The organism is Micromonospora sp. BQ11, assembly GCF_052068135.1.
GTDB lineage: Bacteria > Actinomycetota > Actinomycetes > Mycobacteriales > Micromonosporaceae > Micromonospora.
On record NZ_JBQHDB010000015.1, the window covers coordinates 1 to 56,587 of the forward strand.

Genomic DNA, 56,587 nt, shown 5'->3' on the forward strand with positions numbered 1-56,587 from the left:
GTCGCCGAGGTCCAGTTGATCGTGGACATCAGCTTGTCGACGTTCGGGGTCTGCCCCGTCTTGAGCGTGCAGATCTCGCTGAGCGGGACCTGTACGTCGTAGACGCGCAGTGTGACGCCCGGTTCCTGGTCGACCGCCGCCACGGCCGGGGTGGCCCACAGGCCGGCGGCGGTGAGGGAGAGCGCGACTGAACCTAGGACAGGACCGCGGAATCGGCGTAGCAGCCGTGTGCCCATCGTTCCTCCTGATCACGAGAGGACCCGCCGACTGTGTGCAGCTGGACAGCACGACAGCCACCGGTCCGAGTGCAGACGGTCATCGACGCCGACGATTTGACACACCCGCAACATTGGGTTGATGAGCCGAAACATTAAGGGACTTCGATCGGCAAGTCCACATCTTCTGTCGAGAAGAGCGAATGTTCTGGTCGATCAGACAAAAGATGGCCCAACAATCAGGACAATGCGGGCATAAAGACGGGAATCATCGGTAGCCGAGCCGGAGGCCACCGTTGAGATCACCTCGCGGCCGGGCGCGGAGGCGACGAACGCGGGCCGCCACGCCAACGGGGCGCCGACAAACCTCAGCGACGGGGAACGCGCAGGACGCCGACCATCACCCCTCACGATCCCCGCCACCGGAAATCTGGCGTCTACGCGTCGCCGACCTCAGGCGCGTCCTCGACCAACTCGGTGGCGACCTGCTGGTGCAGGGCGGTCACCGTCGGCGGCGACGGAAGGCTCTACGGCAGCTGCAGGTCTGCCGGCTGGGGTGCGCTTACCCCCGCGCAAAACGCCAGCGCGGTCACGCTTGTTGCTCGGGCGGGTGCAGTTCGAACCAGACGGTCTTGCCGGTTCCGGGAAGTGGTGCGGACCCCCACGAGTGGGCGAGGCGCTCGATGATGTGCAGGCCCCGGCCGGTGTCGCTGCAGCCGTCGACGGGGCGCTTGACGGGGCGCCGGTTGCTGCTGTCGTGCACGTCGATGCGCAGCCGCTGGCCCAGCGTGATGATGACTTCCACGTCCCCGACGGTGTGCTGTACCGCGTTGGCGACGACCTCGCCGAGGAGAAGGGACGTGTCCTCGCGTAGCGGGTGCTGGTCCCAGGCGACGAGGATGTCGTCGGCGAAATGACGGGCGGCGGATGTGCTGAGGGCGTCACCGCGGAAGCGCCGCCGCGCGGTGCCTGGCCCGGGCGGCGGTTCCGCGTCGACGGTGAGCGCGAGGATGGCCACGTCGTCGCGGCGCGGACGGGGTCCGACATCAGAGCTCAGCAGATGTTCCACCAGGTCCTCGGGATCGTCCGTCGGTGCGGAGTCGAGCGCCGCGTACAGGTCGGTGATGCCTTGGTCGAGGGGGTAGCGGCGGTCTTCGACGAGGCCATCGGTGTAGAGGACGAGGGTGGACCCGCGGGGCAGCAGGAAGGTGGAGTCGCGGTAGTGGGCGCCGCGCACACCCAGCGGGGGCCCGGTCCGCAGGTCCAGACAACGGGCCCGGCCATCCACACGCAACACGGGAGGTGGGTGCCCGGCGAGGGCTGCGGTCGCGGTTCCCTCGGTCAGGTGCAGCTCCAGGTAGCAGCAGGTGGCCATGGCATGAGGCTCGAACCGCAGCAGCAACTGGTTCACCCGTTGCATCACCCCGGTGGGGCTGTGTCCGTCAGCGGCGTAGGCGCGGATGGCATTGCGGATCTGGCCCATCGTGGCCGCTGCCTGCGGGCTGTGGCCGGCGACGTCCCCGATGACGACCGCCGCGGTGGCAGAGTCGATTCGGATGACGTCGTACCAGTCGCCGCCGATGTCCGCACCCTTGGTCCAGGGCAGGTACCGCACGGCGTGCCGTGCGCCGGACAGGGTGGGCAACACGGTGGGGAGCAGGGCGCGTTGCAGGTCTGCCGCGATCGACATCTGAGCCTGGAACAGCAGTGCCCGCTGTAGCGCCTGGGCGGCCAGCCGGCTGAAAGCGATCAGATTCTCGCGCTCGTCGGCGTCGAATTCCCGCAGCCGGGGGTAACCGATCACCAGCGCGCCCAGCACCTGCCCACCGGTGCTCAGCGGCAGGAACGCCCACGCCTCTCTTCCCCCACCCGGGATGGCGGTGCGCGGGTCGGGCTGCGCCGCGGTGAACTCCGCCGGTGAGCCGAGGTAGCGCGGCTCGCCGGTGACACTGACGCCCGCCGCCGGATAGGGGTGAGACAGGGGCAGGTCGCGCAGCGCGGCGACGACGTGGTCTTCATATCCGACGTGGTAGCGCAACACCAGCCGGTCCTGCTCGGTGAACAGCACTGCCAGGCTGTTGCCGCCCGCCGTGGACCGCACCACCTCGCCCAGCGCGGCGTACACCTGTTCTGGTGTGCTCGCCGCGACCAGTGCGGCGGTGACGGCCTGCAGCGCCGCAATGCGCGTGGCGGCAGCGCGGACCTGCGCCGCGCTGCTCACCAGTTGCTCCTGACGAACGACCTGTTTGGTGACGTCCCGGTAGGACACCGCGATGACATCGACGTCGACGCGTGCGACTTTTATGTCCCACACCTGGCCGGTGGCAGGAGAGGCGACCTGCCGCTGCCACGGCTCGCCGCTGTCGGCGACCTCGCCGAGGAACGGGAGCAGGCCCAGCTCCGTGCTGCTGGACGTCTCGCCGATCCGACGTCCGACAAGTTCCTCGACGGTGCGGCCGACGAGCTTGGCGCCGATCTGATTGACGTACTCGCGGGTGAAATCCACGATCACCCCGGCGTCTTCCCGAATCGCCCGCAGCAGGGCGAACCCGTCGAACGCCGCGTCGAGCGCCTCGTACAGGCGAACCCCGCCCTTTGTCTGCGCCCCCACGGTCAGCTTGCGTAGATCAACGAACCGCGCGATGAACCCGTCACCGAACGGCACCACCCGGAACTCGAAATGCCCCGCCACGCTCGCCCGGTCGTAGTACACGGTGCGCACCGCCGGCACCCGTTCCTGCACCACCTGCCGATAGAACGGCAGGGTGCCATCGGTGACGGTGTCCGGCCACAGCTCCCGGTAGCGGCGGCCGATCAACTCCTCCCGGGGCCGCCCCAGAAACCGGCCTCCGGCCTCGTTGAGGTAGACCAGCGTGAAATCGGCGATCATGCCATCCCGGTCACGAACCGCCGCGGCCAACGCACACCCGTGAGGATCGGAGTCCAGCAAGGCCAGCAGGTCCGCCGACGGGGTCATGTCCGGCCCACCTGCGTTCACCGCCACCCCCTCGCCACGCCGCCACCCGACAGCCTAACCGGCCCAAACCGCCTGAATCGCCAGCGCTGACGCCGGGTCCGCAGCCATGCGCGCTCCCCTACCCCTGGGAGCCCTCCTGCAGGCAGCCGTAGCGGCGGAACAGGCGGGATGACAGCTGCCGACACGTGAACGGCTCGCTCACGCAGGCGCCATGATCACAGACCGACCAGACGGTCGACCACCCGTGGGGCGGCGGACCATGACGACGGAAGGCCGTAGCGCCGGTCCAGGTAATCAACACTTCCGGCCGAAGTAAAGTTGTTCGGTGCGGAGTTCGGTGCGGGTCCAAGCCCAGGTGCCAGTGGTGTACGTGACGGATATCGAGGCGTCGCGTCGCTTCTACGAGCTGTTCGGGTACGAGCAGACGCGCAGCGGCAGTGACGGTGACTCCTCCCGCTGGTCCCACCTGCAGTGCCGCGACCTGACGATGCTGCTGGCCTCGGTGACCCCACCGCTGATCACCGTGGAACTACCGCTGCTGACCTACCTCTTCGTCGACGACCTCGATGCCACTGTGGCGGCGCTCACCGCGGCCGGACACCCGGTGGAGCGAACCGGGCATCCCGAGCACGCCCCCGCAGGAGAAGCCCGCACCCGGGACCCCGACAACAACGTCGTGCTCCTCGGCCAACGTGCCGTCGTTCCCGCACAAGCCCAACCGGACCAGACCGCCGGGGCAACCGCCCGCCTCTCCCTCCTCCGGCAGGCCGCACAGGCGATCAGTCAACGCGGCGACGCACCGGACCGCTGCCAGATCGGCGGACCACAGGGCCAAGCCTGCACGCGCCAGGCGGCAGTGAAGCTGGCCGACTCCTGGGGCGACACCGTATGGGGCTGCATCGACCACGCTGAGGAGACGCTACTCAACGCCCGTGGCGCCTTCCTGGCCAACAAGGACGACCTCGGCCTGCGCCCGTTCCTGCGCGCCCGACAGTCGCCGTACGAGCCCGCCGACCCGAGGTGACCTTGTCCTGCCCGACGTTGTCAGACACCGAGAGACAGTCGCTGCACCTCCGGTGAGCATGGCCGGATGCGCAGGCCCTGCACCGCCTCCGCCAACACCATCAACGCCGGATCGGACCGCAGACCATCGCGAGCACCGCACCTGACCAGTCCGGATGGCGACAGCGGAACTGCCGGAACGAGACGATGGAATTGTGGCACCGGCGGCCGTGCCGCCATTCCGGACTGACGTTTTCGCAGCTCGTACCGATGCTTCCGCTGTCAACGACATATTGGTGATCGGGTCCGGCCGCCGGAGGGAAAACGTATGCCTCAAGGGAGCGCCCGGATGAATACTCCGATCGACGCATTCACCGGAATACGTCTCCCGTACACGGGACGGAACGCACGAGAGCGCAGTGATGAACAGCAGAGCACAGCGAACAGCCCTCCGCGCCGGTGTGACAGCCTCAGCCGCCCTGGCCGTCGTCCTCGGTGTCGGCGTACCACCGGCTTCCGCCGACAACGGTACGGAGATGGGGTCGATCAACCACGGCCGGCCCCTGGCCGACGCCGCCGCCGAACTGATCGACAACCTCAACCAGATCGGCTGGCCGCAGGAGAGCGACTACAACTTCTACAGCGCACCCAGCGCCGCGACCACGGTGGTCTTCGGTACTCCCGGCCAGCCGACCACCTACCGCAACGAGACCCGGTGCGCGACCTTCGTCCGCCGGCTGCTGACCCACACTTTCCCGTGGGCGACCTCGACCTTCTTCAACGACGAGTTCGGCACGTCGTACCCAAACAGCGCGGTGTTCCACGACGCCTTCGCCGCCGACCGGGACCGGACCGACGACATCCCCGGCGTACGCGCCTTCAACCTCTCATTCCTGTCGTACATGACCCTGCAACCCGGGGACATCATGGCGATCAAGTACACCGGCGCCAGCACCAGCGAGAGCGGGCACATGGCGATCATCGGCCCGGGAACCCGGCTGCACGACGACAGCCATCCCGACTACCGGGAGTGGGCCATTTCCCTGTTGGACAGCACCTCCAGCCCGCACGGCAACCCGGCCAACCCGCGCGGCTACCCGGACAGCCGCTTCTACTACGACGCCGACACCCAGACCTGGACCGAGGCCGACGGTGCCGGATCAGGCTGGATGTTCATCCGCACCAGCCGCGCCACCGGCCGGATCACCGAGCACCGGTGGAGCCTGAGCTCGAACACCTGGTACGACACGACCGCCCGGCCGATCGTCGTCGCCCGGGTCGACCCGTACGCGTGAGGCCGCCCGCCTCGACCTGACGCCAGAGGGCAGGGGACGGGGCGGCCCGGGCCGCCCCTCCCCTGGTCACACCGGGTGCCCGGCAACGCGGTGTCCCGCCGCCCGGCCGATCGCCCAGAACATGCGATGAGCCCTGCCACCTCTGGCCGGCGGGCTGGCCTCAGACGGCAGGTATCTCGGCGTAGTTGGCTACGTCCGGCTCGATACCGGCACGCTCGAAGAAGTCGCGAGGGGCGAAGCCTGCCGCCTGATGCGCGGCCTCGACGGCCGACCGCGCGGCGGGCAGGTCGTCGGCGGAGGACCATCGCACGATGGTCACCGCGTTGAACCGCCCAGGCCCGGAGTGGCGCTCCAGGAGCGCGTCGTCGAGGAAGCCGGGCTGCTTGCGGAGGATTTCGTGCGTACGACTGACGTGTCCCCAGAACTCGTCGCGGGCATGGTCGGGAACGACGAACTTGTCGACGCGGTAGACGACCGGCATGGCGACCTCCAGGGGGCGTGGTCCGACGAGCGACCCAGCCATGATGAAACCTCAACCTCGAATGAGGTCAAGGCCATGTCGCCACGGAGCCTGCCCTCGCCGCCACCGGAACACCACCAGTCCGCCGGGGACGCACGAGGGGGGTATCGTGCGGTCCACGGCGGCGAAGATTCGGGAGTGACGGCGGCATGTGGGGAATGCAGGACGTGCCGAGCCAAGCCGGTCGAGTCGCGGTGGTGACCGGGGCCAGTGCCGGCATCGGATTTGCCACCGCCAAGGCCTTGGCCCAGCGAGGATGCCATGTCGTGCTGGCCGTGCGGGATCCCGCCCGAGGCGCCGACGCGGCGGCCCGCATCGGCCGTTCGACCGCTGTGACCCGGTTGGACCTCGCGGCCTTGGACTCGATCCGATCGGCCGCCGCCGAGCTGACGGACGAGTATCCGAGAATCGATCTGCTGATCAACAATGCGGGCGCGTGGTCAGCCATGCGGGCCGAGACCCGTGACGGATTTGAGATGCAGCTTGGTGTCAACCATCTCGGGCATTTCGCGTTCACCGGCCTGCTGCTCGGTGCCATGTTGGGCACGCCCGGTTCACGAATCGTGACGGTGAGCAGTGTGAGTCACCGTGCCGGTGTGGTGGACACTGCCGACCTGCCGATGAGGCACAACTACCGGCATGCGGCGGCGTACTCGCGATCCAAGCTGGCGAATCTGCTGTTCGCGTTCGAGTTGCACCGCCGGCTGACGCAAGCTGATGCGGCGACCTCATCACTGGCCGCGCATCCCGGTGGTGTGTGGACCGGGCTGTTCCGCGGCGCGAACCCGGCGCTGCTGGTGCACACCTTGGGCCGCCTGATCACCCAGTCGCCCGAGCGTGGCGCGCTGGCCGTTCTTCGAGCCGCGACGGATCCCGCGGCCACCGGCGGGCAGTACTACGGTCCGTCCGGGATCGGCGAGCTGAGAGGCGCTCCGGCGCCGGTCCGGGCCAGTCCTCAGGCGCATGACCGGGCATTGGCTCGACAGCTGTGGAATGAATCGGAACGACTGACCGGCGTCGCGTACGAGCCGATTCTGCCGTCGACCTGATCCGCGGGCCGTCCGGCACATCGTCGCGGCGGCTTTGCAGAGAATCCACCGCAGGACGCCCGACTGCCCAGGCCTCCGCCAGTATCCAGCCGTGAACCAGGACCCCATGGCGCGCAAGTGCTGACCTGACCTACTGTTGCGCGATTCGCGATACGTGAACTCACATCGGCACGACCGGGTGCCGCGCTTGATCCGTCTCGCGCGTAGGGTACGCCGCCGCAGCCGGCGCGAACCCGCCGGAGCTACGAGGTGGTCCGATCCTGTCTCGCGGTGTCGTCCTTGATGGAACGCAGTGGGACGCAGACGGGACGGCCGGTGGCGTCGGTGCTGATGTGGGCGACGACGCGGAAGACGTCGCGCAGCAGGTCCGCGGTGAGCACGGCGGCGGGGTCGCCGGCTCGGACCACGCGGCCGGAGTGCAGGACCATCAGGTGGTCGGCGAACTGGGCGGCCTGGTTGAGGTCGTGCAGAACCATGACGATGGTCATGCCACGGGTGGCGTTGAGGTGGCGGACGAGTTCGAGGACTTCGAGCTGGTGGCCGATGTCGAGGAAGGTCGTGGGTTCGTCGAGCAGCAGGATGGGGGCCTGTTGGGCGAGGGTGAGGGCGATCCAGGCCCGTTGACGTTCGCCGCCGGAGAGGGTGTCGACGTCGCGGTGCAGGAGGTCTTCCAGTCGGGTGGCGCGGACGGCCTCGTCGATGGCCTCGTGGTCCTGGCGGCGCAGCATCCGCAGCACGCCGGCGTGGGGGAAGCGGCCCTGCTCGACCAGCTCCCGGACGGTCAGGTGCGCTGGCGCGGTGGGAGCCTGGGGAAGCACGGCCATGCGTCGGGCGATGTCGCGGGTGGGCAGGGCCGCGAGGTCGTGCCCGTCGAGCAGCACCGTGCCGCCCGTGGGGCGCAGCAGGCGGGCGCAGGTCTTGAGCAGCGTCGACTTGCCTGAGCCGTTGGGGCCGATCAGAGCGGTGACGCTGCCCCGCAGTGCGTGCAGGTCGACGCCGTGCAGCACTTCTCTGGTGCCGTAGCCGACCGTGATGTCGGTGGCTTCGACGGCGCTCGTGGTGCGGACCGGGTCGGCCAGTGTGGTCATGAGGTCCTCCGCCGGATGACGTGGAGCAGGAAAGGGACGCCGAGCAGAGCGGTGAAGACGCCGACGGGCAGGGCGAACGGTGCGGTGTCGATGTCGGCGAGGCCGGGGATGGCCTGCAGCCGGAACGTGCGGGCGGCCAGGTCGGCGGCGCTGAGCAACAGCGCGCCGAGCAGGGCGGCGATCGGCACGGTGCGGCGTGGGGCTGCGCCGACGACGCGGCGGGCCAGGTGTGGGGCGACCAGACCGATGAACGCGACGGCGCCGGCGATGCTGACCGCGGCGGCCGTGGCCAGTACGGCGGCGAGCAGGACGAGTGCCTGCGCGCGGGCGGGACGCGCGCCGAGAGTGGCGGTGACGTCGGGCCCGAGGTGCAGCAGCGCGGCCAGCGGCACCGCGGCGATGACCAGCACGGTGACCGGGGCGAGGTACGCCAGCAGGAGGTTGAGATCGGTCCAGTCCCGCAGTTCCAGGGAGCCGAGCAGCCAGCCGAGGGCGGTGGTGACGCGGTCGCCGCTGAAGAGCAGCGCGATGCTGGTGGCCGAGGAGAGCACCCCGCCGACGAGGATGCCGACGAGGATCAGCCGTTCGCCGTCGGCGCCGGCGCGGCGGGTCACCAGGTGCACGACGGCGGCGGCGGCGAGACCGCCGGTGGCGGCCACCAGCGGCAGTACCGCGCCACCGGTCGCCGGGCCCCAGACGATCCAGCACAGCACGGACGCGGTGGCCCCTTGAGCGACACCGGTCAGGTCCGGTGAGGCGAGAGGGTTGCGGACCAGGGACTGCAGCAGCGCGCCGGCCGCGCCGAGCAGCGCCCCGACGATCAGGCCGACCACGGCCCGAGGTAGCCGCACGTCGACGGCGATGATCTCCGCCCGGGTGGCGTCGCCACCAGAGAGCACGGCGAGGACCCGGTCGGGGGTGACGGTGACCGTGCCGGCGACCAGGTGGGCGAGGAGCAGCGCCGCGACAGCGACGGCGCCGGTGGCCAGTACGGCCGGCAGCGGCGCCCGGTGGCGCAGGACCGCTCTCATCGGGCGGCCCGCCGCTGGGCGGCTGCCCGGGTCGCGACGACGATCGCCAGGGGTCCGCCGACCAGGACCGTCCAGATGCCGGCCGGGATCTCCAGGGGCTCGAACGCCAGGCGTCCCAGTTGGTCGGCGATCAGAGTGACCAGGGCGCCGGCCAGGACGGCAACCGGTAGCACCTGCCGGGAGTCACTGCTGCCCAGCAGACCTCGGGCGACGTGGGCGGCGAGCAGCCCGACGAAGCTCAGCGGTCCGGCGACGGCGACCACCGGCGCCAGCAGCACCATGGCGAGCACGAGAAGTCCGAGGCGGGTACGACCGACGTGCACGCCGAGGCCGGCGGCGGTGTCGTCGCCGAGTTGCAGCAGGTTGAGCACCCGGCCGAGCAGCAGGGCGACCGGTAGCCCGGCACCGACCCACAGCAGCAGAACCCGCACCTCCGGCCACGCCAGCCCGGACAGTGAGCCGGACAGGTAACGGTTGACCGTCGCCTGGGTCTGTCCTCCGGTCGACGGGGCGAGGACGAGGGCGGCGCTGATCACCGCGGAGAAGAGGGTGGCCAGGGCGAAGCCGGTCAGGACCAGACGTACCGGGTCGGTGATGCGGCGGTTGACCGCCAGCAACAGCGCACCGGCGGCCAGGCCCCCGAGGAGGCAGGCGACGGGCCGGGCGACTCCCGGCAGCGACACACCGAACAGCACCTGCAGGGTGACCACGAGCGACGCACCGTGCGCCACCCCCAGCAGCCCGGGCTCGGCGATCGGGTTGCGCAGCGAGTCCTGCAGCAGGACGCCGATCCCGCCCAGGGCGGCGCCGCACGCCAGCGCCGCGACCACGCGCGGCAGGCGGTTCTGCCGTACCAGGTAAGCCGTGACGTCGTCGCCCGCACGGCCGGCGACCGCGTCGAGGGCGAAGCGCACCTCGACGTCCGGGACGCCCTGGGTGATCGCGCCGACCCCGAGCAGCAGCACGGCCCCCGCCAGCACGAGGCAGACGACCGCGAGGCGTCGACCGCCCGCCCGCCGCTGCCGAAGCCCCTGTGGCTCGGCTGCCAGCCGAGCCACAGGGGCGGGGAACACGGTTGTCATTGGCGGTTGACGCCGCCGGCGGCCGGGTCGTAGTCGCGCATGCGGCCCGGATCCACGAAGCCCGCACCCGGGAAGACCTTGTGGGCGTACGTCTCCAGCGCGTACTGCAGCTCTCGCACCGAGCAGCAGTAGAACTGCGCCTCGGTGTCGAAGGCCCGGCCCTGCTGCACCGCGGGGATCTTCGGCCAGACCGCGTCCTTGCGCTGGCTGATCGACGTGGCCGGGGTGCCGTCGTACTGGTTGGCGATGTAGTCGGGGTTGGTCTTGAGCAGGTACTCCGCGCCGACCTCGCCGTAGGCGTCCTCGACCTTCACACCGGCGGGGGCGGTGAGCACACAGTCCCCCAGCCCGTTGGCCTCGATCAGCTGGCAGAAGATCACGTTGTCGAAGAACACCGCGTACTTGGCCGTGTCGTAGCCGCTGAGCACCGCGAAGCTGGTCTCCTTCGCGTCGGCCGGCGCCTTGCCCTTGACGGTGTTCAGCACACTGGCGAACCGGCCGATGGCCTGCTCGGCCTGCGCGGTACGTCCGGTGATGGCGCCCAGCCACCGCAGGTTCTGCTCGTAGACGGCGATGCCCTTGTCGAAGCCGCCGTCCATGTAGAAGGTGGTCCCCGCCGCCTTCAGAGCGTCGAAGTCGTCGCTCCTCGGGGTGCGCCCAATGATCAGCTCCGGCTCGGCCTGCGCGACCTCCTCCGGGTTCTTGAAGTTCTCCACCGTACGCACCTGGGAGTAACCCTCGCCGAGGAAGACCTTCGAGCGCAGGCTCTCGTCCTTCCACGTCAGCACCGGCAGCAGCCCCAGGTCGGCGAGCATGGAGTTGCAGCCGTACCAGTAGCACGCGATGCGCTCGACCGGCTTGGCGAAGGTGTGCGCGGTGCCCGCCGCGTCGGTCACGGTCACGGGGAACGCGGCGCCCGCGCTCGCCGACGCCGCCGGCGTACCGTCCGGGTCCCGATCGAGTCCGGAGCATCCGGACGCCAGCGCCACGACGGTGGCCGCCACGGCCGCCCACATTCCGCGGCGCAGCAAGGGTGTGCGCATCCTCGTCCCTCCGACATCGAGCAATCGGAGGTTAGGCTAACCTAAGCGACCGTGGAGCGGAATTCGGCCTCGGACCTCGCGCCGGTGTATCGGCACCTGTCGACCCCGGACACCAGCTGGGAACTTGCGGAAAGACCCGGCTCGCCGGACCCCGACGACCCGAGGTGGTGGACCGGCGCCGGGCTCGCCACCGCGCCCGGGTACGCCGCCGCCTACGCCCAGACCGGCCACGACCTCGCCGTACGCACCGGCCAGCAACCACGCGACTACGTCACCGCCACCCTGCTGCTGATGGAGTACTCGTGGTGCGTCGCGGGGGCCCTCGTCGGGCCGCTGCTCGCGGCCGACACCCTGGCCCGCCCCGTTCCCGGCGGGGTCACCGCCTGGTTCGCCGCCGACGAAACCGCGACCCCTTGCTGGCGGATCCGGGTCACCGCCACCCACGCCGATCAGGTCGACCGCCACGCACCAGAAACCCTCGCCACCGTCCGTACCAGCTTCGCCGACCTGATGGCGCCCGTCGTCGACGCCGCCGCGCGCCACGGTGCCCGCCGCCCGACCGGGCTGTGGCGCACCGCGACCGACACGCTGGCCACCGCCTCCTGGGCGTTCGGCAGTCAACTCGACGACGAGCAGGCCGGCGTGGAACTGGCCGAGAGCCTGCTGGCCGACGCCACCCGACCACTGCGGGGACGCGCCGGGTTCCGCCGGCTTCCGCTACCGGACGGCACGAACGCGATCACCCGCGAACGCGGTGACTGCTGCTTCTACTACACCCTCGACCAGCCCGTCTGCGTCACCTGTCCCCGCATCGACGACACCGAACGCGCCGCCCGACTGCACGCCCGTCAGGCCGCCCCGGTCGCCGCCTGAACGAGCGGAAGGGCGTGGCCCCCTCCCCTGCCGGCGGCTTGTCGGCATCCGGTCGGCGACGTCCGGGTCCGCGTCGGCGATGCTGAGCCGCATGGAGGACCCCGCCGTCACCGCCGGTCCAGCACTGGCCGCCGCACTCCTCGTCCTGACCGTCACGGCCGCCCTGACCGGCTACCACCTCCGCGACCGGATCAGCCGTCAGATGCTGACCGCCGTCGTACGCGCCGTGCTCCAACTCGCCGCCGTCTCCACCGCCATCGCGGTCGTGCTCACCTCGCCCTGGGCAACCGCCGGCTTCATCGTGCTCATGCTGACGATCGCCGCCGCCACCTCGGCACGCCGGGTGACCACCACCATCCGGCGGGGCCGATGGGTCGCCCTTCCGATCACCGCCGGGGCACTGCCGATCCTCACCGCGCTGCTGGCCACCACGGCCGTACCGGCCAGGACCGTGGCGGTCCTGCCGATCGCCGGCATCCTGATCGGCGGCGCCATGACCGCCACCTCGCTGGCCGGCCGCCGGATCCTCGACGAGCTCCGCACCCGCCACGGCGAGTACGAGGCCGCCCTCGCGATCGGCCTCACACCTCGCGAGGCCACCCTGGAGATCTGCCGGACAGTCGCCGCGCACGCCCTCGTACCCGCCCTCGACCAGACCCGCACCGTCGGCCTGGTCACCCTGCCCGGCGCCTTCGTCGGCGTCCTGCTCGGCGGCGGCACCCCCGCTCAGGCCGGCGCCACCCAGCTACTCGTCCTCGTCGCGCTCCTCGCCGCGGAGGGCATCGCCGCCGTCCTCACGCTGGAGATCATCGCCGCAGGACGCCTACCGACGCCACGGACACAGGCGGCCTGACCGCCCGGGTGCCCGTGGCGTCCACCCACCGGGTCGGGTCGGCATGTCGGCGTAGCGCACCGTCCGCGCTCCACATCCGGTGGCGCACCGGTCCTACCCTCGCAGCTACGCGGTCGAGAGGGAGGGCAGATTGGTCTCCGCCGTAGCCGAGGTGATCGCATCCCTGGGCGTCATCGCATCGCTGGCCTTCGTAGCCTTCCAGACTCGTCAACTGACGAAGCAGACGCGGATCAGCAATGGGATCGCCGCACTGGGCGCCATGTACAACGGGATCGAACGCCTCCATCAGTTTCAGACGTTCCTCATCGAGAGGCCGGAGATCCATCCCTACTTCTACTCCGACAAGGCGCCGCCCGATCCGGATTCAGCGGAAGGGATCAGGGTGCGGCAACTGGCGCCGTTGCTGTGCGACGTCCTCGAGTACGGCCTCATGACCGTTGAGCTGATGCCCACCGTGCGGGAGCACGAGGGGTGGCACGACTTCGCCATCTTCCTCCACGGGCACAGTCCGGTCCTGCGTCAGGTCGTGTACGAGCACCCCGAGTGGTGGCGCAGGCTCAGCCGCCACTGGCAGGACGCTGACCTCAGGCCGACAGCCGGGGAGCACGCCGACCCGACCGGGGAGCCGTGACCTCGCCCTTGCGCCGACGAGGGTGACCCGCCGACCTGGGCCGGGGCCGCTTCGCCACCCCTTCGGACAGCAGGGACGCCGGACGCACTAGCATTGCCGCGGTCCGGGACGGCTCTGCTGAAACGAGGCGACATGCGGTGGCTCCAGCGGTTGCTGGGTGGCGGGCGGGTCCAGCTCGATCCGGAGCGACAGCAGGCGCTGCTGCAGGACGTCCGGCACCGATACGGCGCCTACGCGCAGGAGCGGTTTCCCGAGCAGGTCGAGGCCATCATCGGACGACTCGACAGCGACGACGGCCTGGCGGTAGCGGCCCGGATCGTGTGCCAGGTCGCCGACGAGGCCCACGCGGACCTGCAGGCCCAGGCCCACGACATACACCGACGGACGGGCCGGCGACTCCTGGTGCACCGCCGGAACTACCGGCCGCTGTGGAGGGAGGCCGGCCCGGCTCTGCGGTGGCCCCTGATCGCGTTGCCGTGCGGCTTCCACCCGTACGCCCACGTGGCCGCCGCCGTCGCGGTGGTCGGCCGCCGGGCGCCCCGGCTCGACCGGGTGACCGACCCGACCCCGCTGCTGACCCGCGTGTTCGAGGTGCTCGACCTGACCGCCGTCGGATGGGAGTACGGGCGGGTGCGCGTGGACACCGACGCCGTCGCCCTGGCCGATCGACTGGTCACGACCGCCGGGCAGATCCTCGCCGCCATGGACGACCCGCCCCGGCTGCCCCCTCCGGTCCGTGAGTGGATGCGGCGCAACAACACCCTCGACGTGTACGACCCGGCCGGCCGGACGGTCGGTGGGATCAATCTGGGCGCGCACCTGCGGGAGCGCCTGCTGGTCTGACGGCGCCGCGGCGGCAGCCACGGGCCCCTGCTCCGTCGTTCCGAGCTACCGGGCCGAGCGGAGGCGCGTAGAAGTACGTCAATGGCACTGGCGCCGATGATCCTGGTCTACCTGATCGCACCAGCGCTGGGTGATCTCCGGGGTGATGCAGCTCCATCAAGTGACCGTCCCCGCACGTTGCTTGCTGACGAGCGTGAGCAGGGCCGCATGCGTCTGCTCGTCAGCGGCTGCGACGAGCCCGCCGGCACCGGTGTGCATCGGCTGGCCGTCGATCCCGGTGACGACACAGCCGGCCGCCTGGCAGAGCGCGACGCCGGCCGCGAAGTGGACGCTGTCGCGCAGGTGGCCATCGGTGACATAGCCGGCGCGGCGACCGGCGGCGACCCAGGCCACCGCCAGGGTGGTGGAGACCACGCGCGGGCGGAACTGCTCGACGAAGCTCTCGTCAGCGAGCATCCGGGCGGCCGAGAAGACGGCGTTGTTGGGAAACGGCGGGTCAAGATTGACGTCGACCAGCCTCGAATCGGCTGACGGGTCAAGTCGCTGGTCTTCACCACCGCGACGCACGTACGCAGCGACGCCGTCGGTCCAGAACACCTCATCGGTGAACGGGTCGGCACAGGCGGCCACCGCGATCTGCTCCCCGGTCCGCAGAGCTACGTTCACCGAGGCCAGCATGGTCCCCACCGCGAAATTCACGGTTCCGCACAACGGATCGACCAACCAGGTACGACCGTTTCCGCCGGTGCCCGTGCGTCCGATCTCCTCACTCACCACGAGGTCGTTCGGGCGCGCCCCACGCAGGACGTCGAGGATGGCCTTCTCGGACTCGATGTCGGCGCTGGTGGCGAAGTCGCCCGCAGACTTCTCGAAGTGCGTCAGCGATGAGCCGTAGTGGGAGCGGACGACCGCTGCCCCGGCTTCCGCCGCTTCGATGGCCAGATCCTGGTCGTGAAGAGACATGCAGGCACCATAGATGCCGCCTGGCCCAGCCGGTCTGTCTGTCCTGCCCGGGCTTGCACCGTCGGCGGGTTACACGGTGGTGAGCAGCGCGTCGAGCGGCCGGGGCAGGGCATCCCGGCCAGCTGCCACCTCGACGAGCAGACGTGCGTAGCGCAGGTTGCGGCGCGAGCTGCTGCGCAGGAACCGCCACATCTGCGCTTCGGGCCTCTGGTCGCGCCAGGCCGGCTGGCCCTGGAACGACCGGAACGATCGGAGGTCGCCCTGCGAGTCGAAGAGCGCTTCGACCGCTGCGGTGCCGACGGCGCGGATCAGCTCCTCCTCCAGGTCCTTCACGCAGACGTAGAACCCGAGGTGCTCCAGGTCGGCGCGCGTGCGGGGTGAGCCGACCTGGGCCGTGTCCAGTCCGCGCCGGAATATCTCCTCCTCACGCAGGTCGCACAGACCGGCAAGTCGCACCAGGGTGCCCAGCGGGGCCAAGCTCGTCAGGAAGCGGCCGATCGCGTGCGCCCCGCCGATCGGCAGGATCACGACCCGCTCGGCGTCGAGATCCCGGCCCCGAGCCAGTGCTGCCGTTTCCAGGGCGGTCTGGTCGCTGATGCCTTCGACGAGCACCACGGCCGCGGCGGACCCGACCTTGGCCAGGGCCCGGGCCGTGGCCTGGATCGAGGCCGCATTGCCACCCAGGTGGCCGTCGAGCGCCCCGCCGGCAAGCTGACGGCGTTCGGTGAGATCCATGTGGCCTCCCCGTCCGATTATGGGAGCAGATCGGCAGCGCAGGGCTTCGACCAGAGTGTCGGGCCGTGACCACGGCTGGCCGCGGTCATCGGTGCCACGCCGGTCGGCCGACCAGGAATTCAACGATCCCACTGTACGCGGCAGCCGTCCCCGCACCCTGAGGCGTTGCGCGGCTCGTTGCGGCCCGGTGTCGGGGGTTCGTCGTAGGTTCTGCAGCCGTGAGCGCCCTTCAGACTTACCGCTACCTCCAGCCGTCCACGCTGCACCGGGGTGACCTGGCGCTGCAGACCAGTGGCGGGCCCGCGACCAACCCGCGGTTCTTCTCCGGCTTCCTGACGACTCCGCAGGCGGCGGCCGCCGGGCTGCTGGCGGTCGCCGAAGTCGCCCGGACCCGGTATCACCAGCCGGTCAGCCCGGCGAGCCTCGATCCCGTGGTCACCGGCAGCCGGGACCGGATGCGCTTCGAGTCGTTCTCCGGCTGCTGCGGGGTGTACGCGCGGCTGGACGTCGTGCCGGCCGGCTTCGACGGCGACATCGTCGAGCACGGCACCACCAACGTCGACGTGAACGCGCCGCTACGGGAGGCGCTGGCTCGAGTGGGCGGCATCGACCCGCTGCACCTGTCGGTGGGGCCCGACGACCTGACCGTGTCCACCCTCGACGGTTCGGTGGTGGAGAAGAAGGTGCCGCTACCCGGGCGTTGGCTGCGGGGGTTCGCCGAGGTCCATCTCATCGCCGCGGCCATGGAACCGCGGGCGGAGATCCCGGCGGCAGAGGCGGCCGCCTTCCTGCGCCGGCTGCCGGCGGGCAACGACCGGTCGGTGCTCTGGGTCGTGCCGGCCGGGCGCTCGCTGCGGCTGACCTCGCGCCCGGTGTCCGGCGCGGTGTGCCTGGCCGGCGCCGGACGGCTCGCCACGCTGCGTGGGCTGCTCCGGTACGCGAAGACCCTCCGGGTGTACGGGCCACCGGCGGCGGCCGGATCGCCGCCGCTGCCGAGCGTGTGGGAGCTCGACACCGGCGCGCTGCGGCTGTCGCTGGCCCTGTCGCCGGAGCCCTACCGGGGTTTCTCCGGCGAGGGCGGCGCGCTGACCGCGCTCGCCACGGACGACGTCGCCGACGACGCCGCGCTGGTCGCCGCGCTGCTGTCCTGGGACCCGACGATCGACGTGCACGCGCTGGCCACCTCGGCGGGGATCTCGGCGGACCGCGTCCGGGCCGCGCTGGCCGAGCTGGGCACCGCCGGTCGGGTCGGCTTCGACGTGGCCGAGGCGGGCTACTTCCACCGGGTTCTGCCGTACGACGCCGGCCGGGCCGAGCGGGACAATCCCCGGCTGGTCGGGGCGCGGTTGCTGGTCGAGGCGGGCGCGGTCACGCTCGACGGCGAGGCGGCGACCGTCCGCCACGGCGACGAGGTCTACCGGGTCCGCCGCCGGACGGACGGCTCGTACACCTGCTCCTGCCCCTGGTGGGCGCGGCACCGCGGTCAGCGCGGGCCCTGCAAGCACGCGCTCGCCACGACCATGGTGGGCGCTCCGGTGGAGGTCGGGGCGTGAGCGATCCGTTCGAGTTCCTGGTCCGGGGCGACATCGGCGCCGCCGTGGACGCGGTCACCGGCCTCGACGACCAGGGGCGGCGGTCGTTCGCCGACGGGCTGGTGGCCCACGTGCGCCGGCGGCGCGACAACTGGTGGTGGAACCACGAGGCGACGGCCCTGGCGGTGGCTGCGGTCGGGTGCCTGCCCACCGCCGCCACGGCGGCCGAGCTGCTCGGCCGGCGGAACGTGTCGCTGCGGGGCGCCGATGCCGGGCTGGTGGTCCAGGTCGCCCGTGCGCGCGGAGTGACCTGGCTGGCCGAGCTGGCATCCCGGCTGGCGGACCGGCTCCGCCGGGACGACCCGATGGAGGGCTGGGAATTCGTCGCCGAGCTGCTCACCGCCGAGAAGGCGGCGACACCCACCGGTGACCAGTTCGTGGAGGGGTGGCTCGCCCTGATGGCGTGGCCGCCGGAGTGGCAGCGACCGGTCCCGCTGGTGGATCGGCTCCGGGCCGATGTGTTCCTCGACGCCCTGGTGCCGCGCCTGTTCGAGGTGGACGGCGCCGGGATGCGGATGTCGTTCGACGAGTTCATGACCGACGAGACGTTCGCCCTGCCGCGCGCGCTGGCGCGGCTGGCCGGCGAGGGCCGCCTGGACCGGACGATGCTGCTCGACGGCTGCGTGAGCCGGCTGTTGCGCGGCGACCGGCCGGCCGCGTTGCGCGCGTTCGTCACACTGCACGTCCTGCTGGAGCCCACCGCCAGCGAGGTCGACCGGCATCGCGGAAACTACCTGCGCCTGCTCGCCGACGCCCCCGGGTTCGTGGCGTCGGCGGCGCAGAAGGCGCTGCGGGCTCTCGACGGTGTGGAGGTCGAGGGGCTGCTCGACGCGTCGCGGGCCGTCCTCGTCCGGCCGGACAAGGCGCTGGTCCGCGCCCAGCTCGGCTGGCTGGACCAGCTGGCCCGCCGGCACCCCGACCGGGCGGCGGAGATCGCCGAGGTCATCGCGACAGCGGTCGACCACCCGGCTGCGGACGTCCGCGACCGGGCCGGCACGCTGGCCGCCCGGCACGGGCACGTGGTCGCCCCGCGGGTCGTGGTCGGTGCGGTGGGCGACGACCTGCCGCCACCGGCCGGCCCGCTGCCCGCGCCCCCGGCCATCACCGACCCGGACGAGCTGGCGGAGGAGGTCGCCTGCCTGCTCGGCGGCCCCACGACGGCGTCCGGTCTGGAACGGGTCCTCGACGCAGTGGTCCGGCTCGCCGGTGACGACCGGGCCCGGCTGAGAGAGGCCCTGATTCCGGTGCTGCGGCGGCACCGTGCCGGCGCGGAGGAGCACTCCTGGGACCCGTGCTGCCTGTGCGGTCTCCTCGGCGGGGTGCTGCACGCCGCGGCCGACCCGGTCGAGGGGGGCGTACGACGGGGACGGTGGGCCGCGATGCTGGCGGCGTTGCGGCGCCGCACGCCGGGCGGACCGTCCCTCGATCCACGGATACCCCCGCCGCACCGGCTGCTGCGGGCCCGGCTGGCCGAGATCGGTGATCGCGTCGGCCCGCCCCAGCACCCCGGTCTGCTCGCGGCCCCGACCGCGGCAAACGGCGCCATCGACCCGCAGGTGCTGTACGAGCGCCTGACCCGGCTCGGCGAGCGCGGCGCGTGGGAGGTGGACCTGACGCAGGCCCTGCTGCGGCTGCCCGCGAGGGTCGACGAGCCCCTCGCGGCCAAGGCGGCGGCGCTCGGCACGCCCGCCGGTGACCGGCTCGCCGGATGGCTGCGCGCCGCTGGCCTGCCGGCCTCTGACCAGCAGGTGGTCACGCTGCCCCGCCGGGAGCGCCGACAGGGCTACGACTGGGGGTACGACGAGCTGCCCCGGCAGCGGACGCACGTGCTTCTCCGCCCGCCGGAGGGCGTCGACGACCCGTTCGGCCTGCTCACCGTGCCGGCCGGATCCGTGGACAGCTACGTCGGCGGCGCGGCCCTGCTCTGGCCGGCCGTGCTGCCCGGCTACCGAGGGCTGGTCGCGGCGTACGCGCTGCCCGACATCGCCAGCAGCGCCGACCAGGACCTGTCCGGCGGCGCCGCGATCCTGCCGCTGCTCGCCGAGTGCGACGGCGAGGGCGGTCCCGCCGTCGACCTCGCCCTCGCGTACGGCCTGGGTGCCCGGCACGAGTCCGACCGGGTCGCCGCCGTTGACGCCCTGCTGATGCTGGGCGCCGCCGGCGACCTGGACGCTCCCGCGGTCGGGGCCCATCTCGGCGCCCTCGCCGCCGTCGGTGACCTCACGTTGACCCGCACCCTGCAGCCGCTGCGCGACGCGGCCGCCGCCGGTGCCCCGCTGAGCACCTGGCGCCTGCTCGCCGCCGCGTTGCCCGCACTGCTCGCGGCCCCGAAGGCCCCGCGCGGCACCCCGGACCTGTTGACCCTGGCGGCGGAGACGGCGGGCGCGACCGGCGCCCGGATCGACGTGCCCGGGCTGGCCGAGGTCGCCGCGCGCGGCGGGTCGAGCCGGCTGGTCACCGAGGCGCGACGCCTGGCCGCCGCGCTCGACCGGTGACCGGAAAGAACAAGCAGGAGGACTGCGTGAAGGTCGTGGCGAAGCCGTAGTGGCGGCGAGCGGGACGGGGCGGGGTGCGGCCGGCAACCCCGCCCTGTCCGGGGCTCGGGACCGCCGGCGACGCCGCGCCAGCGCGGGGAACGAGGCCGGCCGTCAGGTCGGCGACGGTCAGCGGTGTCAGGGCGTGCCGGCACGGCCGTCGATCAACGCTGAGGCCGACGAGGACGACGGCCACCACCGTTCACGGGCGTCAGGGCGACGGTCATCAACGACGCCTATGCGCCGCACCCGACGCGACGCGGGCCGCGCTGCGCTCTCTGCACACGATGGCGGCCGGCGGGTGGTGGCGGTGCTCGGTCAGATGGCCGAACTAGGGCGTGGGCCGCAGGGTGAAGTTGTTCGTGAACTGGTTGTCTATCTGAGCGGCGGTGCCGCTGTCCAGGATCTTCGTCTGCGTGCTCGCGCCGTCGAGGACGACGGCGAAGAAGGGGACGTTGCTGTAGGACACCATGTTGTTGGTGATCTGGTTCCGTGCCCCGGTGTTGACGCGGATGATCGTGGGCCGGGCCCCCGAGGGCTGGATGTTGGCGGTCGGCACATCGTAGTAGAACAGGTTGCTCGTGACGAAGTTGTCGTCGCCGCGAATCATGATCAGGCCATAGAGGTCGTCCTTGCCGTTGTTGTAGGCCTGCATCACGCCGAAGTTCTCTCGGTTGCGCCGGAAGTGGTTCGACGCGATGAGGTTGTTGTTGTTCCCTCCCTCCATGTCGATCATGCCCGGGTAGAAGTTGTGGAACAGGTTGCTGCTGATGCTGCACCGACTGGCGTTCTTCAGGTGAACCATGCTGCGGCCCCGCGGGAAGATGTTGTTTCCCGTTATCAGTAGGCCCTCGTGCCCCTCGACGAACACTGAGAAGCCGACGTACCCCGCGCCGACATGGTTGTTCGTCACCTTGCTGGCGAACCCGTATCCCGTCAGTTCGACACAGCTGCCGCATTCGGCGATGAAGTTGTTGGTGATGTTGATCGCGTCGGCGCCGTACGCCACGATTCCGTGTTCGAGGTAGAGGAAGCCCATGCCCTCGATGCGGCACGAGTCGTTCGCGGTCGACAGCCTGATACCGGTCTTGCCGTTCAGGTAGGAGTTCTGGTTGGGCGTGAAGTTCACACCGTCGATGCAGAAGTCGCGAAACTCGACGCTCGCTATGCGGGGGGCGCTGGAGCGACCGACAAGGAAGGCGTCTCCGTTGCCGTCGGTCTTCTCGACGCGGACCCGGCTCGCACCCGGGTTGATCTCGGCCCATCCCGACGTGCCGGAGTTGTAGCGGTAGCTCAGCGACATGAAGCCGTGCCCAGCGCCCTTGATCTGCAGGTAGCTGATGTCGATGGTCACGCGCGTCTTGAGCGAGTAGTCCCCCGGCGGGATGTAGATGGTGGCTCCCGGTCGGCTGGCCGGGTTCGGCTGGTCGGCCTTGATCTGCGCGATGATGCTGTTGATAACGGCGCCGATGTCGGAGGTCGCGGTGACGCCGGGCTGTCCCGGCACGGTCCACGTGGTCACGTCGTAGACGTTGGGCATGACATCCCTTTCGGTTTCTGGTCGGTGTCGGGTCGGGCGGCCCCGGGCCGTTTGGGGGGATCGGACCTGCAGACGACCCCTACAGGACACCCAGCAGGTGCGCGTAGCCGGTGTCTGGCGTGGATCTCGTGCTGGCACCGGGAGTGCCGGGATCCGTCTGCGGCGGGTTGCCCGGCCGGGCCGGGCTGCCCGGCCCGGCGGCGGTGGTGGACAGCAGGACGCCCGCACCGACAAGCGCGGTCAGCGCTTGGCGACGGGTGAGTGTCGTGCGGAGAGGAAGCACGCGGACCTCTCAAGGGTCGAGTGTCAGGAGTTTCGCCAGTGCCAAAACGTTTTGGCAGGTGCCAGTAAATTGTGACGGTGCCGTTAAAGTGATGTCAATGACTGTTCGGCCGACGATGTGATCGGGGCTGTCCCTGCCGCCGGAGCGGGCCGACGGGTCAGGCGTCGACCAGCTCGGCACGACGCGGAGGGTCCGCCCCGGGCCGGGTGCACGTCAGGGCGGCCACCGTCGTCGCCCGGTCGAGTACCCCGCGCAGCCGCTCGACGTCGAGTCCGCCGATCGCGGCGGGGGTGGCGGCGTCGAACTCGACCAGGGCGTCGAGGAGGCCGGCGGTGAACGCGTCACCCGCGCCCACGGTGTCCGCCACGTCCACCTGGCGGGCGGGGTGATGAACCTCGGCAGCGTCATTCAGGGCGTACGCGCCGGCCGCGCCCCGGGTCACCACGACCAGGGCGACGCCGAGGTCGCGGAGAGCACGGGCGGCCTGTTCCACCGATAAGCCCGGGAAGATCCAGGCGGTGTCCTCGTCGCTGGCCTTGACCAGGTGGGCGTGACGGGCCAGGGCGAGCAACCGACGCCGGGCGGCGTCCGGGTCGGGGAGCACCATCGGTCGCACGTTCGGGTCGAGGCTGATGAGGACCTTCCCGGCGGCGTGTTCCCGGGCCAGCAGTTCCGCCACCCGGTCCGCTCCGGGTGCCAGCAGCGTCGCAAGGGAACCGGTGTGCAGCACCCGGGTGTCGGCGGGCAGGTGGGCCAGTTCCTCGGTGGTCCAGTGCCAGTCGGCGGTTCCGTTCAGGCGGAAGTCGTAGGTGGCCGATCCGGTGTCGCCGACCGACACCACCGCGAGGGTGGCCGGGCGGTCGTCGGTCACGGCCGACTCCAGGTTCACCCCGTTCGCCTCGGCGTGCACGCGCAGCCGGTGCCCGAGCGGTGTACGGGAGAAGCGGGCCAGCATCGTGGTCCGGCGGCCGAGGCGGGCCAGCCCCACCCCGACGTTGAGTGGACTGCCGCCGGGCCGGACGGCGAGCAGGTCACCCTCGCCGGTCGGAACGAGATCGATCACGGCCTCACCGAGCACGGTCAGCACGGCTCAGGCCCCCGTGGTCACGGTGTCGCCCTGCCGTACGCCCGGCTCCGTCTGGGCTCGGGTCGGGGCTGCCGGGCCGGCCTGTGCCGGATCGGCCGCGACGGAACGGCGCCCGTGGACCGAGTACGGCACGCCCACCCCGGCGTCGCCGAGCAGAACCGTGCCGTCGCCGGTCACCCGGACCGGGATCGGGTCGCTCAGCTCGCCGACGAACCGGCCCTGTTCGTCGTGGTGCAGGAAGGCGAGCAGCTGCCACCGGCCGTTGTTGTCCCGTACGAGCCGCCCGCTGTAGAGGCTGTCATCGGTGAGCCGCTGCGCCCGGGTGGCGTCGAACGGGCCGAGCAGCGACTCGCCGGGCACCGCCCAGACCCCGCAGGCCCGTGCGTCGCGGGACCGCTCCGCCAGCTGGTCGTGCAGGCAGGAGAAGAGCAGGACGGGCTGGCCGTCGACGATCTCCACCTGCGGGACCTCCAAGTGGCCGAAGCCGCTGCCGGGCGCGGTGATCGGGGGTTGCGCCGTCCAGTGCACCAGGTCGTGTGACCGGGCGTGCGCGATGACTCCCCGGTCGTCCACGGGGCCCTCGTTGGAGCGCGCGGTGACGAGCATGTGCCAACCGTCGCCGTCCGGATCGGCGAAGACCCACGGGTCGCGCCATGCCTCGTCCGGCCAGGTGGAGTCGCCGAGGCGCTCGTAGTGGCAGCCGGCGGCCGTCAGCACCGGCGAGGACGGGTGCCGTTCCCAGGTGACCAGGTCGTCGGAGGTGGCCAGGCCGATCCGCTGTACCAGGCCGCGTTCGGCGCTGCCGGCACCGGTGTAGAACATGTACCAGCGGCCGTCCGGGCCGGGCAGCACCGATCCGGTCCAGGTGGCGGTGTCGTCGAAGGCGGGCCGGTCGGCGGGGACCAGGGCGTCGGCGACCTGCGTCCAGGTCCGCAGGTCGGTGGAGACGGCGTGTCCGACGCTGGCACGGAAGTGTCGGCGGTCCGGGTCGCCGAGGGCGCGCGAGGCGCGCAGGAAGTACAGGTGGTGGGCGTCGCCCTCGCGGGCGAGCCAGAAGTCCCAGATCCAGGCGTCGGGAAGTCGCAGCACGGTGGGTCCTTTCGGTGCCGCGCGGGCGGCGCGGGGGTCGGCCGCCGGGCGGGCGGCGGATGTGCGTCGGTAGTGGACCGACGGGGTACGGGCAGCGCTCAGGCGGGCGGGGCGCCGACGGAGCCGCGTCGGACCAGCGGGCAGGGCATGACGACCTGCCGGGCCGCGCGCCGGCGGGCGCCCTTCGGCTGGTTGAGCATGTCGACCATGGTCTCGACCGCCCAGGCGCCCATCTCGTAGTGCGGCAGCGCCACGGTGGTCAGGCCGGGGAACAACCCTTCGGCGATGAGTTCCTGGTTGTCGAAGCCGACCACCGACAGGTCGTCGGGGATCCGCAGGCCGAGTTCGGTGGCCGCCCGGTAGGCGCCCATCGCCATACGGTCGTTGAAGCAGAACAGCGCGGTGGGCCGCTCGGGGAGGGACAGCAGCTCCCGCGCCGCCCGATGCCCGCCGTGGGTGTCGGAGACCTCGGCGAGCACGAGGTCGGGACGGAACGGCACCCCCGCCTCCCGGAGCGCCTGCTGGTAGCCCGACAGCCGGCCTCGGGTGGCGGGGATGTCGTCGACGTTGGTGACGAAGCCGATCCGGCGGTGTCCGGCGGTGAGCAGTTCACGCACGGCCAGCCGGCCCCCCTCGGACTCGTCGGGCACCACCGACGGCAGGCTGGCATCCGCGCTGCTGGCATCGAGCAGCACCACCGGCATGGAGTGCAGTTCCTCGGGGAGCTGTACGACCCGGTGGTACATGGTCGCGTAGAGCACCCCGTCGACGCGGTGCTGCGCCAGGGCGTGGATCTCGCGGCGCTCCACCTCCGGATCGCCGCCGGTGGTGAGCAACATGAGCACCCAGCCCCGCGCCGAGGCGGTCTCCTGCGCACCGAGGATGATCCGCCCGGCGTGCGGGGTGGTGGCGATGACGTCGCTGAGCAGGCCCAGGGTGTGCGAGCGCTCCAGCCGCAGTCCTCGGGCCAGCCCGTTGGCCGCGTAGCCGAGCTGGCGCGCCGCCGACTCGACGCGTTCGCGGGTGTCCGGGCTGATCCGGGCGCCTGACTTCTTGTTGAGCACGTGGGAAACCGTGGTCACCGAGACGCCTGCGGCGGCGGCGACGTCCCGGATGCTTGCCTTCTGTCCCATCAGCTCACCATCACAGTGCTCCGCCGGAGCCCGGACGTCCAGCGTGGACGCGGGATCCGGTCAACGGTATCGGATCGGTCACTCGTCCCACAGGCCGTGTTCGGGCCAGCGGCGCGGCAGGCGCTCGGCCACCGGCGGCAGTTCCGGCAGCGGCTTGTGCGGGTGGTGCTGGTACCAGTACGCCACGGAAGAAAAGTCGTTGCCCTGGTCGTTGGCATGCCCGTGCTCGATGGTGACCTTGATCGACTCCGAGAAGCGCACCGGGTCCTCGATGTGGAACCGGTACATGCTCCACAGACCGAAGTGCTCCTGCGGGCTGCTGGCCAGGCTGATGCCGTGGTAGGGCCCGGCGTATGCACCGCTGGGAAAACCCCAGGCGGCGTTGAAGTAGTCCTCGGTGCCGGTGCCGTGCAGCGACGGCGGCCACTGCTCGCCGTCGATGAAGATCATGTCGTCGCCCTCGCCGGGCCAGGTGTAGGGCTGGTTGGAGGCGTTGTGGTTGTCGATGCTGAGCACGCAGCCGACGTAGTGGCCGGCGCCGCCGTCGGTGTCGAGGATGACGTAGTTGTCCGCGCCGGTCAGGTTGGTGCCGGGCAGGTCCCACGGGGCAGGGACCTCGCCCGGGGCGAGCCCGTTCGGCACCGGGGTGCACGGCTTCTCCTGCCGGTAGTACGCGTGGAAGTACGCCACGTCCTCCGGCTTCGGCTCCTCGGTCAGGTCGTAGTCGACGTAGTAGAAGAGGTTCTCGATCGGCTTGTCACTCTCGTTGCGGATCACGATCCGCGCGGAGCTGCCGAACGGCATCGGGAAGTACGAGTTCATCGCCGCGGCGAACGGACCCTTCGGGCCGCGGCGCGGACCGAACACCATGCTCAGCGGCAACGACACGAAGTGGGTGCAGGTGGCGTGCCCGACGCCGAAGAAGTCGCCCAGCGGGCTGCGGACGCTCGGGTTCTCCTCGCCGTCCCAGTACATCTCGATGACCAGCTTGCGCAGGTACTTCTCGGAGTAGCAGCGGGTGGTCAGCCAGATGTGCTCGATGACGCCGGTGCCGGTGATGTCGGCGAGCACGTGGGTCTCGCCGGGCGGCACCACGGCGAAGTCCCGGTTGCCGCCGGTCCGGTCCCAGCTCGACTCGCGCTTGGAGCGGCCGGCCTTGACCCGGGTGAGACCCGCGAGGGGGCTGGTGGGTCGCCAGAACGACATGGTGTTCCTTTCAGGGTTGTGCGAGGGGAAGCGGCGGTCAGCCCTTGACCGCGCCGAGGCTGAGCCCGGCGACGATCCGGCGTTGCAGCAGCAGCGTCAGGACGACCGCGGGTAGGGAGTAGAGGGTGGCCAGGGCCGTCATCGGCCCCCAGTCCAGGCCGAACTGGCTCTGGAAGTTGGCGATGGCGATCGGGGTGGTCTGCGCCCGGATCGAGGTGAGCAGCAGGGCGAAGAGGAACTCGTTCCAGGAGGCGAGGAAGGCGAAGATCGCGGTGACCGCCACGCCCCCGGAGACCACGGGGAGGATGACCCGCCGCAGCGCGGCGAGCCGTCCGCACCCGTCGACGAGGGCGGCCTCCTCGATCTCCCGGGGCACGCCTTCGAAGAAGCTGGCGAGCAACCAGATCGACAGGGGCAGCGCCACCGTGGTCTGGGCCAGGGCCAGGCCGGTGGGGGTGTCGGTGAGATTGACCGCGCCGAGGATGGTGACCAGCGGGATGCCGATCGCCACCGCCGGGGCCATCCGGACCAGCAGGGAACCGGCCATCAGCAGCCGCCCGGTGCGGGTGCGGTACCGGGTGATGGCCCAGGCCGCCGGGATCGCCAGCGCCATGGAGAGCAGGGTGGCGATCACCGCCGTGCTGACGCTGTTGAGGAACGAGGCGGTGACGCCCGGCCGGTTCAGGGCGGTCACGTAGTTGTCCAGGCTGAACCGATCGGGCAGCACGGTCGGCGGCACCGCGATAGCGTCGACGGGCGGCTTGAACGAGGTGAGGACGAGGTAGACGAACGGGAAGCCGTAGACCACGACGACCGAGACGGCGGCAGCCCAGAGCAGCCCGGTCCTGATCCTGGCGGCGAGCACGTGGGACATCAGGACTCCCTACCTGGGCGCCAGATGGTCAGCACCGCGACCATCGCGACCACCATCATGACGATCATGAACAGGGTGCTGGTGGCGGCGGCCGTGCCGGGATCGTTGTAGCTGACCATCGTCTTGTAGATGGTCAGGCTCAACGTCTCCGACGCGGACTGCGGACCGCCGTCGGTCTGGATGAGGATCACGTCGAAGGCCCGGGCGGCGTCCACGCCCCGGATGATCAGGGCCACCGCGATCACCGGCCGCAGCAGCGGCAGGGTCACGCTGACCAACAGGCGTAGGCCCCGCGCCCCGTCGAGACGGGCGGCCTCGTAGAGGTCTGGCGGGATCGCCTGGAGACCGGCGTACAGGACCAGGGTCATGAACGAGGTGGTGAGCCAGATGTCCGGCAGCGCCACCGACAACAGCACCAGGTCAGGGTCGCTGAGCCAGGAGACGTCACCGGGGTTGTCGAGGATCCCGACCCGCGCGAGCAGTTCGTTGACGATCCCGACGTTGTCGATCATCAGGAACCGCCACAGCAGGCCGGCCACCACCGGCGCGATCATCAGCGGATAGAGGAACAGGGTCTGCAGGATCCGCGCCCTCGGGCCGAGCCGGTGGAACAGCAGCGCCACCGCCAGGCCGAGCACCAACTCGGCCGTGACCACGATGACCGTGTACGCCAGGGTCCGTCCGGCCGCCGCCCGGATGGCCGGGTCGGTCAGCGCGGTGACGTAGTTGTCCAGCCCGGCGAAGCTACGCCCGTCGCCGAGCCCGGAGCCGGTGTAGAGGCTGTCGACCGCCAGCTTGACCAGGGGCCAGCCGACCAGCGCCAGCAGCACCACCACGGCCGGCGCGGCGAGCAGGGTGGCGTACCCGGCGTCCGACAGCCCACGGCGGGGGCCGGACCGCCGCCCGCCGGCCGGGGCCGGTGCGGGCGGAGTGGTCCGCGGTGGTGCTGCCTGCGCTGCCGGGCTCACTTGACGATGCCCTCGATCTGCGTACGGGCGGCGGTGAGCAGGGCGGCGTAGTTAGCGCCCGGGGTCAGCGCCTTCTGGATGGTGGGCACCAGGACGCTGTCGACGATCCGCTGCCAGTGCGGGCTGGCCGGGCGCGGCTTCGTGGCGCTCGCGTTGAGGGTGGCCAGCAGCGGGCCGAACGACTCGTAACCGGGCTTGTTCGCGTACTGCTGGTAGGCGGACTTGCGGGCGGCGAGGCCGAGGGTGGTCTCGATGCTCAGCGCGTTGTCGTCGTACGCCGCCTTGATGAACTGCTTGGCGAGGTCGCCCTTCGCGCCGTCCTTCGGGACCGACAGGTACCAGGGGCCGGGGATGCCGGCGACGCCCGCGGTGCCGCCGATCATCGGGGCCGCGCCGACCTTGCCGGCCACCTTCGCGTCGGCCGGAATCTGCCGGTACGCGTGCGCCCAGAACCGGGTCATGGCGGTCTGCCCCTGGTTGAACAGGTTCTGCGCGGCGTTCCAGTCGGTCTGCGCGGCGCCGGCCGGGGCGACCCTGTGCTTGTTGTTCAGGTCGGCGTAGAACGTCAGGGCGGCCAGGTGCTGGGCGTTGTCGACGATGACGTTTCCGCTGTCGTCGAGGACCACTCCAGGAGAACCGGCCTGCAGGACGTGGGCCAGCCACTCGGTCTCCACCGCGCCCTTCACGTCGGTGCCCCAGAGCTTCTGGTCCGGCCGGGTGAAGAAGACGGCGATGTCGGTGAACTGCTGCCACGTGGTGGGCGGGGCGAGCGGGTAGCCGTACTTCGCCTGGAACGCCGCCTTCTCCTTCGGGTCCTCGAAGAGGTCCTTGCGGTAGAAGAGGATCTCGCTGTTGGTCCAGACCGGCATGCCGACGAAGGACCCGCCGGACTGTGCCTCCTGCACCAGCGCGGGGAACAGGTCGTTCTTGACCTCGGCGGTGAACAGGTCGTCGAGGCCGGCGAGCTTGCCGGCGAACAGCGGGAGCCACACCGCGTCGACGGCGCAGACGTCGAAGGACGGCTTGCCGTTGGACAATTCGCTGGTCAGCCGGTTGAACAGGCCCTCGTAGGGCAGCTCGACCAGGGTGACCGTGGTGCCGGTGGCCTGCTGGAACTTGTCCGCAATGGGCTGGAGTTCGATCTTGCCGCCGCCCTCGCAGGCGACGGTGAGCGTCTTGTCGTCGCCGGAACCCGTGGCGGTGGTCCCGCCGGCGCCGCAGGCAGCGGTGCCGAGCAGGGCTGCCGCGCCGGCACCGGCGGTGAGGCCCAGGAAGCCGCGCCGAGAGTGCCGGGCGCGGGTACGGGGGTGATCAGAAGCCATCGTTCGCTCCGTTCAAGGGATGGCCCGGGCGCGTGGGGGCGCGCGCCGGAGCGCGAGGTGGACGTCCGTGTGCGGGGTGCCAAATCCTTTTGGCAAAAGCTTTTGGCAGAGCGTATGAGCGCATGTTGTGACGGTCAAGTGTCGATTCGGTTAAGGCACGAATCAGGTCACCGACCGGTGGATCCTGTTGACCGGCGGCGTCCACGAGACAGCCCACCCGCACGCCGAGATCCTGGCTCGCGGCCACCAGTGCAGCCTGCGAATGGCGGACTGGCGCGCAACGAATCCGCACCCGACCCACCCCCGTGGCCGTCCGGGTGCCGTCCGCCCGGCGGATCACCGCCTCAATCAGGCGACCCGGCCACAAAACTCACCCACGGCGACCACCGGCCGTCGACGTCGACGTCGACGACCAGCTCGCCGAGATGACCGCGCTGCGCGCCCGATAGCGGGATCACACGCAATCGGGCTCAGCAGCGCGGCCAACTCGTGACGGCAGAGTTACGCGGAATTGCGCCACTTGCGGCCGTGCCGGCCGATGAGCCGGTCGGCGTCGGTGGGACCCCAGGAGGCGGCCTCGTAGGTAGGGATGGGCGAGTTGTCCTTCTCCCAGTTCTCGATGATCGGGTCGACGATCCGCCAGCACTGCTGCACCTCGTCGCTACGGATGAACAGCGACGCGTCACCGATCAGCGCGTCCAGGAGCAGACGCTCGTACGCCTCCGGGGACTCCTCGACGAACGTCTGGTCGTACGAAAACTCCATGGTGGCCGTGCGGACCCGGAAGGAGTGACCCGGCACCTTGGCACCGAAGCGCAGCGAGATGCCCTCGTTCGGCTGGATCCGCAGGATCAGCGCGTCGGCCTCGAGCCCGGTGAGCTGGTCGGTCGGGATCGGCAGGTGCGGCGGCCGCTGGAACTGCAGCGCCACCTCGGTGAGCCGGGCCGGCAGTCGCTTGCCGGTGCGCACGTAGAACGGCACCCCGGCCCAGCGCCAGTTGTCCACGTTGAGCCGCATCGCGGCGTAGGTCTCGGTCCGCGACAGCGGGTCGACGCCGGCCTCCTCGCGGTAGCCGGCCATCAGTTCCTCGCGGGTGCCGCCCCGGGTGTACTGCCCACGGACCGCGGCCTCGGCGATGTCCCGGTCGGTGGGGAGGCGAATCGCCTGCAGCAGCTTCACCTTCTCGTTGCGCAGGCCCTCGGACTCGAACGAGGCCGGTGGCTCCATCAGCGCCAGCGCGAGGACCTGGAGCACGTGGTTCTGCACGATGTCGCGCATCGCGCCGGCCTCCTCGTAGAAACCGCCGCGAGCGCCGACACCGAGGGTCTCCGCGACGGTGATCTGCACGTGGTCGACCCAGGAGCGGTCCCAGATCGGCTGGAAGATCGAGTTCGCGAAGCGCAGCGCCAGCACGTTCTGGACGGTGTCCTTGCCCAGATAGTGATCGATACGGAAGACCTGGTGCTCGTCGAACGCGCTGTGCACGACGCCGTCGAGCTCGCGAGCCGTGACCAGGTCGCGCCCGTACGGCTTCTCGATGACCAGGCGGGAGAAGGAGCCCTCACGCGGCTGGTTGAGCCCGACACCGGCCAACCCGTTGATCACCGGTTCGAAGGCACCAGCCGGGGTGGACAGGTAGAAGAGCCGGTTGCCGGACGTGCCCCGCTGCGCGTCCAGCTCGTCGAGGGTCTCGACGAGCCGCTTGTAGGTTTCCGGGTCGTCGTAGCCGCCGGTCACGTACCGTACGCCGCCCTGGAGCTGGCGCTTGCTGGCGAGGGCGCGCCCGCCGAGGGCGCTCTCGGCGAACTGCTCGTCGGTCATCGGCGTACGCGCGACGCCGACCAGCGCGAACTGGTCCGGGAGCCGCTCGTGCCGAGCCAGGCTCTCGACTGCAGGCAGCAGCTTACGCCGGGTCAGATCGCCGGAGGCACCGAAGATCACCAGCGTGGCCGGCGGGGCACTCCGCTCCTGGATGAGCTGAGTTGCGTGGTCCATGGTCTGCGTTCCTCCGGGCATCAAGGGTGTCGGGTCGGGGGGCGCTGCACTGTCATGCCAGAAATTGTCCGGCTATCGGGGTCGTGCCCGGCAGGGCACGCGACGGCGTCTCGGTCGTAGAGGTTGAGCGTCGCATGCCGGCCTGACGGGTAGGCGGCTCGGTGGCAACCTCTGCGCGGTCGCCGGACCACAGCATGTGAAAGTTCCCACGGCGCTCAAGACGACAGCCGGCACCCGCCGGGCGGGGAGCACCGAACCCTGACCACTTCGCCAATGACGCCCTCGAACTCGTACTCCATCACGGCATCACGCCACGCAGAACTCGTTGCCCTCGGGGTGCTGCATGACGACGTGCCCCAAGACGTCGCCGTACCACTCCTCGCGGACCACCGTCGCGCCGGCGGACATCAGCTCGGGGACCTTCTGCCGGATCAGTCGTGCGCGCTCGGTCATGTCCCAGAGGCCTGGGCCGGCCACCCGTACATCGATGTGCATCCGATTCTTGGCGGTCTTGCCCTCGGGCACCTTCAGGAAGCCGATGGCGGGCCCCCTGCCGTCCGGGTCGATGATGGAGGCACTGTCGGGCTCGTCAAAGCCGGGCTCCTTGACGTACCCCAGGGCACGTGCCCAGAAGGCCGCGATCTGCTGGGGATCGTCGGCATCGCATCCCAAGGTCCAGTGGGTCGCCATGGCGCCAACGTACGCGAGCCGGGACGCGAAGTCCGCGCCTCGCGGCATGAGAGTAGTTCGATCTCAGGTACGAGTGGCGCCGGCGTCGCCGAGATGTAGGTGGCTGTGGCCGGGGTCGATTCGACGGTAAGCGCCATCAAGGGGCTGTTGAACAGATCGGCGGCGGTCGCGGCTGTCGTCGCCGGCGGGGGCTTACAGGGGGTACAGGAGGTTGTGGGTCGCGGCGAAGTGGTGGTCGTCGCGTGGTGGTGTCCGCCCGAGCAGGTGTTCGGCCGCGCGGTTGCGGCGTTCGCTTCCGAGGCCGAGGCCAACACGGGTCAGGGTGGGATGGCTGGTAAATGGGATGAACGCCTCGACCGGTAGCGACGACTGGGTGACCCAGAGGTCCTGGATTGGGCACTCTCCTACGGGACCTGGGTCACGCCCTTGGCCGTCGTTGCTCTCCGTACTGCAACCACCTCTAGGTCGAAGGGGTAGCGCTTGCTCAGCGGCAGAAGCGTGTGCCAGATCGCAGATCGAGGATTGTTCGGTCGCAGCCGGTGGCGATGTTCTCTTATACCTTCGTAGCCGATATATTGTGCCGCGTGGAAACTCCACTGCGTGAACCCACTTTCCTGATCCTCACAGCCCTCGCCGGCGAGCCGATGCACGGCTACGGCCTGATCGCCGAGGTAGCCCGACTGTCCGACGGCCGCATCTCGCTGCGGCCCGGCACGCTCTACGGCGCGCTGGACCGGCTGGTCGATGCGGGCTTGGTGGCTGTCGACCACGAGGAGATCGTCGACGGCCGGCTGCGTCGCTACTACCGGCTCACCGATCCGGGCGGCGAGTTGCTGGCCGCCGAGACCGAACGCATGCGCCGCAACGTCAAGGCGGCAACCACCCGGCTGCGCGCCGCCAAGGCCGCGCCCCGCCCGAGCCGAGGATTCGCATGAGCTTGCCGGAAAGCCAGCCGGACCGCCCGGAAGGGCATGACCAAGGACGCCCTGCGATGACCGATCTTGAACGGCGCTACGCACGCTGGACGGCGCTGTTCTATCCGGCCGACTATCGGCGCACGCGTGGCTCGGAGCTGGTGGACACCTACCTGTCCCTGGCCGCGCCCGACCGTAGGAGACCCTCGCCGGCCGACATCGCGGACCTCGCGGCCGGTGGGCTGCGCCAGCACCTGCGGACCGCACGGGGCCTCGGTCCCGGCTTCCGGCTCGCCGGCCTGCTCGCGCTGACGACGGCGACCGGGTGCGCGACCGGGTGGACGATTCTCGAGGCGCTCGCTCCCACACCGTCCTGGTCTTCGCAGGTCGGGCCGTTTCTGTCACTCGCCGTCGCGGCGTGGGCGACCTGGTTGCTCGCCGCCGTGGTGTACCTCGCGGCGAGCGGCCGATGGTTTCGCTGGGCGGTCAGCCTGGCCATACTGGTGACTGCCGGCATCGTGCCGGCCGCGGCGCTGACCGGATTGCCCCGCCCGCCGCTGTCGGTGCTGCTACCCCAGATTGCGCTCGGTGTCGTCGCGCTCGGTGCGACGGGCCAGCGCCTCTGGCGGGTGCGGCTCATGCCGATCGTCGCTGCGGCGGCGATCCTGCCGTTCGCCATCGGCACCGCACCCACCTTGGATTTCATCAGCGGCTACTACAATCTCGCCGCAACGGCCCTGCCCGCCGCTGCGGTGACGCTGCTGATCGGCGCGCTGCTGATCGCGCTCAGCCTAGCCGTCCGGCGCGACTACCACGGCGCATGGGCGATGCTGATCCTGCTCACGCCCATCGGGATGCTCGCGGTGAACCCGCTCGGCGCGGCGCTTGACAGCTCCGGCCCCGGCCGGGCCGTGATTCCGGCGTGGTCATCCATGCTCCTCGCGTCCGTGCTGGTGGCCGTGATCGGACCGATGCTGGTGTCGCTGGCCCTTGCGGCACGGGGACGGCTGTCTGGGGGCCGCCGTCCGCACGGACCGGATCATGGCCCCACCTGCGGCGCACCCTCGACATCCGCGTAGTCCACCGCACGACCGAAGCCACCCTGGTCGACATCGTGCACGGCGCACTCCGGATTCTCAGCCGGGCGCTGTTGCGTGGTGGATCGGTGGGCGCGCCAAGCCGCATCAGCGGGCGCACGCCAGATCGCTCGGGCCAGTTCGGTGAACGCTGCAGCCACCCGGGTCGCGGGTGACGCGGCGAGTCCGAGGCGGTACGGTCCGAACGTAGCCCGCGCATCGGTCCGAGTCGGTGCTTGAGCTGGCTGTGGTCGGCCTCGATCGGATTGTTGGCATGCCGTTCTACGTGGTGCCCCGCCGACGGGACCAGGTGCTCAAGCACCCTGGTGTAGGCGGGGGGGCGTCGGTGACGACCTCACTGGGCGTGACCCTCAGCATGGTCAGCGCCCGGGGAAGAACCGCCGGGCCGCGGCGGCGTCCCGACGCGGTGAGACGAGTACGTCGATGACCTGCCCGTGTTGATCGACGGCTCGGTAGACGTACCGCCAGATGCCCTTGACCTTGATGTAGGTCTCGTCCACGAACCAGCGGTCACCGAGTGGCGGGGTGAACCGCTGCACCCACCGGTAGACGGTGACGTGATCCACCTCGACACCGCGTTCGACCAGCGGTTCCTCGACATCTCGGCAGGAGAGGTCGAAGCGCAGGTACCAACGCGCCACCAGGACGATCACCTCGGGTGGGAACCGGAACCCGACACACGCCGACGCCGGCGGAGACCAGGACCGAACACGAGACACCGCCCTCACCGGGCAAGCTGATGTCGATCATGTTTCGCCCAACGCAACAGAACCAATCGCGGTACTCGGGCGATGGGGGATGGCGCGGGTGGCGGCACGGCGGCGTGCACTCCACCAGTACATGGCGCACACAGGTACTAGACTAAGCAAGGTACCTGTCGTAGTCTTTATGTGTGAATCAGATCCACGACCCGCAACTGCTCAAGGGCGTGCTGTCACCGCTGCTGCTGTGGCTGCTCGCCGAGCGGGAGTCCTACGGCTACGAGTTGGTGCAACGCCTGCGCCAGATCGGGCTTACCGGGATCGCCGACGGCACTGTCTATCCGGCACTCGCCCGACTGGAACGCGAAGGCCGGGTCAGTACCCGCCTCGTCGCCTCCCGCTCCGGCCCCGCCCGCAAGTACTACCGGCCCACAGACGACGGCTACGCCGCCCTCGCCGAGAGCACGGGGAACTGGCTGTCGCTGACCGAGATCGTAAGCCCGGTGCTCGCCCGCCCGGTTCCACCCCAACCCGCGCCACCCGCAGAGGAGAACTGACATGGACCGGCCCACCCACACCGAACTGCGCCCGGCCGACCGGCTGCGGATCGAACGCGCGGTCTGGACCCTCAACGCCCACCTCGACAACCTGCCCAACCGTGCCAAGCGGGCCAGGCGGCGCGAGACCCGGGCCAACCTCTACGCCGCCGCGGCTGAGGTGGGCGCGGCCGAGGCGATCCGAGGCCTCGGCGACCTGCGCCGGCTGGCGGCCGAGTACCGCACCGCCGAGTACGGCGAAACCGGCGCCCAGCCCTCGTACTCGGGCGCAGTGGTCGGCCTGCTGCTGGTCCAAGTAGCCGCCAGCGCCTTCATGCAAGGCGGCACGCACGCTTTCGTCGCTGGCCTGCTCGCCGCCGCCCCGGACGCCACTGGCACCTTCCAGTGGTCGGGCATCCCCTACCTGACCGCCCCCGTCACCGTCACCGCCGTCGACGGCACGCAACGCACCGCTGGAGGCGCATTCACCTCGCTGTTCTACCTGCTCTGGCTGGCCGCTTTCGTCCTCGGCGGACGGCTGTGGCGACTCCTGCCGATCTGGCGCCGCTGGCGGGCAGGAGACGCCGCCGCACCGGCACCCGGTAGGTAGTGCCCCGTCGCGTTGTCGCGTCCGGCGAGGTACACGAGCACCAGCAGTTCGAACTGAAGCGCGAGTGTTGGAGGCGGCGCCAGCAGATGATGGCGCAGGCGAGGGTGAGGACGGCTTCGTGGATGTCGTCGCGGATCTCCCAGCGGATGCGCAGGCGGCGGAACCAGTGCAGCAGGGCGATGGTCTGCTCGACGACCCACCGTCGGGTGCCGAGGCCGGAGCCGTGGGGTGTGCCGCGTCGGGCGATGACCGGGGTGATGCCGCGGGCGCGGAGCTGCCGGCGGTGGCAGTCATAGTCGTAGCCCCGGTCGGCGTAAATCCGCTCGGGTCGTTGCCGGGGTCGGCCGCGGATGCCCTTGATCGGTGGGATCTTGTCGACCAGGGGCAGCAGTTGGGTGACGTCGTGTCGGTCGCCGCCGGTCAGGCCTGCGGCGAGGGGGATGCCGCCCGCGTCGGTGATGACGTGGTGTTTCGAGCCTGGCTTGCGGCGGTCGTTCGGGCTCGGACCGGTTTCGGGCCACCTTTGAGCGCCCGAATGTGGGAGCCGTCGATCACCGCCCGCGACATGTCCAACTGCCCGGCCGCCCGCAGCTTGCTTAGCAGACGTCTGACCGACGAATCCGCCGCGCAGTTGGGCGCCCTGCTCGATGGTTCGTCGATCTGGAGTCGCAGGGCATAGACCTACGCGCATCAAGGTCGGTGCCATCGGTGGCGGTCGACGCCGCGTTCACGGCGGCAGATCCGGTCGCTGGCGCCGTTCTGCGAACGGGACGCTTCGGGCGGAGACCAGAACCAGATACCTACCCTGGCCGCCACTGTGGTCGGCCGCGGAATATTCCCCCGCTTGGCCTCACTTCCTGTTCCAGACCGCATTCTGATCGGTGCTCGGGTCCTTCATGGTGAGGGTCTTGCCGTCGGCGCTCAGCGTGCCGTCCACGGAGTACTTGGTGATGCCGCAGTCGAACTCGAACTGGTACGCCCGTCTGCCCTGACTCTTGGTGGCGCCGGTGCATGAGATGCCCACACTGGCCGACAGTGAGCCGTCGTCGCGCACCGTCATCGTCCGCGAACCGTTCTCCGCCATGACCCAGGTGCCAGCGAGCGACGGGCCATCGCCACCTCCACAGCCAGTCGCGAACAGCGCGACGCCGAACGCTGCCAACCCGGCCTGTCTCCAGCGAGTACGCACGTCTACCCCTCCCCCTGTGCCGCAAGCCTAACGACAGCGGGCGATACGCACCCGATCGCGTCGCGGCGAGGCCAGCACTTGCCCGTCAACGCCCGCTCATCTGCGGATGCGTGCGAAGAACGTCGGGGCGAGGCGCGTTGCTCGCCGCTGGCTAGATTGGGTCGCATGCGCACCATCGCGAGCGACCGGCTCCTGCTGCGCCCCTGGCGCGATGACGACGCCGACTTCCTTCTGGATCTCGAGTCGCGCTGGGAGGTCGTGCGATTCCTGGGCGCGCGGCCCGCGATCATGAACAACCGCGAGGACGCCCTCGCCTCGATCGCACGTCGCCGCGCCATCGACGACCCGATCCACGGGATCTGGGCCATCACCACAGCGGCCGACGGCCGGCTGGTGGGAAACCTCCTGCTCAAGCCGATTCCCCTGTCAACCGGGCAACCTGCCGGCGGGCCGACCGACGTCGAGATCGGCTGGCATCTGCATCCCGACGCCTGGGGGCACGGCTACGCCACCGAAGCAGCGGCGACGGTCCTGCACGACGCGTTCCACCGAGGTCTGGCAAGGGTCATCGCGGTCACGGATCCGGACAACCGCGCCTCCCAGGCCGTCTGCCAACGCCTCGGCATGACACACCTCGGCCGGACGACCAGGTATTACGACACGCCGAACGAACTCTTCGAGAAACTGGCCGACTGATCGGCGATGACCGCCACAACCGCCTCCGCCCCTCCCCACCGCCACATCCGCACATCGGCACGAGCCGCGCCCTGCGCTGTCGTGTCGGCTGCCGCCCTCAACGACGTGGGGGTCCGACGTCGCCTCCGACGCGCCGGTCGCCCACGCCGAGGGCGTCCGGGCGGCCGGTGCCGGCCTTGACGAGGCGGGTTGTGTGCAGGGGCACCCGGTGAAAGGCGATGACCGGGTGCCCCTGCCAACCTCCGTCAGCCGGTGACGGTCAGCGTGTCGATGTTGAACAGCGGACCGTCACCGCCGCTGAACGTCAGGAACAGCGGACCGGTGCCGTTGCCGTTGAGCGTGGTGGAGACGGTCTGGAAGGTTTCCCAGCCGCCGGTGACCGGCACCTGCACCGTGCCCAGCACCGGGCCGGTCTGCGAGCCCGACCGGATGGTGATGGTGCCGCCGAGGCCGCCGGAGGAGATCACCGCGGAGAAGCCGGTGCGCCCCACCGTGCTGACGTGTGAGTAGCCGGCCCAGTAGCCGTTACGGACCCGGCCGAGGGTGTCGCCGCCGCTGGCGGTGGGCTTGGCGATGCGCTGAACCCCGTAGGAGGAGGTGTACGACTCCCCCTCGACGGTGAGCGCGGCGCCGGCGAGCTCCTTGATACGGACGTTGCGGAACGACACGTCGTCGCCGACGCCGTGGTTCTGCAGGCCGATGTAACCCCGCAGGGTGCGGGAGGTGTCGGTGTTCGTGTAGTCGTTGATCTTCACGCCGTTGAGGAAGACCTGCACCCGCTCGCCCTGCACGAGCAGCTCGTAGGTGTTCCACGACCCGGGCGGGTTGAGGGCCGCGTCGCGGGCGGCGGTGTTGGCCGCCTTGCGGCGGTAGACGGAGCCGGTGGTGCGGTCGGCGGCGTCGGTGGCGTCGATCTGGATCTCGAACGCGCCGGAGTCGTACGAGCCGGGCGTCGACGTCGTCGGGTATCCGATCATGACGCCCGAGTTGTCGTCGCCGTCCATCATCCAGTCGAGCTTCAGCGAGTAGTTCGCGAACTGCTTGGCCGAGTACCAGAGGGTGCCGAACTCGCCGTACGACTTCAGGGTGGCGTTGGAATTGGTGAACCCACCTCCCCCGGCCTGCGACCAGCCCGTGGTGGATCCGTTGTAGAGGGTGGTGTAGCCGTTCTCGGGCCGGCAGTCCTGCTTGGCGAAGCCGGCCGCGTACCGGATGCCGCCGAGCAGGTGGGTGCGGAAGCCGCTCTCGCCGAACGACGCGGCGGTGTGCCCGCCGCCGGTGTAGAACGAGCGTCCGTTGCCGACCGTCTTGCACCAGGCGATGGGGTGGTCGCCCATGTTGCCGCCCGTGAAGCTCGACTCGTCGAGGCTGGCCAGTACGTGCACCGACGAACGCGGGTTGGTGAGGTAGTTGTACCACTCGTCGGTGCGCGTCCAGGTCTTGCCGAGGTGCGCGGTGGCGGAGTGCGCGCGGTCCTCCACCGTGATGTTCGCCTGGGTGATGGACGCGTGATAGTCCAGCCAGGCGCCCACAAGCTGCCCGTAGAACGGCCAGTTGTATTCGGTGTCGGCGGCCGAGTGGGTGCCGACGTACCCGCCTCCGCCGTTGATGTACGACTCGAACGCGGTCTGCTGTGTGGCGTTCAGGACGTCGCCGGTGGTGTTGAGGAAGACCACCGCCTCGAACTGGGCGAGATTGCTCGCGGTGAACGCGGCGGCGTCCTCGGTGGCGGTCACCGTGAAGTTGTTCGCCGCACCCAGGTCCCGGATGGCCTGCAGGCCGTTGGCGATGGAGGCGTGCCGGTAGCCGGCGGTCTTCGAGAAGACGAGCACCTGGTACGCCGGGTCGGCGGCCTGCGCGGGTGCCGCGCCGACGGCGGCGGTGAGCAACGCGGCCGCGACCGCGCCGATGATCATGCGTCTCATGGATGTCCTCCGTGGTTCGTGGGATGGCGACGGTCGTGTCCCGGGCAGGGACTCAGCCGGTGACGACGACTTCGCGGACCAGGACGTCGCTGGCGGGTGTCGTGGGATGGGTGTCGGTCACGCGCAGGGTGACGAAGTAGCGACCCGGTTGGGCGTACCGGTGGCGGGGGGTGGCCCCGGTGGCGGTGGTGCCGTCGCCGAAGGTCCACGACCAGGAGGCGACGGTGCCGTCGGGGTCGGCGGAGCCGCGGGCGTCGAAGGCGACGGTGCGCGGGTCGCCGCTGACGGGGGCGGCCGTGAACGACGCGGTGGGTGCGGTGTTGCCGCCCGGTCCGGTTCCGGTACGCAGCATGCGGGTGCGGTAGCGGGTGTAGCTGGGGTAGTCGCCGGCCATCCAGACCACGTCCAGGGCGCTGCCGCGGGGCAGGCCCCACGGGGAGAACGGCCGCATGTTCGGCTCGGTGGAACCGGAGGTGAGGGCTTCGGTGCTCCAGCTGGTGCCGCCGTCGGGGGTGGTCCACCGCTCGATCTCGAAGACCCCGTCGACCTGCCGGGACATGAGCACTACCGACGGGTCGTCGTGGTCCAGGGTGATGCCGCCGGAGTAGTTGGGCTCGGCCGGGTCGCCGCTGATCGTCCCGCCGGCCGCGGTGAGTTCGCGGTCGAACCAGCCGGTGCCGGTCCAGCGGGCGTAGCGGTACCGGTGGTCGGCGTCGGTGGGGAACGTGGCGTACGTGATCACCGGGTGTCCGGAGCTGTCGATGGCGATGTCGTGCACCCAGGCCTTGGCGCCGTGCGTCGCGGCGTCGTACACCTTGGTCGCCTGCGCCGGTGTCACCGCGGTGCCCATCGGTCCGATGCGGGTGCCGTCGGCCCGGTAGAGGCTGCCCGCCCGGTAGTACATGTAGTAGATGCTGGTTCTGAGGTTGCGGGGGTGCGCTTCGGTGAAGGCGAAGTGGATGGTGTCGCGGCCGTTGGCGGCGACCTTGAGGTAGGGCCGGTGCCCGGGTGAGGAGATCAGCCGGGTGGCCGTCGTCCACTGGTCGCCGCCGTTGGTGGTGGAGTAGGCCGGGTTGAAGTCCCCGCCGCGCCAGAACAGGTACAACCGGTTGTTCTCCCCGGACAGCTGCACCGGGTTGGGGTAGGTGTATCCGTAGCCGCCGGCGGTGTTGGTGGGCACCTGCTTGATCGGCTCCCAGGCGGAGACGTCCTCGGGCTTGGCCGACCGGCGGTAGTACATGGCCGAACCGCCGTGGGCGGACCAGAAGACGACGACCCGCCGATCGGGGCGGATCACGATGGCCGGGTTGTTGTGGTCGTCGATCTGGAATCCGGTGGTCACCACCGACGTGGTGCGATGCCCGGTCGCGTGGTCGTACATCGCCACCCGGATCTCGCCGTTTGAGGTGATGAAACCGAGGTAGGTACGCCGGTGAGTGCCGTGGTAGTACACCCCACGGGGGTCGGCGAACCAGCACCAGGCGCCACTGCTGGCCAGTTCCGTACGGGGGACGGGTCCGGCCGCTTGCGCCGCCGAGGGCTTCGCACCCGCCATCGCCGGCTGGCTGCCCGGACAGCTGGCCAGGAGAAGCAGTACCGCCGCAGCGGTGATCAGGAGCCGCCGCGGCAGCCCCGCCGTCTGTCGCGCATCAACCATCGCCACCACCACCGAAGAGAGATCCGCCGTCGGCTTCCCACACAATCCCGGGAAAGCGCTTTCCTCGCACAAGTTTATCCCCTGCGCTTTCCGGAGGGAAGCATCGATGTCTGGCGTTGTTTCCAGCGGCGGCATGAGCTCGTAGCCGTCCGGGTCCAGGCCGCAGTAGATGCGCGCCCACCCGACGTCCTCCGTTTCGAGCGTCACCGGCAGACCCTCTCGCCGCCGGAGTGCGTGCGTCGCGTCGAGGTCAGCGGGTGGTACGACGAGCACGAAGCGTCACGAGCGACGCCGGGCCCGTACGCGGCCTTCGACGCCAACTGACCCCATCGGTGAAGGGGCGCCTCGAGTCGAAGCGCCCCTTCACCACAGCCTCGCCAGCCTGCTGTCCGGGCCGTTTCGGCCCGGCAACCAGTCTCGTTCATCAGCTGCGACCATCGTCAGCACGATCCTTGAATCTGGGCATGGTCGACGACGGGCAACGCCGACCGCACCTTCACTCGACCACCACAAAGAGGAGTGATGACATGCGCCAAGAGGATCTGATCGACCAGTTCGCCATCCAGCGGGTGATCACCGAGTATGCCTGGTTCGTGGACCGCCGAGACTGGGACGCTCTGGTGGCGACGTTCGCCGACACCGTGGTCGTCGACTACACCGCGATGAGCGGCGGCGAAGCAGAGACTCTCTCCGGCCTCGAGCAGGTAGATCGGTGGCGACGGGAGCTTGGCGTGTTGGATGGCACACAGCACGTGGTCACCGGGGTGATCGCCGATGTGACGGGCGATACCGCCACCGCAACCGCCAACGTGCTGGCTTGGCTACGACGCGACAACGTGCCGGGCGGACGGCTGTGGCACAACGGCGGCACGTACGAGTTCGAGCTGCGCCGCGTAGGCGAGCGATGGCGAATCAGCAGGCTGGTAGGCCGAGCCATCTGGATCGAGGGAAACATCGGTGTCTTCGCACAGTGACCCGAGTACTCACAATTTCCCAAGCCGACCAGGAGCCAGGCCCATCGGCGGTCCCCGCGAACACGGCCCCGAGTTCGCGTGCAACGACCCGGCCACAGGTGGAGGCGGGTGTGAGGGTGCCGGTGGCGGGGTGAGGCTCCCGGTAAGACCAGCGCCTCAACCCCGGCCACCAAGCCCTGCTCGCGTTGACGCATCTACGCAACGGTGAGCGGCAGATCAGTGCACCTGATCCTGTAGGTCCGCGATGAGTTCGGTGATTCGTCGTGCGCGCGTGTCCGGTCGCTTGGCCTGGTCGACGCGATACAGGCGCCGCCGTCGTGCCGGCGCCGGCAGGGCCTCCCAGCGCTCCGTCGAGCCGGCGTCGACGAGCGCCTGCCGGACGTCCTCAGCCAGGTCCACGACATCGGGATCGGCCGGTTCGAGGACGCCGTCGACACGCTCGTCGGGCTCGAGCCCGACACGGCGCTGCAGTGAGTCACCGGCCCACAGGAACGAGCCGTCGACAACGGGTGCCCGATTCAGGGCCACATTGACGTGGGCGCCATCGATGGTGCCGCTAACACGCCTGGTGCCTTCGCGACGGGCATCGTCGGCGAGTCCGTCGGGCACGCGGATGATGTGATACCGATTGCGGCCCCAGTGCAGCGCTTCGACGTGGCCGGTAAATCGATGTTCCACTTTGTCCTTGTGTCGCCCGGCGGTTCGCGGCTGACTGGCGTGACCGGACAAAGAATACTGCCAGGGCGCGCCGACACGGGAATCAACGTGGCGACCAGGCGTGGGCACGATCGGCGAATGGCTCCGATCCGGCCCTACGAAACAGGCCCCAGAGACACCGTCCTCGAGTCGATGGTGACCGGCTGCCTGAGGATGGTGCGTTGCTTGCTGGCTGCGACCTTGCGGAAGTCGCTGAGGTAGATCTCGTGGTGAGTTCCGGCCATGCGAAGCCCGTTGGCGGGGATGTACTGATGATGGAGGTGTGCGAGCAGGTCGGCCTCGTCGTCGAAGGAACCCACGTGCAGCGTCTGCACGCACCGCCCCTCGGCCAGCGTCTGGAGGCGGACGTCGTCGAGACGCGCCGGTCGGTGCTTGGCACCGGCTTGCCCGATGGCGGTAGCGACCATGGACTGGTCGATCCAGTCGGGGACCATGAGCATCAGCGTCCAGTGCCACCGTGCCTTGTGCCGTGCGGTGGTGAAGGACGCCATGTCCTCGGCCCACCACAGACCCTCCAGGGGCGGAACGACGTAGTCGCGCCCGAGGTTGCGCTTGCTGGCGAACTTCAGCTTGTACGCCGTCGGGTAGAGCGCCTCGATCGCCTCGGTGAAGGCGGGCGAGGTGTTGGGGTCGCCGCGGCCGTCGATCATGAGGTACTGCATGTCGGGCACGTCGACTGTCCGGAACCGGCCCCGTCGTGCCTGGTAGGCGTCAAGCGTCTTCTTGAAGTCGATCTTGTCGGCGGTCTGGTTCGTCATGCGACACCTGGACTCGGGTGGCGAGCCACTGCCTTTCTGCATCCATCATGCTCAGGGAGTAGGAGAAGACCTCGCGCGCTGCGCGCGGAAGGGCATCGGGCACGTGCTGTGCCGCCTGGACCGCGGCGATCCGGGCTTCCAACTGCGCCAGCCGGGTACGCAGCGCCTGCTCGTACTGCTGTGCCGTGAGCATGGTCAGGTTGGCGACGCCGACCAGCAGTGGCTGCGGATGCGGACGCGCCTCGGCGATGAAGGCCAGCGCGTTACGTGCCGCGACGCGGCGGCCCTCGGCGGTGGGATGGAAGACGCGGCGGGACTTGGCGGCGGCCGGAGCCTTCGGCACATGGAGCAGACCGCGCCGTTCCAACTTGGCGAGCAGGTAGTAGATCGAGGAGAACCCGATGTCGGTCCACTGCCGAATGCCCCGCTGCTCGATCACCTGCTCCAGGTCGTAACCGTGCTGCGGCCGTTCGATGACCAGGCCCAGCACGGTCAGCTCAGCAGGAGTCAGCTCCACCGCTATATTCTAAGGCTGGAATACACGCACGTGTCGACACCGACGGCGGGTGTCGAGCTCCGACGGCGCGAGGGTCATCAGGAGAGCGGAAACGCTCACCGTACGAGTCCGGATCGAGCGCTCACCGTCGGACCTACCGTCAGCTGCGCCACGCCGCCCGCCGGTGCGCACTCCCCTTATCGTCGGGAGATGCCCCCCGAGACCATCGAGACTGTCGCCCGTACCCGCGCCATCACCGCGGCGGCAGTTCTCCAGCAGCAGGTCGACCTGCGCGCCTATCCTCACCGGCACCTCGCGGTGGTCGCCTACGCCGCCGGCGGCGACAGCATCAGCCAGGCGCTCGCCGCCGCCGACCATCTCAGCTACAGCGGGTGGGAGCTGGTCAACGTGACGCAGCTGGGCAGCACCAGAACACTGCACGCCTTCATGCGCCGCCGGTGAACGCAGGGGCTACGCCCGTCGGCTGCGGGTAGGCGGCCGCCCTGATCGCCATGGCGTACGGCACGGTCGTCGAAGAGGCTCCGGCTGCGACAGCGTGTGGTGGCGCGGACGGGCTACCGGACAGCACCGCGGGGTCGCGAGGAGGTCTGCCCGTTCGACTCGGATTCGGCGACCTGGTCCGCCTGCTTCGTCACGGCCGTCAGGAGGGCGGTCAGCGCGGGAGCGGGCGGGGTGTCCCGGGTGACGGCGAAGAGGCGGCGCTTGAGGGCGACTTCGGCGACGTCCCGGATCGCGACAGCGGGATCGTCGGCGGGCAGGGCCAGTGCCGGCAGCAGAGCGACCGCGGCCGAGGCGCGGACGATCTCGAGTTGGACATCGGCGTCGCTGCAGCGATGCCGCACATCGGGGTCGTATCCGCCGAGCGACCGGCAGGTTCCGACGACCATGGCGTGGTGGCCGGTGCCCTCGGCGGAGACGGCCCAGACGTCGGTCCGCAGGTGGGCGACCGCGACGGGTCCCCCCGACCGGGCCAGCGGATGCGCTGCCGGTAACACGATCTTCAGCGGCTCTTCGAGCAGCACCGTGAAGCGCAGTCCGGCCGGGCGGGGCCGGGGATGACCGTCGTACTCGTCGCCGATGACCAGGTCGACCGTGCCCAGACGCAGACCGGGCAGGGACTGTTCGAGTTCGAGCTCGAAGATCTCCATGCGGACCTGTGGGTGATCGGCTCTCAGTCGGGCCAGGGCGGGGACGAGCAGGCGCCGGGCCGCCGATTGCAGGCCCCCGGCGCGTACGGTGCCCCGGGTGTCGTCGCTCAGCGCGGCCAGGTCGGCCTCCGCCGCCTCGGCCGCCGACAGCAGTACGCGTGCGTGCTGGGCCAGGAGGTGTCCGGCGTCGGTGAGCCGGACGCCCCGCCCGGCCTTGTCGAAGAGCCGGGTGCCGATCTCCTTCTCCAAGATGGCGAGCTGTTGGGAGACCGTCGAGGGGCTGTAGTCCAGCGCTGCGGCGACCGCGGCCAGGGTGCCGCGCTCCTCGAACTCCCGCAGGAAACGCAACCGCCGGAGATCCAGTGCAACCATGCGGTGATCCTAACGAGTTCACTCCAGGAATCATCGCTGGAGGTGACGAGTCACGTCACGGATCCTCAAGGCATGGGTCCCGCACTGTGCCTCCTGTCCGCCGCATGTTTCGGCGCTATGGCGGTCTTCGGCAAGTTCGCCTACGACGCCGGCGTCTCGCCCGAGTCGCTGCTGCTCGTCCGCTTCACCCTTGCCGCTGTGCTGCTGGGGATGGTCCTTCTCCTGCGGCCGGCCCTGCGCCGCGCAGAACCCGACCAGCGCGGACGCGAGGCGGCCAGCCGGCCGACCTTGACGCGCGGCCGGGTGTTGGCCACCGCCGTCGGGCTCGGTGCCGTCGGCTACGCCACGCAGGCGAGTCTGTTCTTCTCGGCGTTGGAACTGATGGACGCCTCGCTCCTGGCCCTGATCCTCTACACCTACCCGGTCCTGGTCACCGTCGCCGCGGTTCTGCTCGGCCGCGACCGGCTCACCCCGAGGCGCGGCGCCGCACTGGTCGGCGCGTCGGCCGGAACGTTGCTGGTCCTGCTCGGTGCCGGCGGCGTCAGTTTCCATCCACTCGGGGCGTTGCTGGCCTTCGCCTCCGCGATCACCTACACGGTCTACATCCTGGTCGCCGACACAGTCGTGCACCGGCTGGCACCGGTGGTGCTGTCCGCGCTGGTGATGGCCGGCGCCGCCGGGACGCTCGGCGGCCGCACCCTGATCGCCGGCGGCGTCGACGTCGGTTTCGGGGTGTGGGGATGGTTCTGGCTGGCCTGCATCACCGTGGTGTCCACCGTCGTGGCGATGCTGGCCTTCTTCGCCGGCCTGAAACGGACCGGCCCGTCGACCGCCGCCATCCTGTCCACCTTCGAGCCGGTGGTCACCACTGCGCTGGCCACGCTCACCCTCGGCGAGACGCTGACGCCCGTGCAGCGCGCCGGCGGCGCCTTGGTGCTGTCCTCCGTCGCCGTCCTCCAACTGCGAGCCGACCGACACCACGCGCGGGCCAGCGGCAGATCGGACGTCTGGATAGCTCGGCGTGTACGACTCTCGGCCGCACCTGCAGCGCATGGACGGCACAGGGGCGTGGCACTGCGCGTCTCTACTCGTCCGGCTCGGCGTGGGGTGGTTCGATGCCGTCGAGCCAGGTCGTGAAGACCTGTCGGGCGCGTTCGGCGAGCCGCGGACCGTACCGCTCTGCGTCTGCTCGGATGGCTGAAGGGTCGATGTCGTGGCTGGCGAGCTCGTGGGCGTGGCCGACGAGCCACCGCTCGATCTGGGTATGGTCGGCTTCGAGGTGGAACTGAAGTCCCAGCACGTCGTGTCCGATCGCAAATGCCTGGTGGGGGAACCCGGGTGTTTCGGCCAGGAGCGCTGCCTCGTCCGGGATGTCGAACTGGTCGCCGTGCCAGTGCAGCACGGGAGTGTCGCGGAGTGGGCTCAGGACGCTGTCCTCTCCGGCGCTGCTGAGCGTCAGCGGCGCGTAGCCGACCTCGATGCGGCCGGTGGGCGTCACAGCTGTTCCAAGCGCGGCGGCGATGAGCTGCGCACCGAGGCAGATCCCGAGCGTGGGATCGCCGTGGCTGACACGCGCCGCGACAGTGCGGAGCTCGTCATCGAGGAACGGGTAACGCGCCGCGTCACCGACACCGACGGGTCCGCCGAGCACCACGAGCAGGTCGGCACCGGAAACAGGAGCATCGTCGATGGCGTCGACGCCTGCGTCGAGGTAGCGGCTGCGGTAGCCGCGCTCGGCCAGGAGTGGGGCGAGTATGCCGAGGTTTTCGAAATGTACGTGGCGAATCACGAGCGCGGTGCGGCTCATACCGGGATCCTCTCCGGCCAGGCGGCGCCGGGCCGATGGCAGCTGCACGGCAAAGGGCGGATGTCGTGGCAGTTCGGGTCAGGTCAACGGTCAGGGCCTTCGGCGTAGGTCGGAGTGCGATCACCCTTTCCGCCCTGCCCTCAGCGGATTGCCGCCTACCGAACCCGGCATCCGTGCTCGTCACAGTCCAGGGTTGAGCTGGACGAACCAGATTCGCCGGCAATGCCCTCGTTGATCCGGGGCTCTTCGCACACGAGGGCCATGATCTCCGCACCCAATTGAAGATCAGCTATGTGGCCGAACGACTGCCGACGCAGATGCCAGGACCGGTCGATCAGTAGCAGCGTCGGGGTGCCCTGCATGGCGTAGCGCCGCATGGTGGAAGGGATGGGGCCGCCATCGGGGCTCGGAGCGTCGACGGCTACCGGGAAGGCGACCTTGTACTCATGCAGGAAGGCCGCGAGGGCAGGCGGGCCCATGGCCTCGTGATGCTCGAACACGGTGTGCAGCCCGATGACGGCCACCTCATCCGCGGGGAACATGGCGTGTACGCGCTTGAGCTGAGGAATCGTCTGGTCCACACAGCCGGGGCAAAGCATCTGGAAGCCTGCTGCCACCACAACGCGGCCCTCGAGCGTGGATTGATCGATCGGCTGCTCGGTGTTGAGCCATTGGCTCACCGACCAGGGAGGCGCGGGTCGAGTTGCACGGGACAAGGTGATCTCCTCCGTTACTGCCGTGGGCGATGGGCCTGGCAGGCAGCGGGTGGTCGCCCGCTGCCTGCCGACGAGGTCAGGCGTCCTTGAGCAGGCGAACCTTCGGGAAGTCCACCGGAACGGAGAGCGCCACGTTGATGTAGTTGGTGAAGAGGTTGAGCGCCACGTGCGCCACCAGCTCCACCACCTCCTCGTCGTCGAACCCCGCAGTGCGGAGCGCCTCGACGTCCGCATCGGTCACGTGGGCACGGTTCTCCACGACCTTGGCAGCGAAGGTCAGTGCCGCCTCGGTGCGGGGGTCCTGCGAGCGCCCCGCCTGGGCCTCGCTCATCTCGTGTGCCGACGCGCCTGCCTTGCGACCAAGCGCAGAGTGGGCCGCGAGGCAGTACTCGCAGCTGTTGCGATCTGCGACCAGGACGGCGATCTGCTCGCCGAGCTTCGCACCGAGGCGGCCCTCGCCGAGCGCGCCGAAGCCGGCCCACATCATCTTCAAGGCCGCTGGGGAGTTGGCAACTGCACGGAACATGGCGGGAGTCGCACCGAAGGTGCTGGTGATGTCCTTGAGGACAGCTTCGCTCTCAGCCGGGACGGTCTTGGCATCGACGAGCTCTACTCGGGGCACGGGGGCCTCCTGTCACATTGGGTAAATGGTCACGGGACGTCCGACAAACGCCGGGAACCATTACCGGGCGTTGGGATGTTTTTCGGGTGTGACCAGCACGGCTGCGCACAATGCCGAGCGATCACCCTCCGCGGCGGGTTTATTGGCACCCAGACCGTTAGGACTACTATCAATCCGGAGATGAGTGGCGTCAAGACAGTTAGGACTACGAACTAGTGAGGTGAGTCTCAGCCGTCATGGGCAACATCAGGCCATCTCGGCGTCTCTACTCCGGCAGCTTGGGGATCCTGAGACCGGCTGAGCAGACAGCGCTTCGCCTTTGGTTGCAGCCGCCGTCAAGGTGCCGACGGTGCCGTGGGGCGTGTTCGCACGCCGTGGTGGTACGGGTCGCTGAGGCGGTCTGCCCGCCGGAACTGATGCCGTTCTACCGGCATTGGGGCGTCGCCGAGCAGGTCAACGACCCGGGGCGGCGACGTGCCCCCGACAGCGGCAAACGCCGCGCGGCGGCCCTTCCGGCCGCCTGCCCGTGATCGATCAACGGCCTCACAGCCGCGCTCCTCATGGCCGGCCGCCCACCCGATCGATTACGACCGATACTCCCAGGATCGACCCGTCATCGGGAAGATGATGCGGCATCCACCTCGTCGTGGTCCGGGCAGGCAACCCGCAGCTCCGCATCACCGAACGGCGCGTCCACAAAATGGCAATGATGCATACGCACGTCCTGAGGATGTGCGTCAGGCTCGAAAAATCTGCAGGTCAGGCACATACGGGAGATCGGAATCGCCTGACGCTCCTGCAATTCGCGCATCACTGTCGTAGCGCCCCGGAGCATGGCAGCGAAATCGGATTCCGAGAGCGCCGAGATCGCTTCGCTCAATGTTCCCGACACCACGCTCAGCCGTGCGGCTTCCGCTCGTCCAGCCGAGGTCAGCCGCAGCAGGACAGCCCGGGCGTCCTCGGGGTCTCGCGTTCCCTCGATCAGATTCTTGGCCCTGAGCACCCTCACGGCGTCGGAGACGGTCGGCGCGGTGGAGGCGAGGCCCACGACAATTTCGCCTTGCCGGCGCGGGCGCGGATCGCCGTGAAGAAACGCGATGATGTCAGCCTGCAACGTAGACAGGTTGTACGGACCGGCGTTGCGCAGGGCTTCCATGCGCACAGCCTGGCCGAGCCGGGCCAGTCCCAGCAGCAGTTGATGCGCTGGCGGCAGCCCCGGTACCTCCGACACGCGATTCACCCCCGGTCTGACGTGCCACCGACTGTGCCCTACGCACGCCCCGATGTAGTTGGCACACCAAAATGCTACCCGCAGCGCAGCCTCGCCTCGGCCTCCTACAACCCGTTCCCGCTGAGGAATGCCTGTGATGCGCTCCGACTGCCGGTGTACGGCAATGTCGTGGCGGTGAGCCACCGCAGGGCCGGCATCCGGAACGGCTCGCGGTGGGGATCCTGCGATCCCTGCCGGCGCGACTCGAAGGATTGTCCGCCCGCGAGCCGTCGCCCAACCTGGCGACACCACGCGAGACAGAGTCGCCGGCCACGTGCGACGAGACACGTGGCCGGCGATCCGCGGTCCTCCATTCACCGCCGATGGAAACGCGCAGGTCTTACCACGTGAACTTCCCGGGCAGCGACAGATCGCCGGACGCCACATCGAAGACGTTCTCCACTCGCAGGAGCGGGTCGTGGAGATCAGCGTTCACCTTCAGCGCCGCAGTGACACCGTCGTAGGAGAAGGATGACGGAAAGCCGAGTTCGTCCGCCGGCACCTCGATCTTGACGCTGGCTCCGGTCAGCCGGGTGGGGTAGGACGGGCTGTCGAGGTAGAGCGGAACACCGGGCCAGGTCTTCGGGAGGTCCGGCTTCTCGCCCGGCGCGATATCCCGCACCTTGAGCGCCCCGTCGGGTCGCGTGGTGTCCGGGACCAGCACGACCCAGTGGGCGTGCCACAGACGTCCGTCGTCGTCCGTCCGACCATTGTGATCCTCATCGACGAGAGGAGTGTCGTCGAAATCCGGATGGCTGGTGGCAGCCAGTGCGAGCACGCCGCTGTCCTTGGAGAAGCCCACCGCCGAGGGGTTGACCGAGACGGGCCATACGTAGCTGAGAACGGAACTGCCGGCGAACTGCCCAGAAGGCTCAGGGATCACCGATCCGGCGCGCCCTCGAACCTGCTCGGTGAAGATGAGGCGATCACCCTGCCGGCGGACGGTCGTCCTGACCAGATCGAAGGCGGTTGGCTTGGTGTTGCCAGCCTTCGAGGGGATCCCCTTCCCGTGAGACCTACCGTCGTCGTGGCGGTGGGAAGCATGATCGTGGTTGTTGTCGGCTTCGGTAACCGCGGTTGTGTTCGCCACCCTCTCCTGGGTCGCCGACGCCTGCTCGAGCCTCGCATCCGCGATGGCCGTCGCAGCCAGCGCCGCCACGGTGGCGATGGCCACCGGAAGGGTGACCTGCCGAGCCGTCCGGATCGATCCGAAATCCTTGAGTCGTGCCACTTGCCTACCTCCGATCGAGTTCCAGGATGGACGAGGTGATCCGGACGAAGGAGCCGTCCCTGACCGGCTCAGACCAGCTCCTCGACCCCGGACCGATGCCCGCGAGTTGTCGGGCGTCCCGTCCGCGGCCAAGGTCGACCGAGTGACGCCGGGGGTGAGCCGCTGATTACCGCCGTGGCCGGACCGGTAGTGCTCGCGCGACCTCACGACCATCTCCCGAGCGCTTCATCCATCCTTTGGCACTGCCAACAATATCCGCCGCCGAGGGATCTGCAAGCGTTGTGCGTGACCTCACACCGCTGGCGGCGTCCGCCGGCGACTCCCCGGCCTGCGGTTCTGCCACCAAGCCGACCGCTCCGCGACATCGAGCCCGCACGACTGTCGGACCAGCTCACGCGACGGGCGAGCCGCTCCGGTCAGCGCACGCAGGCTTGGCGGTCTGGGCGTCAGCGGTTCCAGGTCGGCGCCGACACCACGAAGCGGTGGCCCGATCGGTTACGGAGGCCAGGGGGTTGCGATCCAGTCGACCGGTCCGGCCTGACGCACTGGTCTAGCCGCCAGCCGCCCAGGCGGGGAGCACACGGTGGTGGCCCTGCGAAGAAGCCCGGGGAACCGTCCGGCTCGACATCCCAGTGTCGACATGCCTTCTCACGCTGCGCCGCGCGCAATTCCCGGTGCGCGACCACGCACGGGACGGCCGGTACCGCGGTCCAGGCAGGCAGGCGCCGATCCCGGCGACCCGTCGGTGTCGACGTCAGGAACTCGGGCGACTCTGGCTCTGCGCGGCACGCTGAGCAGCGCGGAGACCGAGCAGCGCCTGCCCAGACTGTCCGCACAACGAGGCGTACCTGCGTCTGGGTACAGAGGATATTGCGGTAGGCAGTTACCAGATGCCCTCGACGGCGTAGGGCCGAGACCAGAGAGCAATCTGCAAGGTGACTGACTTGGCCCAGGCTTGATGCATCGCCTCGACCTTCTCCTGATCGTGACCACCCTTCGCAAGGAAGGGTCGAACCGTCGCCGTCACCGGGTAGATGAATGCGATCAGGTGTCGCAGAGGGATAGCCGGCACCGAGTTCGCATGATCGGTCTTGTTCTTCTTCGCAGGTGTATGCCGGAGGGCGATTTCTTCCTGATAGTCGAGCCACTCTTGATCGTAAGGGCGCGTGCAGGTATCCATGATCCACTCGCCGAATCGCTGTCTGACACGGGCGAGGTAGTCGGGGATCGGATCGCCGTCCGGGGTCGAGAAATAGGCGACGAGGTGTGGGTTCTGTCCAACGAATCCGTACCACACCTCCAAGACGTCGTGGATCTGACCCGAGAGAACCTCGCCCGCTTCTCGAAGCGCCTGCTGGTCCGCCGGGCCGAACATGACGCTCGCCTTGAGCTGCTCCAGGTCTTGAAGACTGATCGGAGAACGCGCTACCTCCGGCTGCCCGTACGCGTAGCCCGGAGTGTTGCCGCCTGACGTCGACGGAGACGGTTTATCAGTCACGAATCCTCCTGCAGGACAACTTCTGACCGAAGCTAGCAGGGATGAAGTGAGCGCGTTGGCAAACCGGAATGAAGCCGTGCCGGCGCACCGCCTGGTCGGAATACCGCAGCAGCTCGTGACCGTGCAGTCAGCGGGTGAAGTTCGAACCGGAAACGGACCCGAGGTGCGCTGGCGGCGTGAAGCATGCGGCGTGAAGCATGCGAGCCACGCTCAGCCCCGATCGTTGCCACCCGCCGATGTCACGGCAGTGCCTGGAAAGAATTCCACGAACGTGCGATACACGGGTGTGCCCGGCAGACCATCGCGGATGGCGAACACCACGCGGTCGAATCGGTCGACCACCCGCAGCGCATCGGCGAACGCGTCGGCCACCGTGGTGGGATCGTTGCGGAACACCCCGCACCCCCACGCGCCCAGCACGATCGTCCGATGCCCGTGCGCAGCCGCGACCTCCAGCACCCGCCGGGCACGCCGGGCCAGCACCGCCGGCACGTCCGCAGCGTGCTCGGGCTGGTTGCGCATGACCGCGCCAAGGTTCGGCGCCGCAGCGGTCAGAAACGACGTGGTGTACGGCTGGTCGAGCAGGTTGCCCTTGTCGTCCCGGAACACCGGCACCTGCGGGCTGTAGATGACCCGGTCGCTGTAACGCAGATCCCGCTGCCCGCGGTGGAACGCATAGAACTCCGGGGCGGCAAGTAGGCACGGGTACAGCGCCGACGAGCGAGCGACGCTCTCCTCCTGTGCCTTTGCCCCGCCCAGGAAACCGCCACCCGGGTTCTTCGCCGACGCGAAGACCAGGCACGCCGCACCAGGCCCACATCGACGGGCCGCCTGCAACGTCGACTCGTGCGTCACCTCTACCGTGCCGGCGCCGGGCGCCGCGTTCTCCACCGCCAGCACCTCCTCCGGCACGTAGTGACGAGTGCCGGCGACCGCAGCACGTACCGCCCCGCCGATGACGACCTCATCACCGGCGCCATTGCGATAGCGTCCCGACTCGGCGATCGCCACCGTCTGCCGAGCGATCTCACGAAGACGACCACTCACGCGGCGCACCCGGATGCACCAGAACCAATGCTTTGCACGATGAGCAAGCTAGGCAATCCCGCCCCCGACCGGCAACCGGTTAGTGACCGCGGAGTACCAGGCGGAGCCGACCGCGTGGCGGTACCGCGTCACGTGCACCGGCCTCTTCTTCAACCGCCGATCAGGTGGGAGAGGCGGATGATCGCACCGGCGGAGAGGTCGACGACCACCGGAGGGGGCGGCGCCGGCGCGGCGCTGCCGTCGTTCCTCGTGAGCGTGGCCGAGACGGTGACCTTCCGGTCGAACGACGGGCGGTCCGCGACCAGAGGCTGGGCCAGGGTGACCTCGATCGAGGGCACGGCGGCCGGGAGGGCCGCGCGCGCCACGGCGACGCCGGAGACCGTGAAGGTGAGTTCCACCGCGGAGATCCCGGCCGCGATGAGGTCGACGTCCCGGAGGATCAGCACGGCGGTGTGCAGGTTCTCCAGGTAGACGTTGCGGACCGCGAGCTGGGCCGGGTCGGCGGGGTCGAGCCGTACCTCGGGAACCGTCCCCGCTGTGGCGGCGGCCAGCGTCACCTCGCCGTGCGGCGGGAGGGGTACCGGCGGGTCGAGCGGGGCACGCGCCCAGTCGCCGGTTCCGGATCGTGTCCAGAGCGCGATCACGGTCGCTGCCGTGTCGGCGCCGTTGACCAGCCCGGTCCCGGTGGCCCGTACCGGGCCGTCCGGGTAGGGACCGGCCAGCTCGTCGACGTCGAGGTGGGCGGTGGTGGCGAGGGTGAGCCGGGGGTCTCCGGTCTCGAAGGCCACCTGCGCCACCGCCTCGCCGCCGCGTAACTGGGTCACGACGACCACGGCGTCGGAGTAGTCCACCCGCAGCGCGAGTCGGACCGCGTCGTCGTCCAGCACGGCTCGGAGACCGCCGGCGACCGTGCTGTCGCGCACCGAGGCACCGGTGGACCCGACCGACGGCGAGGTGGGCAGCAGCAGCCGGACGTCTCGGCCGCCGGCGTCGGCCCGGAGCCGCGACTCCAGTTCGGCCAGTTCGGCCGGCGAGAGGTCGGGCACGCACCGGACCTGGAGTACGCAGGGAAGCCCGGCGTCGACGCCCGCGTCGAACACCTGCAACCACTCCAGTTCCGGCTGGCCGGCGGCGTCCCGGGCGACCCGGTAGTGCGCCGGCACGACGAGGTAGGTGGCCGGCTGCTGGAGGGACTCCCACACGGTGTACCGGCGCTCCCGGTCGTGCGCCGGCGCCTGGGCGTACCGCCGGGCGGGGACGCGACCGAGCTGGAAGGCGTCCTGGCAGCCGATCGGCTCGGGCTCGGCGCCCGTGCCCGGGTCCTGCCGGTAGAGGGTCGGATGGTCCCGGCACGGGATGAGCAGCGGCAGCCGGTGCTGTCGGGTGAGCAGGACCGCCATGTCGACGGAGAACGACTCCGGCTGCGGGGACGTCCCGTCCGGGGCCAGACCGTTGCCACCGATGTCGACGTCCAGCCCGTCGAGCGCATCGATCAGCAACGGCGTCTCGTCGCTGGCCAGGACGAACCGGCTGGCGCGGGGCAGTGGGAGCGGGACCTCCGGTCCGGTCAGCCGTAGCGCCTGGTCCACGACGTCGAGCAGACGCGCCGACCCGATCCCCACGACCTCGGAGACCGCCGGTACGCGCACCCGGGAGGTCACCCGCTCACGCCACTCGGGATGCTCCACCGGGATCGGGTGCTCCTCCCGTGGCGGTTCCTCGTACGGCCACCCCCGCCGGACCGGCACCAGCACGGCGCGGTCGACCTGCCCGCTGACCGGCGGCGCCTCCGCGACCGTCAGGCCGCTGGAGGGCACCATGGCCCAGGCCGCCTCGGTCTCCTGGACCGCGACGAAGGTGGAGTCGACGATGAGCCCGGCCACGTCGTCGGGCTGGAAGCCCGGCGTGCTCAGCGCCCCGTACGCCGCGCGGGCCAGTGGCCCGCTGATCTCCACCCGGCAGTGGACCACGCCGTCCCGCTCGGTCGCCTCGGCCGGCAGTTCGGTGGCGCCGGGCGTACCGGTGTCCGCGTCGATGTACGGGATCCGGAGCCGGACCGCGACCCCGGTGCG

At 70.0% G+C, this 56,587-nt stretch carries 54 protein-coding genes and 3 pseudogenes (1 of these 57 cut by a window edge); 19 read left to right on the forward strand and 38 right to left on the reverse strand.

The window, feature by feature from the left end:
* Positions 1–236 (reverse strand): hypothetical protein (locus tag ACTMSW_RS25890; protein ID WP_441183292.1); only part of this gene is annotated, 236 nt, incomplete at its 3' end.
* Between the two features lie 568 nt (positions 237–804).
* On the reverse strand, positions 805–3,105 hold the full coding sequence (locus ACTMSW_RS25895) for a SpoIIE family protein phosphatase (protein WP_441183293.1): 2,301 nt from the start codon (positions 3,103–3,105) through the stop codon (positions 805–807).
* A gap of 451 nt (positions 3,106–3,556) precedes the next feature.
* Between ACTMSW_RS25895 and ACTMSW_RS25900 the strand changes: the two genes are divergently transcribed.
* The gene (locus ACTMSW_RS25900; protein ID WP_441183294.1) at positions 3,557–4,216 is read left to right on the forward strand and encodes a VOC family protein; all 660 of its coding nucleotides are present in this window, start codon (positions 3,557–3,559) and stop codon (positions 4,214–4,216) included.
* Positions 4,217–4,616: 400 nt separating this feature from the next.
* Positions 4,617–5,489 (forward strand): hypothetical protein, encoded by an 873-nt coding sequence (locus ACTMSW_RS25905; RefSeq protein ID WP_441183295.1) that lies wholly within the window; start codon positions 4,617–4,619, stop codon positions 5,487–5,489.
* A gap of 160 nt (positions 5,490–5,649) precedes the next feature.
* Here the strand turns inward: ACTMSW_RS25905 and ACTMSW_RS25910 are convergent, their stop codons facing one another.
* Positions 5,650–6,012: an antibiotic biosynthesis monooxygenase family protein gene (locus ACTMSW_RS25910; protein ID WP_441183296.1), complete on the reverse strand. Its 363-nt coding sequence runs from the start codon at positions 6,010–6,012 to the stop codon at positions 5,650–5,652.
* A gap of 155 nt (positions 6,013–6,167) precedes the next feature.
* Between ACTMSW_RS25910 and ACTMSW_RS25915 the strand changes: the two genes are divergently transcribed.
* Complete coding sequence (locus ACTMSW_RS25915) at positions 6,168–7,058, forward strand: oxidoreductase (protein WP_441183297.1); 891 nt, start codon at positions 6,168–6,170, stop codon at positions 7,056–7,058.
* A 242-nt stretch (positions 7,059–7,300) separates the two neighbouring features.
* On the opposite strand, the gene ACTMSW_RS25920 is transcribed toward ACTMSW_RS25915, so the two are convergent.
* Genes ACTMSW_RS25920 through ACTMSW_RS25935 form a run of 4 tightly spaced genes read right to left on the reverse strand, consistent with a single transcriptional unit; the run spans position 7,301 to position 11,302 of the window.
* Complete coding sequence (locus ACTMSW_RS25920) at positions 7,301–8,146, reverse strand: ABC transporter ATP-binding protein (protein ID WP_441183298.1); 846 nt, start codon at positions 8,144–8,146, stop codon at positions 7,301–7,303.
* Positions 8,143–9,177: a FecCD family ABC transporter permease gene (locus ACTMSW_RS25925; RefSeq protein WP_441183299.1), complete on the reverse strand. Its 1,035-nt coding sequence runs from the start codon at positions 9,175–9,177 to the stop codon at positions 8,143–8,145. The genes ACTMSW_RS25920 and ACTMSW_RS25925 overlap by 4 nt, the downstream gene beginning before the upstream one ends.
* Positions 9,174–10,235, reverse strand: coding sequence for a FecCD family ABC transporter permease (locus tag ACTMSW_RS25930; protein ID WP_441183300.1), 1,062 nt, complete (start codon positions 10,233–10,235; stop codon positions 9,174–9,176). The genes ACTMSW_RS25925 and ACTMSW_RS25930 overlap by 4 nt, the downstream gene beginning before the upstream one ends.
* A 20-nt stretch (positions 10,236–10,255) precedes the next feature.
* The gene (locus ACTMSW_RS25935) at positions 10,256–11,302 is read right to left on the reverse strand and encodes an ABC transporter substrate-binding protein (RefSeq protein ID WP_441183301.1); all 1,047 of its coding nucleotides are present in this window, start codon (positions 11,300–11,302) and stop codon (positions 10,256–10,258) included.
* Positions 11,303–11,353: 51 nt separating this feature from the next.
* On the opposite strand from ACTMSW_RS25935, the gene ACTMSW_RS25940 reads away from it, so the two are divergent.
* From ACTMSW_RS25940 to ACTMSW_RS25955, 4 genes are all read left to right on the forward strand, one after another.
* Positions 11,354–12,175 (forward strand): hypothetical protein, encoded by an 822-nt coding sequence (locus ACTMSW_RS25940; RefSeq protein ID WP_441183302.1) that lies wholly within the window; start codon positions 11,354–11,356, stop codon positions 12,173–12,175.
* Positions 12,176–12,266: 91 nt separating this feature from the next.
* The gene (locus ACTMSW_RS25945; RefSeq protein ID WP_441183303.1) at positions 12,267–13,028 is read left to right on the forward strand and encodes an ABC transporter permease; all 762 of its coding nucleotides are present in this window, start codon (positions 12,267–12,269) and stop codon (positions 13,026–13,028) included.
* A 130-nt stretch (positions 13,029–13,158) separates the two neighbouring features.
* Positions 13,159–13,659, forward strand: a complete 501-nt coding sequence (locus ACTMSW_RS25950; protein WP_441183304.1) for a hypothetical protein — start codon at positions 13,159–13,161, stop codon at positions 13,657–13,659.
* Between the two features lie 132 nt (positions 13,660–13,791).
* Positions 13,792–14,502 (forward strand): hypothetical protein, encoded by a 711-nt coding sequence (locus ACTMSW_RS25955; protein WP_441183305.1) that lies wholly within the window; start codon positions 13,792–13,794, stop codon positions 14,500–14,502.
* Positions 14,503–14,658: 156 nt separating this feature from the next.
* Here ACTMSW_RS25955 and ACTMSW_RS25960 read toward each other — a convergent pair whose 3' ends face one another.
* Positions 14,659–15,465 (reverse strand): inositol monophosphatase family protein, encoded by an 807-nt coding sequence (locus tag ACTMSW_RS25960; RefSeq protein ID WP_441183306.1) that lies wholly within the window; start codon positions 15,463–15,465, stop codon positions 14,659–14,661.
* Positions 15,466–15,534: 69 nt separating this feature from the next.
* The gene (locus ACTMSW_RS25965) at positions 15,535–16,323 is read right to left on the reverse strand and encodes a TOPRIM nucleotidyl transferase/hydrolase domain-containing protein (RefSeq protein WP_441183307.1); all 789 of its coding nucleotides are present in this window, start codon (positions 16,321–16,323) and stop codon (positions 15,535–15,537) included.
* Between the two features lie 95 nt (positions 16,324–16,418).
* Here ACTMSW_RS25965 and ACTMSW_RS25970 point away from each other — a divergent pair, with 95 nt between their 5' ends.
* Both ACTMSW_RS25970 and ACTMSW_RS25975 read left to right on the forward strand, forming a co-directional pair.
* Positions 16,419–17,753, forward strand: a complete 1,335-nt coding sequence (locus tag ACTMSW_RS25970) for an SWIM zinc finger family protein (RefSeq protein ID WP_441183308.1) — start codon at positions 16,419–16,421, stop codon at positions 17,751–17,753.
* Positions 17,750–20,287 (forward strand): hypothetical protein, encoded by a 2,538-nt coding sequence (locus ACTMSW_RS25975; RefSeq protein WP_441183309.1) that lies wholly within the window; start codon positions 17,750–17,752, stop codon positions 20,285–20,287. The genes ACTMSW_RS25970 and ACTMSW_RS25975 overlap by 4 nt, the downstream gene beginning before the upstream one ends.
* Before the next feature lie 370 nt (positions 20,288–20,657).
* On the opposite strand, the gene ACTMSW_RS25980 is transcribed toward ACTMSW_RS25975, so the two are convergent.
* The 11 genes from ACTMSW_RS25980 to ACTMSW_RS26030 all read right to left on the reverse strand — a co-directional run bounded on the left by ACTMSW_RS25980 (position 20,658) and on the right by ACTMSW_RS26030 (position 32,513).
* Positions 20,658–21,866: a right-handed parallel beta-helix repeat-containing protein gene (locus ACTMSW_RS25980; protein WP_441183310.1), complete on the reverse strand. Its 1,209-nt coding sequence runs from the start codon at positions 21,864–21,866 to the stop codon at positions 20,658–20,660.
* A 79-nt stretch (positions 21,867–21,945) separates the two neighbouring features.
* Positions 21,946–22,149, reverse strand: coding sequence for a hypothetical protein (locus ACTMSW_RS25985; RefSeq protein WP_441183311.1), 204 nt, complete (start codon positions 22,147–22,149; stop codon positions 21,946–21,948).
* A gap of 157 nt (positions 22,150–22,306) precedes the next feature.
* The gene (locus ACTMSW_RS25990; RefSeq protein WP_441183312.1) at positions 22,307–23,236 is read right to left on the reverse strand and encodes a carbohydrate kinase family protein; all 930 of its coding nucleotides are present in this window, start codon (positions 23,234–23,236) and stop codon (positions 22,307–22,309) included.
* Positions 23,237–23,239: 3 nt separating this feature from the next.
* Positions 23,240–24,325 carry a glycosyl hydrolase family 32 gene (locus tag ACTMSW_RS25995; protein ID WP_441183313.1) on the reverse strand — a complete coding sequence of 362 codons (1,086 nt, stop codon included), beginning with the start codon at positions 24,323–24,325 and terminating at the stop codon, positions 23,240–23,242.
* A gap of 98 nt (positions 24,326–24,423) precedes the next feature.
* A complete protein-coding gene (locus ACTMSW_RS26000) occupies positions 24,424–25,458 on the reverse strand; it encodes a LacI family DNA-binding transcriptional regulator (protein WP_441183314.1) in 1,035 nt (344 codons plus the stop codon).
* A 78-nt stretch (positions 25,459–25,536) separates the two neighbouring features.
* Positions 25,537–26,664: a glycoside hydrolase family 172 protein gene (locus tag ACTMSW_RS26005; protein WP_441183315.1), complete on the reverse strand. Its 1,128-nt coding sequence runs from the start codon at positions 26,662–26,664 to the stop codon at positions 25,537–25,539.
* Positions 26,665–26,701: 37 nt separating this feature from the next.
* Positions 26,702–27,538 (reverse strand): carbohydrate ABC transporter permease, encoded by an 837-nt coding sequence (locus ACTMSW_RS26010; protein WP_441183316.1) that lies wholly within the window; start codon positions 27,536–27,538, stop codon positions 26,702–26,704.
* Complete coding sequence (locus ACTMSW_RS26015; RefSeq protein ID WP_441183317.1) at positions 27,538–28,506, reverse strand: carbohydrate ABC transporter permease; 969 nt, start codon at positions 28,504–28,506, stop codon at positions 27,538–27,540. Before ACTMSW_RS26015 ends, ACTMSW_RS26010 begins: the two co-directional genes overlap by 1 nt.
* Positions 28,503–29,828: an ABC transporter substrate-binding protein gene (locus ACTMSW_RS26020; RefSeq protein WP_441183318.1), complete on the reverse strand. Its 1,326-nt coding sequence runs from the start codon at positions 29,826–29,828 to the stop codon at positions 28,503–28,505. Before ACTMSW_RS26020 ends, ACTMSW_RS26015 begins: the two co-directional genes overlap by 4 nt.
* Before the next feature lie 501 nt (positions 29,829–30,329).
* Positions 30,330–31,823 (reverse strand): glucose-6-phosphate dehydrogenase, encoded by a 1,494-nt coding sequence (zwf, locus tag ACTMSW_RS26025; RefSeq protein WP_441183319.1) that lies wholly within the window; start codon positions 31,821–31,823, stop codon positions 30,330–30,332.
* Positions 31,824–32,129: 306 nt separating this feature from the next.
* Positions 32,130–32,513, reverse strand: coding sequence for a VOC family protein (locus ACTMSW_RS26030; RefSeq protein ID WP_441183320.1), 384 nt, complete (start codon positions 32,511–32,513; stop codon positions 32,130–32,132).
* A gap of 105 nt (positions 32,514–32,618) precedes the next feature.
* Here ACTMSW_RS26030 and ACTMSW_RS26035 point away from each other — a divergent pair, with 105 nt between their 5' ends.
* The 3 genes from ACTMSW_RS26035 to ACTMSW_RS26045 all read left to right on the forward strand — a co-directional run bounded on the left by ACTMSW_RS26035 (position 32,619) and on the right by ACTMSW_RS26045 (position 34,506).
* A complete protein-coding gene (locus tag ACTMSW_RS26035) occupies positions 32,619–32,876 on the forward strand; it encodes a hypothetical protein (protein WP_441183321.1) in 258 nt (85 codons plus the stop codon).
* A gap of 221 nt (positions 32,877–33,097) precedes the next feature.
* Positions 33,098–33,448 carry a PadR family transcriptional regulator gene (locus ACTMSW_RS26040; RefSeq protein WP_441183322.1) on the forward strand — a complete coding sequence of 117 codons (351 nt, stop codon included), beginning with the start codon at positions 33,098–33,100 and terminating at the stop codon, positions 33,446–33,448.
* 56 nt (positions 33,449–33,504) lie between these two features.
* A complete protein-coding gene (locus ACTMSW_RS26045; protein ID WP_441183323.1) occupies positions 33,505–34,506 on the forward strand; it encodes a hypothetical protein in 1,002 nt (333 codons plus the stop codon).
* Between the two features lie 122 nt (positions 34,507–34,628).
* Here ACTMSW_RS26045 and ACTMSW_RS26050 read toward each other — a convergent pair.
* A pseudogene (locus ACTMSW_RS26050) lies at positions 34,629–35,243 on the reverse strand (IS6 family transposase); the annotation flags it as partial.
* Positions 35,244–35,416: 173 nt separating this feature from the next.
* Between ACTMSW_RS26050 and ACTMSW_RS26055 the strand changes: the two are divergent.
* Both ACTMSW_RS26055 and ACTMSW_RS26060 read left to right on the forward strand, forming a co-directional pair.
* Positions 35,417–35,782, forward strand: a complete 366-nt coding sequence (locus ACTMSW_RS26055; RefSeq protein ID WP_441183324.1) for a PadR family transcriptional regulator — start codon at positions 35,417–35,419, stop codon at positions 35,780–35,782.
* Between the two features lies 1 nt (position 35,783).
* Positions 35,784–36,371 (forward strand): hypothetical protein, encoded by a 588-nt coding sequence (locus ACTMSW_RS26060; protein ID WP_441183325.1) that lies wholly within the window; start codon positions 35,784–35,786, stop codon positions 36,369–36,371.
* A 67-nt stretch (positions 36,372–36,438) separates the two neighbouring features.
* Here ACTMSW_RS26060 and ACTMSW_RS26065 read toward each other — a convergent pair.
* Both ACTMSW_RS26065 and ACTMSW_RS26070 read right to left on the reverse strand, forming a co-directional pair.
* Positions 36,439–36,974: pseudogene (locus tag ACTMSW_RS26065) on the reverse strand (IS5 family transposase); the annotation flags it as partial.
* A 247-nt stretch (positions 36,975–37,221) separates the two neighbouring features.
* Positions 37,222–37,560: a hypothetical protein gene (locus ACTMSW_RS26070; protein WP_441183326.1), complete on the reverse strand. Its 339-nt coding sequence runs from the start codon at positions 37,558–37,560 to the stop codon at positions 37,222–37,224.
* A 165-nt stretch (positions 37,561–37,725) separates the two neighbouring features.
* Here ACTMSW_RS26070 and ACTMSW_RS26075 point away from each other — a divergent pair, with 165 nt between their 5' ends.
* Complete coding sequence (locus ACTMSW_RS26075; RefSeq protein ID WP_441183327.1) at positions 37,726–38,256, forward strand: GNAT family N-acetyltransferase; 531 nt, start codon at positions 37,726–37,728, stop codon at positions 38,254–38,256.
* 245 nt (positions 38,257–38,501) lie between these two features.
* Here ACTMSW_RS26075 and ACTMSW_RS26080 read toward each other — a convergent pair whose 3' ends face one another.
* From ACTMSW_RS26080 to ACTMSW_RS26090, 3 genes and pseudogenes are all read right to left on the reverse strand, one after another.
* A complete protein-coding gene (locus tag ACTMSW_RS26080) occupies positions 38,502–40,181 on the reverse strand; it encodes a ThuA domain-containing protein (protein WP_441183328.1) in 1,680 nt (559 codons plus the stop codon).
* 52 nt (positions 40,182–40,233) lie between these two features.
* Positions 40,234–41,838 carry a BNR-4 repeat-containing protein gene (locus ACTMSW_RS26085; RefSeq protein ID WP_441183329.1) on the reverse strand — a complete coding sequence of 535 codons (1,605 nt, stop codon included), beginning with the start codon at positions 41,836–41,838 and terminating at the stop codon, positions 40,234–40,236.
* 132 nt (positions 41,839–41,970) lie between these two features.
* Positions 41,971–42,114: pseudogene (locus ACTMSW_RS26090) on the reverse strand (VOC family protein); the annotation flags it as partial.
* Between the two features lie 251 nt (positions 42,115–42,365).
* Between ACTMSW_RS26090 and ACTMSW_RS26095 the strand changes: the two are divergent.
* Complete coding sequence (locus tag ACTMSW_RS26095) at positions 42,366–42,812, forward strand: nuclear transport factor 2 family protein (protein ID WP_441183330.1); 447 nt, start codon at positions 42,366–42,368, stop codon at positions 42,810–42,812.
* 216 nt (positions 42,813–43,028) lie between these two features.
* On the opposite strand, the gene ACTMSW_RS26100 is transcribed toward ACTMSW_RS26095, so the two are convergent.
* The 3 genes from ACTMSW_RS26100 to ACTMSW_RS26110 form a co-directional block, all read right to left on the reverse strand.
* Positions 43,029–43,490, reverse strand: a complete 462-nt coding sequence (locus ACTMSW_RS26100) for a YdeI/OmpD-associated family protein (protein WP_441183331.1) — start codon at positions 43,488–43,490, stop codon at positions 43,029–43,031.
* A gap of 134 nt (positions 43,491–43,624) precedes the next feature.
* Entirely contained in the window at positions 43,625–44,287 is a 663-nt protein-coding gene (locus ACTMSW_RS26105) for a GyrI-like domain-containing protein (RefSeq protein ID WP_441183332.1), read from the reverse strand.
* Positions 44,241–44,804 carry a PadR family transcriptional regulator gene (locus ACTMSW_RS26110; RefSeq protein ID WP_441183333.1) on the reverse strand — a complete coding sequence of 188 codons (564 nt, stop codon included), beginning with the start codon at positions 44,802–44,804 and terminating at the stop codon, positions 44,241–44,243. The genes ACTMSW_RS26105 and ACTMSW_RS26110 overlap by 47 nt, the downstream gene beginning before the upstream one ends.
* Before the next feature lie 189 nt (positions 44,805–44,993).
* On the opposite strand from ACTMSW_RS26110, the gene ACTMSW_RS26115 reads away from it, so the two are divergent.
* The gene (locus ACTMSW_RS26115) at positions 44,994–45,245 is read left to right on the forward strand and encodes a transcriptional regulator (RefSeq protein ID WP_441183334.1); all 252 of its coding nucleotides are present in this window, start codon (positions 44,994–44,996) and stop codon (positions 45,243–45,245) included.
* Positions 45,246–45,358: 113 nt separating this feature from the next.
* On the opposite strand, the gene ACTMSW_RS26120 is transcribed toward ACTMSW_RS26115, so the two are convergent.
* Entirely contained in the window at positions 45,359–46,324 is a 966-nt protein-coding gene (locus ACTMSW_RS26120) for a LysR family transcriptional regulator (RefSeq protein ID WP_441183335.1), read from the reverse strand.
* A 72-nt stretch (positions 46,325–46,396) separates the two neighbouring features.
* On the opposite strand from ACTMSW_RS26120, the gene ACTMSW_RS26125 reads away from it, so the two are divergent.
* A complete protein-coding gene (locus tag ACTMSW_RS26125) occupies positions 46,397–47,461 on the forward strand; it encodes a DMT family transporter (RefSeq protein ID WP_441183336.1) in 1,065 nt (354 codons plus the stop codon).
* Here ACTMSW_RS26125 and ACTMSW_RS26130 read toward each other — a convergent pair.
* The 3 genes from ACTMSW_RS26130 to ACTMSW_RS26140 form a co-directional block, all read right to left on the reverse strand.
* A complete protein-coding gene (locus ACTMSW_RS26130) occupies positions 47,409–48,131 on the reverse strand; it encodes a glutamine amidotransferase (RefSeq protein ID WP_441183337.1) in 723 nt (240 codons plus the stop codon). The genes ACTMSW_RS26125 and ACTMSW_RS26130 overlap by 53 nt on opposite strands.
* A gap of 155 nt (positions 48,132–48,286) precedes the next feature.
* Positions 48,287–48,811, reverse strand: a complete 525-nt coding sequence (locus ACTMSW_RS26135; RefSeq protein WP_441183338.1) for a hypothetical protein — start codon at positions 48,809–48,811, stop codon at positions 48,287–48,289.
* A gap of 112 nt (positions 48,812–48,923) precedes the next feature.
* Positions 48,924–49,469, reverse strand: coding sequence for a carboxymuconolactone decarboxylase family protein (locus ACTMSW_RS26140; RefSeq protein ID WP_441183339.1), 546 nt, complete (start codon positions 49,467–49,469; stop codon positions 48,924–48,926).
* A gap of 377 nt (positions 49,470–49,846) precedes the next feature.
* On the opposite strand from ACTMSW_RS26140, the gene ACTMSW_RS26145 reads away from it, so the two are divergent.
* Positions 49,847–49,999 carry a hypothetical protein gene (locus tag ACTMSW_RS26145; RefSeq protein WP_441183340.1) on the forward strand — a complete coding sequence of 51 codons (153 nt, stop codon included), beginning with the start codon at positions 49,847–49,849 and terminating at the stop codon, positions 49,997–49,999.
* A gap of 83 nt (positions 50,000–50,082) precedes the next feature.
* Here ACTMSW_RS26145 and ACTMSW_RS26150 read toward each other — a convergent pair whose 3' ends face one another.
* The 5 genes from ACTMSW_RS26150 to ACTMSW_RS26170 form a co-directional block, all read right to left on the reverse strand.
* On the reverse strand, positions 50,083–50,700 hold the full coding sequence (locus tag ACTMSW_RS26150; protein ID WP_441183341.1) for a MarR family winged helix-turn-helix transcriptional regulator: 618 nt from the start codon (positions 50,698–50,700) through the stop codon (positions 50,083–50,085).
* Between the two features lie 379 nt (positions 50,701–51,079).
* On the reverse strand, positions 51,080–51,970 hold the full coding sequence (locus tag ACTMSW_RS26155) for a hypothetical protein (RefSeq protein WP_441183342.1): 891 nt from the start codon (positions 51,968–51,970) through the stop codon (positions 51,080–51,082).
* A gap of 883 nt (positions 51,971–52,853) precedes the next feature.
* Positions 52,854–53,468 carry a protoglobin domain-containing protein gene (locus tag ACTMSW_RS26160; protein ID WP_441183343.1) on the reverse strand — a complete coding sequence of 205 codons (615 nt, stop codon included), beginning with the start codon at positions 53,466–53,468 and terminating at the stop codon, positions 52,854–52,856.
* A 210-nt stretch (positions 53,469–53,678) separates the two neighbouring features.
* Positions 53,679–54,515: a TIGR02452 family protein gene (locus ACTMSW_RS26165; protein WP_441183344.1), complete on the reverse strand. Its 837-nt coding sequence runs from the start codon at positions 54,513–54,515 to the stop codon at positions 53,679–53,681.
* A gap of 149 nt (positions 54,516–54,664) precedes the next feature.
* Positions 54,665–56,587 carry the 3' portion of a hypothetical protein gene (locus tag ACTMSW_RS26170; RefSeq protein WP_441183345.1) on the reverse strand. 270 nt of this gene lie beyond the right edge of the window, so only the last 1,923 of its 2,193 coding nucleotides appear in the window; its start codon lies off the right edge, out of view — the gene reads right to left on this strand; it ends in the stop codon at positions 54,665–54,667.

Coding starts and splice junctions, on each gene's coding strand:
- ACTMSW_RS26000 (WP_441183314.1), bottom strand. CDS start 25,458: ATGGGACAGAAGGCAAGCATCCGGGACGTCGCCGCCGCCGCAGGCGTC.
- ACTMSW_RS25915 (WP_441183297.1), top strand. CDS start 6,168: ATGCAGGACGTGCCGAGCCAAGCCGGTCGAGTCGCGGTGGTGACCGGG.
- ACTMSW_RS25955 (WP_441183305.1), top strand. CDS start 13,792: ATGCGGTGGCTCCAGCGGTTGCTGGGTGGCGGGCGGGTCCAGCTCGAT.
- ACTMSW_RS25910 (WP_441183296.1), bottom strand. CDS start 6,012: ATGGCTGGGTCGCTCGTCGGACCACGCCCCCTGGAGGTCGCCATGCCG.
- ACTMSW_RS26115 (WP_441183334.1), top strand. CDS start 44,994: ATGCCCCCCGAGACCATCGAGACTGTCGCCCGTACCCGCGCCATCACC.
- ACTMSW_RS26080 (WP_441183328.1), bottom strand. CDS start 40,181: ATGAGACGCATGATCATCGGCGCGGTCGCGGCCGCGTTGCTCACCGCC.
- ACTMSW_RS25960 (WP_441183306.1), bottom strand. CDS start 15,465: ATGTCTCTTCACGACCAGGATCTGGCCATCGAAGCGGCGGAAGCCGGG.
- ACTMSW_RS26005 (WP_441183315.1), bottom strand. CDS start 26,664: ATGTCGTTCTGGCGACCCACCAGCCCCCTCGCGGGTCTCACCCGGGTC.
- ACTMSW_RS26010 (WP_441183316.1), bottom strand. CDS start 27,538: ATGTCCCACGTGCTCGCCGCCAGGATCAGGACCGGGCTGCTCTGGGCT.
- ACTMSW_RS26045 (WP_441183323.1), top strand. CDS start 33,505: ATGACCGATCTTGAACGGCGCTACGCACGCTGGACGGCGCTGTTCTAT.
- ACTMSW_RS26125 (WP_441183336.1), top strand. CDS start 46,397: ATGGGTCCCGCACTGTGCCTCCTGTCCGCCGCATGTTTCGGCGCTATG.
- ACTMSW_RS26030 (WP_441183320.1), bottom strand. CDS start 32,513: ATGGCGACCCACTGGACCTTGGGATGCGATGCCGACGATCCCCAGCAG.
- ACTMSW_RS26105 (WP_441183332.1), bottom strand. CDS start 44,287: ATGACGAACCAGACCGCCGACAAGATCGACTTCAAGAAGACGCTTGAC.
- ACTMSW_RS25980 (WP_441183310.1), bottom strand. CDS start 21,866: ATGCCCAACGTCTACGACGTGACCACGTGGACCGTGCCGGGACAGCCC.
- ACTMSW_RS26120 (WP_441183335.1), bottom strand. CDS start 46,324: ATGGTTGCACTGGATCTCCGGCGGTTGCGTTTCCTGCGGGAGTTCGAG.
- ACTMSW_RS25925 (WP_441183299.1), bottom strand. CDS start 9,177: ATGAGAGCGGTCCTGCGCCACCGGGCGCCGCTGCCGGCCGTACTGGCC.
- ACTMSW_RS25945 (WP_441183303.1), top strand. CDS start 12,267: ATGGAGGACCCCGCCGTCACCGCCGGTCCAGCACTGGCCGCCGCACTC.
- ACTMSW_RS26060 (WP_441183325.1), top strand. CDS start 35,784: ATGGACCGGCCCACCCACACCGAACTGCGCCCGGCCGACCGGCTGCGG.
- ACTMSW_RS26130 (WP_441183337.1), bottom strand. CDS start 48,131: ATGAGCCGCACCGCGCTCGTGATTCGCCACGTACATTTCGAAAACCTC.
- ACTMSW_RS26085 (WP_441183329.1), bottom strand. CDS start 41,838: ATGGTTGATGCGCGACAGACGGCGGGGCTGCCGCGGCGGCTCCTGATC.
- ACTMSW_RS25920 (WP_441183298.1), bottom strand. CDS start 8,146: ATGACCACACTGGCCGACCCGGTCCGCACCACGAGCGCCGTCGAAGCC.
- ACTMSW_RS25895 (WP_441183293.1), bottom strand. CDS start 3,105: ATGATCGCCGATTTCACGCTGGTCTACCTCAACGAGGCCGGAGGCCGG.
- ACTMSW_RS26075 (WP_441183327.1), top strand. CDS start 37,726: ATGCGCACCATCGCGAGCGACCGGCTCCTGCTGCGCCCCTGGCGCGAT.
- ACTMSW_RS26020 (WP_441183318.1), bottom strand. CDS start 29,828: ATGGCTTCTGATCACCCCCGTACCCGCGCCCGGCACTCTCGGCGCGGC.
- zwf (WP_441183319.1), bottom strand. CDS start 31,823: ATGGACCACGCAACTCAGCTCATCCAGGAGCGGAGTGCCCCGCCGGCC.
- ACTMSW_RS25935 (WP_441183301.1), bottom strand. CDS start 11,302: ATGCGCACACCCTTGCTGCGCCGCGGAATGTGGGCGGCCGTGGCGGCC.
- ACTMSW_RS26095 (WP_441183330.1), top strand. CDS start 42,366: ATGCGCCAAGAGGATCTGATCGACCAGTTCGCCATCCAGCGGGTGATC.
- ACTMSW_RS25905 (WP_441183295.1), top strand. CDS start 4,617: ATGAACAGCAGAGCACAGCGAACAGCCCTCCGCGCCGGTGTGACAGCC.